The organism is Marinobacter sp. R17, assembly GCF_003789045.1.
Taxonomy (GTDB): domain Bacteria; phylum Pseudomonadota; class Gammaproteobacteria; order Pseudomonadales; family Oleiphilaceae; genus Marinobacter_A; species Marinobacter_A mangrovi.
The window spans coordinates 1-57671 of sequence record NZ_RHGZ01000028.1; the positions used below are offsets into that span (position 1 = coordinate 1).

The following is a 57671-nucleotide window of genomic DNA, read 5'->3' on the forward strand; positions in this document are numbered from 1 at the left end:
TATGGATTGCCGGAGTTGGCAGTACGGTAACGGGTTGAATCAAATCACTGAATCGCCGTGGTACGTGATCCGTATGCCCGGTGATGTGGGAGGAGGGGCATCGTGAGGTGCCTCCCTATCCCGATTATGCTCACAAGGATTTCGGGTGCCTTACAAAATGAATCCCCAACAATTTGATGCTGTGTTAGCACTTAGCAGTGCTGACCGAAGCTCTCATTTTGTTGGAAAGGTTGCCGATTGGGAGCAGTTGTGGGGTGTCAAAAACGATCTCGGCTGGCTGGTTCCGATCACTCCCGAAGATTTAGAGTATTTCCCCGTTTGGCCGCACCCCGAGTATGCTCAAAAGATCGTGGATGAGCATTTCCCTGGCCATCATGCGGTAGAAATACCACTTGAAGAATTTCTATCCCATTGGCTGCCAGCCTTTGAGGCTGACAATGTTAAGGTCGCGGTATTTCCAAACAAAGAGTGGGTGTTCTGGGTTATGGAACCGGCTGACTTGGCGCAATGCCTAAGAGATGAGGCCGCTCAGTATGAGTAAAAAGCATAACCATCGCAGGCACGGCGACGTCTTTTCCATTGCGGCTTCGCCTCCATTCCAAAGCCGCGCATGCTGCGGGAGATGAGCATGGTCGGGGTCAAGTCTTGCCTTTTGCCTCAACAAAGCTTGATTGCAAAACCTGAGGCTCTGGCTTGTAACCCGATCCTTAGCAAACCTCCCGGCTCTGTATGTCCTGTCGTCAAACTGAAGTTTCCCGGTCAAAAGCCTAGGGTCAGGTCTTGCCTTTTGCTCTTACCAAATTTCACGCAATCGCATCCGAAGCAAAGCGAAAGACTTATTTTGCGCCCTCGATGAAACATAACTAATTCAAAAAATTACATTTTTCTCTGAGTCGCTCAAATAGGCTGACCTATACTAAGCGGCGATCAATGGAAAGCGAGAGACAAGACATATGGAATTGAGATCTGTGCTGTGTGTTATTGCCTCCAGCTTGGTGTTGACGTTAGCCGGTTGTGCCTCGTCAGTTGGCAATCGGTCCTCGTTCGAAAACACCAGGTTTGTGGTTGGGCAAACTCAAAAGAATGAAGTGGCTGCGGTGCTTGGTTTACCTGCAGAGGTTCAGCAAACTGATGAGTTGCTGCTCTGGGGCTACCCCGAATCGCCACAGCTCTCCGGAGTTTTCTTCGCATTCCCCACGGGCAGCAATGTCGTAAGCACTTATGACATTAGCCTGTTCTACGACAAGAAAGCCTTCCGTGACGCTAGCCTCGTGTATGGGTTCGATGAGGAGGGAGTTCTTCGTCGGGTTATGGATAAACGCAAAGAAGGAAATTAAGTTTTGTTTCGATCCCTATTAATCGTCATTTGTTCAGTTGCCTTTGCAGGGTGTGCCAGCACGCTTCCCCAGGAGACCTCGACAGGTATTAAGCAAGGGAAAGTGGTATCGGCGGCGGTGATGTTGGATAAAAAAATCCAATACAACGAAATGGTTTACAAGGTTCTGTACAACGAAACTCGAACTCAGGAGGCGGTCTTTGGCGGCTTCTGGGATGTCGACAAGGACCATACGAAGCTTTTGACCTCGGCGCTTCAGGCATTGCATGTGAACGTGGACTCCGTGTCGCAGGCGCTACCGGAATCGGAATATAACGATCTTTACGAGAGGCTGGAAAATTCCTACACGGACAACCCGCAAGAGGACCCAGCAACCCCCTTTGAGCTGAACGAAACCACGCGATCCCGGCTGCTGGATGAGGGGTATCAATATCTGGTTCTGTTTCGAACCAGCTTTATCATGGTCGACGCAACCTCGATTACCTCCTCGGCCACTTTGAAACTGCCGTCTACGATTACCATCATCGACCTGGTTAGCAATGGCGAGGATTACAATGGCTCTTTCCTTCCTGTGTTTTACGCGGATTACGATGAGTCAGTAAGAGAGCTGGAGGACGATAACCTTGCGCTGATCAAGTCGGCGACTCAGCAGCGACTTGAAGAAGGTTTGAGACATGAGTTTTCCAATATGCTGAGTATCGAGGATACCGGTGATTCATGAGATCACCGAGACCATCCGGAAAAGGGGCTTAGTGCCCCTTTTTTAATGGAATATGCCCCCTCCTGAAATAAGTTGCCACTCTCAGGAGCGAGACATGGACAACGCTACTCCTACCCGCAAAAAGCGCACCCGGTCACTACCCCGTGCCCGAGGGAGGCGAATCCTGCGCTGTATTCACCTGCGCTACTGTGCCGTACCCATACAATTATATTGAGATCACCACAAGAAGAGTCCAAACGGTTGCATGGCAAGGGCGAGGTTTGCCAGCCCTGTTCTTCGGGTGTGGGATCTTATGTTGCTATAAAGGACAGGCTCCCTATACTCATGGAAGCTCAAGGCTCTCTCGCATGTATTTGTTTTATAGCTGCTTTCTACATTCTGAAACACTTTGGCGGCAATGGGCATCCGGTGCCTATCCAAAACGAATGCAGTGACCAGAAGTCTCATCTTTAACACTCATGAGGACGAGAAAAAGACCAATGAAACAAATAACACTATGGATAGTGCTCGTGCTGCTTCAAGGCTGTGCTACTGGGACCATTCATATCGAAAACGAAGACGTACCCATTGATGATCAGCATTCTCTGGTCATCGGCGCTAAGGTGGGCTCAATAACGAACGTTTACATTGACGACAAGCGTTATCGGATCGAATCCGGAACTCGGTTTCGTGGAACCCTCCCTTTTGCGATAGAGCTTCCTCCTGGGGACCATACACTCAACACCATTACGATGGATGGCGGGGACTATTACTACCGTTACCCAATAGATCGCAAGTTTACGACGCGGCCGGGCGGAATACTGAATCTTGGAACCATCATTACCCGGCACAAGCCGTCCAATAAAGAATTTGTCTATGGCTGGATAGCCAACCATAAAGACACCGCAAAAGTCCTTTCGCAGGAGGCGCCCGCATGGCTGGCGAACGATCTGGAAAATCACAATTACGCCATTGCATCAGGTCCTTACCTGGGGGAGAAAGGCCTTAAACAGATCCTGCTGCCGCGGATAGTACCTTCATTCAATGTGATCATGCCGCAAAATGTGCCTAGAGGTGCTTCCTTCAGTTTTCATGGCGACATATTGGGAACTATCGGCATCTACGCTTCGTTTCAAAAACGAGGAGAGACGGAAACGGATCTGGTCCATATCGTATTCACTGACAATACAAACTATTACTACGAATCCTGCACGGGTAGTACTAGTCGACTGCTATGCGTTGCTTCGGACACAGCTCTGTTAGACAGGGATGGGTTCCCTAAGGACGGTGAATCTACAAGAAATCTGGTGTGGGTCGACGCAGCGTCAGGCACGACCTTTAACGTGAAGACATTGCCGTTCAATACCGCCGCTAGATCTTTGTTTTGGAGCAGTGACCTGATCGTTGTAGTTGATGAAGAATTTGATGTGTATTCCAGCATTGATAATGGAGACACTTGGCAATCAATGCCAAGCGGCGTGGAGCGACAGTTTATGGAGCTGCGCTTACGCGGAGTAAAGTTTGAGGCAAAAAAGGATCAAATCCTGGTTCATCTCTCCGGAGCCAATTCCGGTGAGGTCCGGGTTGACTCTGACACTGGCGAGATCAAGAAGATATAGTCGGCAGCAGGTCAGAGGCCCAAGCCCCCCTCTGACCTGCCCCGAATCCTTGTTAAACATGGGTAATGGGCATAGTCACCGTGATAAGCGGCTACAGTTCGCTTTTGCCTAGTGCGCCTGGATTTACCTCCAACATCCCCTCTCAAGCCCCACCCAAAGACTATAATTTCAATACAGAAGCCCCTTCGTTGAGACTTCTGGTTCGCTCGCGTGTGAGTGGCAACCATCCGTCCGAAAACAGTCGGTGGAGGGGAAGGCGATGAGCTTAACGTCAATCGTACAACGCGGTTGGGACGCTGTGGGCGCCGGGGATTTCGATGGTCTGGTGAAGGACTATGTCGAGAACATGGTCTTTGTGATGCCGGGGCAGGAGGATGTCCTGGAAGGGCGGCAGGCGTTTCGGTCGGCCCTGGACGGACTGGGCGGGATTCTCCCGCCGGGTTTCGAGATTACCGGGCTTCAGCATCTGGAAGGCGCGGACGAGATGGTGTCGATCGTCGGATGGAAGTCGTCTAAGATCGGCGGTTCCCAGCTGTCCGTTCTGTTCCGGTTCCGGGACGACAAGATCTACGAAGAGCGCTGGTTTATCGATACGGAGCAGTGGAAGCGCGCGTTCTGACGTCCGCGTTTGCCGTGTCGGTATAAACGTCGATGCCGAACTCTGTCTATGCAGAGCCGGGGAGGAGCGGGTGAGCGTCAGTCCGTCACCCGCCGCCGCTCAGTCCCTGCCCGCTGCTTGAGCCGCGCAATGCAATCCCGGAACGCCCGGCTCACCACCGTCTGATCCCGCACCATCGCCATCTGCGGCCAGGTGGCCTGTTCCCCCAGTTGAATGTACATCGCCAGGTCCTTTTCGCTGGGGTTGGAGAGCACCTTTCGGTACAACCAGGGCTTGAACGGGAACTGGATGTTGATGTCCCCCAAGTAAGACTGGGTGGCGAGCGCGTGGGCCTGTTCCACGTAGGGGCGGAGCATCGAGGGGGTGCCTACGTTGCGGGTCAGCTCCAGTATTGAGGCCACCTGGGCATGCACGAGTGTACCGGCGGCCTGGCGCATAGTGGCCGGCACGCCGCGATCGTGGTGGTGGCTGATGAACGGTAAGACGTGTGGGTTGGCCTGGCTGACGATGGTCTTGTTCACGTTGTGCAGGCGGGCCATGCGCATCATGGGCAGGTCGCCGTGGACGCTGCCGTCGATCCAGGTTTCGGTCGGCATGTAGTCGGTTTCGCCGTCCGCCGCCTGTTTATCGCGCCCGCGCAGGGTGACCGGCGGGTAGATGCCCGGCACCGCGCAGGAGGCCAGCACGGCGGAATCCACCATGACTTCCGGCGAGGCCAGTTCGTTCAGCAGCCGGGGCTTTTGCCGGGTGCGGGTGGGCGAGACGGAGATGTTCAGGGTGCGGCCGCTGTGCAGGTACGCTTCCCGGAAGCTGTACCGCCCGACGTTGGCGCGGATGTGCGCCAGCAGCCGCTCGGGATCCATGGCGTGGCCCTGTTGCCAGATGCGGTCCGGCCGCAGCCAGTGCAGGGCGTCCCGGTTGACCTGTTCCGGGTGGCTGAAGAAGGTGGCCAGTTCCGAATCGTCCCGGGTGCAGATGGCGGCGGCGAGGATGGCGCCCATGCTGGAGCCGGCGATCACCGGTGGCAGCAGGTCCTGCGACCACAGGGCTCGTGTCACCCCGAAATGGTAGATGCCGAACGCCGCGCCGCCGCTGAGCATCAACGCGGTGTTGCCGAAAACGCGCTCGGCGTTGCGGAACAGCTGCAGCTTCTCGGAGTCCGTCACCCCCGGCAGCGGGTTGTCGCACACGTACTGCATGCCGCGCTCGACTTCCTTCAGGAATTCCGTGACCAGATGCTTGGTGCCGGTGCGGGCGACGGCGTACAGGTCCGGGTTCGAGAGTTCGCCCAGGTGGCGGTACAGGCTTTCCTGCAACACGCGGGTCAGGGCGCGGGTGTCGCCGTCCAGGCGATGGGCTTTCAGCGCCTCCATATGCTCGCGGATCAACACGCTGTGGAGCATCGGCGTGTCGTCTTCGGCCCGCCAGTCCAGCAATCCGTCCACATCGTCGAGTTCGGCGGCCGCCGCGTACCAGTCGTCATAACAGGTCGCGTTGGCCATCTGTTGCTGGAGGGCTTTGCGGAATCGGGATTGGCGTATCATGCCGAATACCTTAGCTCAACCGGCCCACCTTGGGGAGGCATCGGGGATGACGGCCTGTTCAGGTTGGGTCCGGAAGGATGCGGATTCGCGCGGACAGCGTGCGCTCGCGGCCCGGACCCAGCCGGATGGCGTTGGCCAGCTCGGGCCGGTTGAAGGCGTCGGGCATGAATTCGTTGGGCTCGATGGCCAGGCCGTCGTACTGGCGGTGAGGCAGGCTGTGGCCGGTATAGACCTGTACCACGCCATGGGACTGGGCGAGTTCCAGGGTCAGGTGGGTGGCCGGATCGTGCAGGCGGCTGCTGATCCAACCCGGCTGCGCTGAACCCACAAAGCAGCGGTCGATCGCCTGCCCGTCTATCGTTCGACCCTCGCCGCTGAAATCCGATTCGGTGCCGCTCAGATCGGTCACGCTGGCCGCGCCCGCTAAGGGAATCAGTCGCTCATCGGTGACGACGCCCTGGTGATAGGGCAGGGTCAGGTGGGCGTCGCGAATGTCGTGCCCGCGGGTTTCCAGGTAAGGGTGCCAGCCCAGGCCGACCGGTGCGGAAACGGTGCCCTGGTTGGTGGCGATCAGGTCCAGTTGCAAACCCTCCCGGGATAGGGTGAAGCGGGCTTTCAGGGCGAGCTTGAAGGGGTAGCCCGGAGCGTCGCCGGCCAGCAGCTGGTCGGTGCCCAGTTCCAGAATCGAACTGTTGTCATCGGCGGTTTCCCGAACCGGGTACCAGGCCGCATCCATGACCAGCCCGTGCAGGCTGTTGCCGTCGTTGTCGCGCCCGGCAAAGGCGTGGGTCGCACCATCAAAGGTGTATTGCCCGCCCGCCAGTCGGTTGCTGTAGGGCGCGAGGATGGCGGAGCGGGCACCGGTCAGGGCCGTGAAATCGGCCGGATCGTTGTAGCCGCCGAGCACGGACTCCGGCCCTTGCGCGGTGGGCAGCGTCAGGCTCAGTAGCGTGGCGCCACGCAGGGCGATCTCGGCCCGGGCCGATCCGTCGTCGCTGGACAGAATCCGCGTGGGGTCATCGCCGAACTGGCCTTCCGTGATGTGGTAGCCCGCCATCGTTCTTCAGCCTCCAATCTGCCGCCAGGCGGAGACGTAGGCGTCGGCACGCTCGCGTAGGGTGGCGGCATCGAAGCCCGGCTTGTAGAGGCCCGAGCCTAGGCCGAATCCGCCGGCGCCGGCCGCAGCCAGCTCCGCCAGGTTCTCCGGCGTCACGCCGCCGGTCGGCGCCACCAGCGTGCCTTTCGGCAGCACCGACAGCAGGGCCTTGATGCCCGTCGCGCCCACCAGTTCCGCCGGGAAAATCTTCAGCGCTTCGGCACCGGCTTTCAACGCCGCGAAGGCTTCGGTCGGCGTCATGACACCGGGCAGCACGTCCATGCCGGCGGCCACACCGGCGCGGATCACTTCAGGGTCACCGTGGGGCATTACCTGCAGGCGGCCGCCGGCCTGCTTGAGCCGTTCGACGTCCTCCACGCTGGTGACGGTGCCGGCGCCGATCAGGGCCTGGTCGCCAAAACGGTCGGCCAGCGCGGCAATGCTCTCGAACGGCGAGGGCGAGTTGAGCGGCACTTCGATCAGCCGGAAGCCGGCCTCAATCAGTTGTTCCACCAGGGGCACCGCTTCGTCCGGTTGGATGCCGCGCAGGATGGCGATCAGGGGCAACTCGGCGCGATAGGTTTCAAAGGCTTGGCTGGGCATGGGCCACTCCGTCAGTTGGATTGGGGCAGCCCGGCGCGGGTTGCCAGTTGGTGGAGGCCGTGGGTGACCGCCTGGTCGCCGTCGATGCTGCGGCTGCTCTGGCCATGGCGTTCCAGGGCTTCGGCATACAGTGCCGTCAGGCGCGGATCGCCGATCAGGGTGACGTCGCTTTGCGGCTGTAGTGCTTCGACCATGGCGCGCACTTCGTCGCCGATCAGCAGGCCGGAGAGGTAGGCGCTGGCGGTTTCCGGGAGCATGTCACCCAGCAGCACTTCGGTGCGGGCGCTGAACAGGTGGTGCATCAGGCCGCCGGGGCGACGGACGCGTTCCAGGCCTCGGCGAAAGGCTTTGGCATCGTGTTCGCCGCCGGCAGCAAAGCGCCGCAGGATGGTGTGCTGGCGCAGGGCCGAGTAGGCGTCCCCGGTCATGCAGGTGCTGAACGACTGCACGGTGCGGCCGTTCAGGCGAACCCACTTGGCGTGGGTGCCGGGCAGGCAGAGGATTTGCTCGCCGCGGGCGTCGGGGTCGAGGGCGCCGAGAATCTGGATTTCCTCGCCGCGCATGACGTCCGGGCTGTCGGCCACCGACTGGCCGCGCAGGCCGGGCACAATGTAAGCCGGATTGGCCTCGCCCAGTGGCGTGACCCGGACCAGGCCGTCGGCGATGTCGTCGAGGCTGGCGGGGCAGGCGAGATAGGGCACTTCCACCAGACCGTCGGCGCTGCCGATCATGCCCGCCATCAGCACCGGCACGCCCGGCAGGTGAGGCAGCCAGGGCGAGAGCTGTTCGGTCAGCACCGCCGGAAACCCGTCCCGCTCCACGTGCAGGATGCCTTTCGGCGCCTGCAGGCGGTCGATAACGGCGCCGTCGGCGGCGAGCAGGGTGGCGCGGAAGTTACTGGTGCCCCAGTCGACGGCGATCAGGGCACCGGCCTTGAGATCGGCCGCCGTCATACCCGCCCTCCGTCGATGATGTGGCTCTGGCCGGTGATCAGCGCGCTGTCTTCGGCGGCCAGGAACAGGGTCAGGCGGGCGACGTCCGCCGGATCGATCTTGGTCTTGAGGGCCTGTTGCTGCATCAGTTCCTGCTCGGCCTCATCGGTCAGCCACAGGTCCTTCTGGCGCTGGGTCATCACCCAGCCGGGCAGCACGGCGTTGACGCGGATGTTCTCCGGCCCCAGCTCCCGGGCCAGTCCCTTGGTCAGGCCGACGATGCCCGCCTTGGCGGTGACGTAGCCGGGGTAGCCGTCCAGGCCCAGCAGGTAGCTGTTGGAACTCATGTTGATGATGCTGCCGCCACCGGCTTCGCGCATGGCGTCGCGCACCGCCTGGGTGGAGAAGAAGTGCGGGCGCAGGTTCACCGCCATGCCCTGGTCCCAGTATTCCGGCGAGACGTCTTCCAGCTTGTGGCGGTCGTCCCAGGCGGCGTTGTTGATCAACACACGGATCGGGCCCAGCTGGTCCGCTACGGTGCGGATCGCAAACCGCAGGGCTTCGACGTCGCGGATGTCGCAGGGGACGAACAGCGGTTGGCTGGCGCGGTCGGCCAGTGTCTCGCTCAATGCGTGGCCGGCGTTCTCGTTGATGTCGAGAAAGGCGACTTTGGCGCCCTGGTCGGCAAAGGCTTCCACCAGGGCGGCGCCGATGCCGGTGGCGCCGCCGATGATCAGGGCGACGCGGCCAGCCAGGCTCGGGTAGGTGGCGTAGTCGGCCATATCAGTGGGACTCCCGCGTCACGACGTGGCCGCTGCTGCCCTTGAGGAAGTCCAGGTCCGCGCCTTCGTCCGCCTGCATGACGTGGTCGATGTAGAGGCGGTAGTAGCCGCGCTTGTGGGGCGATTCGGGCGCTTCCCACGCCTGCTGGCGGCGGGCCAGTTCCTCGTCGGAGATGTCCAGGTGCAGCTTGCGGGCTTCCACGTCCATCTCGATCCAGTCGCCGTTTTCCACCAGCGCCAGCGGGCCGCCTTCATTGGCTTCCGGCGAGATGTGCAGGACCACGGTGCCGAAGGCCGTGCCGCTCATGCGGGCGTCGGACAGGCGCACCATGTCGGTGACGCCTTTCTCCAGCACTTTCGGCGGCAAAGGCATGTTGCCCACTTCCGGCATACCCGGATATCCCTTCGGACCGCAGCCCTTGAGGACGAGGATGGAGTTTTCGTCCACCTCCAGTTTCGGGTCGTCGATGCGCGCCTTGAAGTCCTCGATGGTCTCGAACACCACCGCCTGGCCCCGATGCTTGAGCAGGCCTTCGCTGGCGGCGGACGGTTTGATGATGGCGCCTTTCGGGCACAGGTTGCCTTTCAGTACGGCGATGCCGGCGGCCGGGCGGACCGGGTTGTCCATCGGTCGGATGACGTCGTCGTTGAAGCATTCCACCTGATCCAGCGCTTCGCCGATGTGCTTGCCGGTGATGCTCGGGGCGTCCAGATGCAGCTGATCCTGCAGGCGCTGGAGCACGACGGGCAGGCCGCCGTTGTAGTGGAAGTCTTCCATCAGGTACTGACCGGACGGCATCAGGTTGACCAGCAAGGGCACCTCGCGACCGAGGCGGTCGAAGTCTTCCAGGTCCAGCTCCACACCCAGCCGGCCCGCAATCGCCAGCAGGTGGACCACCGCGTTGGTGGAGCCGCCGATCGCCGCGTTCACCTTGATGGCGTTCTCGAAGGCCTTGCGGGTGAGGACCTTGGAGATGGTGAGATCTTCGTGAACCATCTCCACCATGCGCATGCCGGTGAGGTGGGCCAGCACCTTGCGGCGGGCGTCCACGGCGGGGATCGAGGCGTTCAGGGGCAGGGCCATGCCCATGGCTTCCATCAGCGAGGCCATGGTGGAGGCGGTGCCCATGGTCATGCAGGTGCCCGGGCTGCGGGACATACAGCCCTCGGCGTTGAGGAATTCCGGCAGGCTCATGGTGCCGGCGCGGACCTGCTCGCTGAACTTCCACACGTCGGTGCCAGAGCCGATGTCCTGGCCGCGGTACTTGCCGCTCAGCATGGGACCGGAGGAGATGACGGTGGTGGGCAGGTCGACGCTGGCGGCGCCCATGACCTGGCCCGGTGTGGTCTTGTCACAACCGCCCAGGAGCACCACGCCGTCCAACGGGTTGGCGCGGATGGATTCCTCCACGTCCATGCTCAGCAGGTTGCGGAACAGCATGGCGGTGGGGCGCATCTGGGTTTCGCCCAGGGACATGGCGGGAAATTCCAGCGGCACGCCGCCGGCCTCCCAGACGCCTTTCTTGACGTGTTCGGCGATGTCCCGCAGGTGCGCGTTGCAGGGGGTGATTTCCGACCAGGTGTTGCAGATGCCGATGATCGGCCGGCCGTCGAAGGCGTGATCCGGTAGGCCCTGGCTCTTCATCCAGCTGCGGTGGATAAAACCGTCGCGGTCGTGCTTGCCATACCACTGCTGGCTGCGGAGCTTGCGGTCTTTGTTACTCACTCTGGTCTCTCCCGTAATGCGGTCGTGCCCCGCCATGGCTGTCCGAAGCGACGGCACGGCCATCCGGGCGGTCCGGATAGCCGGTTGGGCGCAAGAAGGCTTGATATCCCTTAAGGGTAGAAGAAAGGCAGGCATAGGCCTTTAAGTTCCAATATATGGAACGAGTGTTCCATTTATGGTTTAGTGTTATCTTCCGACCCGTTCCGTGTCAATACGGGGTGGCTTTATTCAGGTCATTTGACGCCAATGGCTACGCCTTGACCGGCACAATGCCGAAGGTCCATATTGCGGAACCGTCATTTCCAGATATGGAACTGAGTGGTATAAACGCGACACAATAGCGCCACAACAACAAAAGAGGTCCCTCATTCATGTCGTCGATCGATAAGGCGATCCAGGTCCTGGAGACCGTCTGCGACAACCCGGAAGCCATCCGGTTTACCGATCTGGTCGCCCGTCTCGGGCTGCCCAAGTCCACCGCCCATCGCCTGCTCACCACGCTGCTGGACCACGGTCTGGTCCGTTATGACCGGGAAGATCAGCGTTATTCCCCCGGCTACCGCCTGCTGAGCATGGCCCAGCGGACCTGGGAGCGGCTGGATATTCCCAAGGTGGCGCGGGATCACATGCAGCGGCTGCTGCACGAGGCAGGGGAGACGGTCCATCTGGCGGCGGTGGACGGTCACGAGATCATCTACATCGACAAGCTGGAAAGTCCCAAGACGATCCGGCTGTATTCGGCGATCGGCAAACGGGGGCCCATGTACTGCACCGGCGTGGGCAAGGCCATCCTCGCCTACCTGCCCGAACAACAGCAGGAAGACGTCATCGCTCACACCGAGTTTGTCCGACACACCGCCCACACCATTCCCGACGCCCGGGCCCTGCGCCAGGCGCTGGCGGACATCCGGGTGCGTGGCTGTGCGCTGGACATGGAAGAACACGAGGAAGGCGTGCGCTGCGTGGCGGCGCCCATCTTCAATTTCCGGGGTGAGGTGGTGGCCGGTATCAGCGTGACGTCCCTGGCGTCCCGCATGAGCACCACGCGGCTACAGGATCTCCAGGCGCTGCTGCTGGAAGTGGCCCGGGGGATCTCCCGTGAGCTGGGCTATCTGGAGTCCGCCGACCGCAATCCGCTTGGCTCGCAGGAGACCGCATGAACTTTGAACCCCTGTTGAACGATCGCTTCGCCCTCGGCGAAGGCCCCCACTGGGATGTCGAGAACAACGAGCTGCTCTGGGTGGATATCGTCGGGCGGAAGGCGTTTGCCTATGGCACCGAAGAAACGGCGCCTCGCAGCTGGTCCTTTGAGGCGACGGTGAGCGCCATCGTCCCTCGCACCAACGGTCACTATCTGGTCGCCGCCGGGCGCGGCGTCTATGACCTGGATCCCGCGGATGGCCACCTGACGGCCGTGGCCGAGCCGGCAGCGGAACCGCCCGAAAACCGCACCAACGAAGCCCGCGTGGATCCCCGTGGCCGCTTCTGGATGGCCTCCATGCAGCAGAACATCGGCCCCGACGGGGAGGACATCCCGGTGCGCCAGAGCAGCGGCCTGCTGTGGTGCATCGACACGGACGGCAGCGTCCGGCAGGTGGAATCCGGCGTTGGCATCAGCAACAGCCTGGTGTGGAGCCCGGACGAAACCCGCATGTACTTCGCCGACACGCTTAAAGGTGTGATCTGGCAATACGACTGGGATGCCGACACCGGCGCCGCCTGCAACCGCCGCGTGTTTGCGGCGACCGAGGGTTACGGTAATCCGGACGGCTCGGCCATGGATGAGGAAGGCTACCTGTGGAACGCCCGATGGGGCGCGGGCTGCCTGATCCGCTATCGGCCGGACGGCGAGATCGACCGGATCGTCGAGGTTCCCGCGCGCTGCCCCAGCAGCTGCGTGTTCGGCGGTCCGGATCGCAAAACGCTTTACGTCACCACCGCCCACGCGGAATTGACACCATCGGAACGCGGGCCGCTGGACGGCGCGCTGCTGGTGGCCGAGACCGATGTGGTGGGCCAGGCGTGTACGGCCTTTAAGGGCTGATGTTTCCGAGCGTGCGACGGGACGGACTCTTGCTGCTCTGGTAGTGCAGCGTCGCGCATTGAATTCACCGAACTGATGTTTTCCAAAAACAAGGACAAGCTATGCATGCACTTACCCTGATCTCGTTCCTGTTTTTTACAGGGCTGGTCGCACTGATCACCTGGGTGGTCACGCGCCGCGACGACCACGACAGCACGCGCGGCTATTTCCTGGCCGGTCGTAGCCTGACCTTCCCGTTCATCGCCGGCTCGCTGCTGATGACCAACCTGTCCACCGAGCAGATGGTGGGCCTGAACGGCTCCGCGTTCACGGACGGCCTCAGTGTGATGGCCTGGGAAGTGGTCGCGGTCATTGCGCTGGTGCTGCTGGCGCTGTTCTTCCTGCCGCGCTTCCTGCGCAGTGGGATTGCCACCGTGCCGCAGCTGCTGCGCGAGCGGTTCGACCCGGGCACCCAGCTGATCTGTAACATCATCTTCCTGCTGGCCTACGCGGTCATCCTGCTGCCCATCATCCTGTATTCCGGCGCGGTGGGGCTTCAGGGCATGCTGGACCTGCCGGGGCTGACCGGTATCCAGTCCGACACCACGCTGCTGTGGGGTACGGTCTGGGTGGTGGGCCTGATCGGCTCCGTCTACGCCCTGTTCGGCGGTCTGCGCACCGTTGCGGTTTCCGATACGCTGAACGGCGTGGGCCTGCTGATCGGCGGTTTCGTGATCGTCTACTTCGGCCTGCAGGCCGTGAGTGACGGCACCGGCGTGATGGCCGGCTGGGACATCCTCAAGCAGACCAACCCGGACAAACTGAACTCCATCGGCGGTGCGGACCAACAGGTGCCGTTTGCCACGCTGTTTACCGGCGTCTTCCTGATCAACGTGTTCTACTGGACCACCAACCAGCAGATCATCCAGCGGACCTTTGCCGCCAAGAACCTCGCCGAAGGCCAGAAGGGCGTGCTGCTGACCGGTCTGTTCAAGCTGCTGGGCCCGCTGTACCTGGTTATCCCGGGCATCATCGCCTATCACCTGTATGCCGGTGACGGCATCCGCGCGGACGCCGCCTACGGTCACCTGGTCTACAACGTGCTGCCGCCTTACCTGACCGGCTTCTTCGCCGCGGTGATGGTGGGTGCGATCCTGTCCTCGTTCAACTCGGCGCTGAACAGTACCACCACGCTGTTCAGTCTCGACCTGTACAAGGGCGTCATCAACAAGGACGCCACCGACGAGCAGGTGGTCAACGCCGGTAAGATCTTCGGCTGGGTCATGGCCATTGCCGCCATGCTGATCGCCCCGATGCTGGCGGGTCAGGAAAGCCTGTTCGGCTACCTGCAGAAGATGAACGCCATGTACTTCATCCCGATCCTGTCCGTGGTGCTGGTGGGCCTGCTGAGCAAGCGCGTGCCGTCCATTGCCGCCAAGATCGCCCTGATCGGCGGCTGCGCGATCATCGGTCTGGTCTACTTCGTGCCGCCGTTCACCGGCATCCTCGATGCGATCAACGACTTCCACTTCGTCGCGCTGGTCTTCGTACTCCTGGTGGTCGGCATGCTGCTGATCGGCAAGATCGCCCCACGGGCCACCGCCTGGGTGCAGCAGGACAGCGGCCAGGTCGACCTGACGCCCTGGGGTGGCGCGATTCCGGCGGGCATCGTGCTGGTGATTCTGGTGATTGCCATCTATGCGGCGTTTGCCGGTTGATGAAACTGGCACTCAATCGCGCGCCTGAATGACAGAAACGCCGCCAGGACCCGGTTCTGGCGGCGTTTCTGTTTCTGCCTTCCTCGTTGCTCTTCGTTTGTCTGCTACTCTGATCTTTAACAACTAATATGTTGTACTGTTTTTATTTTACATCAAAAAAGTTGTATTCATTGGTTTTAACATATTTTTAGTTGTAATATGATTGCTTAACAGCAAATGTGTTGTTTGTTGGTGTGTTTGATCGGTGGTGTACTCATGAAATCAATCACTGACGTCAGCGATGTTCTTCAGGCGCAACGCAAGAAGCTCGGCCTGAGTCAAAAGGATATGCTGATGCGTATTGGTATGTCGCAGCAGCAGTATCAGAAGATCGAGTCCGGCAGCGATATGCGGTTATCCACTTTGTTGCGGGTTCTCGAGGGGATGGGGTTGGAGCTGACGATCCTGCCTCAGGAGCAAGCGCGCACTTTGCCCACTGTTCCGGATGGACAGGAGAGCGATGAACCGGAACAGACGTCGGTTTGGTCGTCTGAACTGGATGATCTGAAGGATCGTTCGTGATGGGGGCATCTCAAATGGAGCGGCAGGAGGCGGTCGAGGCGCTGGCCATTGAACTACATGGTGAGCGTGTGGGGGTGCTGGCTCATTATGCCGGCGGCAAGAATATTTTGACCTTCGACCCGGCATATGTCGAAAGCGATCCTAGGTTACGACCGACAGTGACACTCAGTCAGTGGGTGAATGATCGCTATCTTAAGGCGCCCGCGATGGCGTCGCAGCGGATACCCCCACTTCTGTCGAATCTTCTGCCTGAAGGCGCGCTACGTGAATGGATGGCGGCGTCACAGAAAACCCACCCGGACAATGAATTCCCTTTGCTGGCGATTACAGGAGATAACCTGCCGGGTGCCTTTGTCGTGCGACCTTTACCGAAGGGGCAGATTCCATCCTGGGCACTGTCATCACGAGAACGGGTAGAGCCGGTTCAAATTGATGTGAATCGCGTCGGTCAGCGCTTTTCTCTGGCCGGTGTGCAAATGAAATTTTCAGCCAGACGTCACGACCAGCGGTTCAACATTACCTCTGAGGCTGGCGGCGACGACTGGATTATCAAAACGCCATCGACGGTTCATCGGCACGTGCCTGCCAATGAATACACCGCTATGCGGTTGGCCGAAGCTGTGGGTGTCGACATTCCAGACATTGAGCTGATTCCTGTCGGGAATCTGCAGAATCTTCCTGATATATCGATCGAAGAGGAATACGCCTACGCGATTAAGCGGTTTGATCGCAGTCTTGAGGGGCGAGTGCATGGTGAGGACTTTGCGCAGGTGTTCGGCTTGTTTGCTCATGACAAATATAGAGCAGCTAATTACGAGCAGATTGGTCGGGCGCTGTATCGCTATGGCGCCGATGGCCTGTCACAACTCCAGCAGATGGCGAGGCGTCTGTTGGTGAACGTGCTTTTGGCTAATGGGGACGCCCACCTGAAAAATTGGTCCCTGATTTACCCGGATCGCCGCAATGCTCAGCTCTCGCCAGCCTACGATATTCTGATGACGCGGGCCTATATGCAGGGAGAAACCGATGTGGCCCTCAATATGGCCGGAACCAAAAACTGGTATCGTTATTCGCTGGAACACTTCAAAACCTGGGCTGAGAAGATTGGGGCGCCGTGGCCAGCGATCCGGGTGCATTTAACCGATGTTATGGCGCTTGCGCGGCGGGAATGGCCCGATCTCCTGGAAAGCTTGCCCATGGTTGAGTCGCACAAATCGATGCTGCGGACTCACTGGCAGGCGCTGCATCAAGACCTCCGCATTGGTAGGGCGCACGAATGATGAAATCGGGCATCTACCAGAGTATTTGGTGTGTCTGGATATTTTCGATGTTTCCATTCGTGGCCCATGCGGCCTGCCCGAAAGATCCCGCGACAACGTATGAACAGTTGTACTGCGATATCCAGGCCAGAGGCGGCGGGTCGACGTTGCCCACGTTCGAGGATTTCCGCAGAAATACCCCCCAGGTTCAGGCCCTGTTGCTCAAGCGACCGGCTTCCCGGCTGGGGTTGTCGGTGCCCGAAGCCGAGGCGGCGACATCTCAACCGTCAAAGCCTGCCCCTCCGGTCACTTCAGAACGTCCAAAACCCGACACCGAAACCGAACCGACGCCTCCACCGGCTGCCGACTCGGCATTCGACGGTTGCCGGCTGAGTGGGGCGGTTATTCGCTGTCCGTCGGCCCGATACGAACTGGCAACCAATCAGGCGAATTCGGCCCTCCGTGCCGGCGTGCTGGATGACGATAATCGCCTGGATTTGAACGCCTATCGCGGAGACTTGTCGGACGAAACGGCGGTTCGCGCCTACCTCTCCGACGCCTACGACCGTTACATCGCCAAGATGCTGGAGATCGGTCTGGGCGGAACTACCATGAGCTTTACCCGCTTCTACAACAGCTTCCGCCGTCACGAGGCGAAGGGCATCGACTTTGCCCGGCGGATGGACGAGACGTTCGACTACCTCAAGCAGGACAAGCGCACCCTTGGAGTGAATCGCAAACCGCCGGACGAGCTGCCGAAGACTCTCGACAACTGCGCCCCCTCCGGCGCCCGGGTGATCGTGTGCGACAATGTGACGACGAACTGGGTGTATGTCCGCGACTGAGTGTCCGGCATTGGTGTCGGCCCGGCCGATTTCGTATTCTGGATCGTTCTCTTTTGGATGTGAGTCACCGGCATGAGTCTGACCCTGGCGAAATACCTCGCGGCGATGCGTGAGGGCAAGCCGATCAACTATCCTGCGTTCCTCAAACAACTGCCGCCGGATCTTGCCGCCCGGCACCGCGAATGTTTTGAGCTGGACCGGGTGTCGCAGCAACGCTGGCGGGTGACCTGTCGGGATGAGGCCGTGATGACGGAGCTGGAGCGTTTGGCCCAGGCGCCGTCATCCCGTCGCGACGCCGCACTGCAGGGGGATTCCCACCGCCGGGTGACGGCAACCGCCTTCGTTCTGGTTTACCATGACGTCCTTGCGGACCCGCGACCGGATGTGGCGTGCCTGCATGCCGATGCCAGCCATATTGGCTTTACGCCCAAATCGACGGCGCTGGTGATCGAAAACGAGGATAATTTCGCCCACTACCCCCAGATGCTGGCTTTCGCCGGCAACTGCCTGGGCGAGACGCTGTCGCTGGCGACCTGTGACGTCATCCTGGGCGGAGGCCATCGCGTGCTGCGTGAGCCGGTGACCGACTGGCTGGCCGGCTATGACCGCATCCTCTGCGCCTTCGATTACGACCTGGGCGGCCTGAAAATGTATCAGGCGTTGCAGGTACGGCTGGGCGATCGGGTGCAGTTCCTGCAGCCGCCGGACTGGACGCCGTATCGCGACGGCTTCCGGAAAACACCGCAGACACCGCAGCGACTCATGGACGCCATCAACCGGGCGTCGACGCTGGGCTTTGCCGGGCTGGCCTCGCTGTTCAGCGAGACCCGGAAATTTATGGAACAGGAGATCATTCTGGATGAGCACTGAGGGGATGCCCCAAAGCGAAGCGCAGGCCTATTTCCGCTTCGGGATTCGCCGCCTGGTGCTGGTGGATTCGGCGGGCTTCTGTTACGTCGAGATTCCCCTGAACCAGCACGCCCTGCTGCTCGGCAGCGGCAACCTCGGCAAGTCGAGCCTGCTGAACTCGCTGCGGCTGTTCCTGCTGCCGGAGAGCAACTTCCGCAACAGCAAGAACAAGTTTGCCTTCCGTAACGCCAGCGCCGGCAGCTTCTACACCAACGAGGAAAGTTACCAGCACTACTTCCCCAGCCAGTCCAGTTTCCTGATCATGGAAGTGGAAAGCCCGTCCGGCACCCATTGCCAGGTGCTTTACCGGGAGCACAGCAGCCAGTTGAGCTACGGCCGGATCTTCGTGCCGGTGGCCTACGACCAGCTGCGTGGCCTGTTCTGGCACTGCGCAGAAGATGACGCCGACGGCATCGGTGAGGCGGTGTCCGGGCTGTCCGTGGGTAAGGTGACCGAGGCGCTGAAGAAGCGGTCCCGGGAGACGGTGGTGACCAGCGATCCCGGCAAGCTCAAGTCGATGCTCTACAGTTCCGACCTGATGTCGCCGGACGCGGTACGCTACTCCGTGCTGCCCCTGGCGGATCCCGACGAGCGCAAGATCCAGTCCCTGCGCACGCTGATCCTGCTGCTGTTCGAGATGAAGGCCGACGACAAGGCCATGGCCCACGCGGTGGCCAGCATCATCGAAGCCGACAAGAAATTCGCCGACGACGCCTTCGAGCTGGATATCGACCAGTTTCTCGAGCGCCACGACCAGCTCAAACGCCGGCAGGAACACCTGACCCGGATCGAATCCGCCCGCCCGCAGTTCGACAAGCTGCAGGCGGCGTTCGAGCGCTACCAGACCCTGACCCGCACCCAGCATGACTTTGCCGCCTTCCGCGACGGGCTGGCCCAGGCCCTGAAAGACATCGGCCAACAACGGCAGGATGCGGATCGCGAGCGGGATGACCTGCAGGGCACGCTCAAGCAGTCCCAAAAACAGCTCAATACCCTGAAGACGGATCAGAACCGGCTGGAAGGGGAGATCAAGGCGCAGAAGTCGGTCCTGACCAAAGCCGAGAAGACCCAGAGCGATGGCGAGATCCTGGTGTCGCGCTATGGCGATATGTCCTCCGAGGAAATCCAGGCCGCCCTGGACGAGGCGCTGGAGGACAGCCAGGCCCAGCTCAACGCGCTGAACAGCGCGGCCCAGGCGGAACAGCGCAAGATCCAGTTGAACAAGAACATCGAGAAGCTGGAAGCGGACCTGAAGTCGGTGACCGAGCGCGAGCAGCGCGCCCAGTGGCAGCTCCAGAACCAGTTGGACGATGACGTCGTGGCTCCGCTGCGGGCGGTGAACCCGCGTCTGGTGTCGGCCAGCCCGGGGCAGGCGCTGGATGACGAGACCAAAGCCACGCTGAGCCGGATGGCTGCATTGTTCGAAAAGACCGAGCAGGGCTACGACTGGTTCGATACCGCCTTGCCGGCGAGGGCCGCGCAGGCGGACGACTTCCCGGCCCAGCGCCGCAAGCTGGACGGCGAACTCAACGCCGCCCGCCGCCAGCTGGCGGAACTGGACGACAATGCCAGCGGTGGTCCGGATCGCGCGCAGCGCATCCAGCAGGCGGAGAAGGACATCGTCGCCACCCGCAAGGATCTGGACATCCTCAAGCGCCTGCCCAGCGCCGCCACCAACATCGAGGACGCCGGGCAGGCCATCGATGAGGCCAATCGCACGCTGGCCGAACTGGAAGAGAAAATGGCCATCGAGCGGGAGCGCGTCGAAGCCGTCGGCGCCAAGCTGGACAAGGCCCAGACGGCAGCCAAACGCGCCCAGGAACGCCAGACCGAACTGCTCCACCTGCAAAACAACGTGACCGCCGATCAGCGCCGGTTCCCATCGCTGCAATCCGTGGAAGCGGACGAGCCGCTGGCGGCCGATGCGCTGACCGTCGCGCGCCAGGACGACATCCGCAGCGGTCTGGAGGAGATGGAGCGCCTGCGCTTCAGCATCCTGGAAAGCCTGCGCCGGCTGGTCAACAAAGGCATTGGCGAGGACCGCGAGGGCGCGCTGGAAAGCGACAGCCCGAGCTGGCAGACGATCCGCGATACCTTCAAGTCGCTGTCGGATCTGTTTAACGGGCTGGCCGAGAGCGGCCGGGTCCTGCGGGAGCAGATCGATTGGCACAACGAGACGGTGGCGAGCTATCGCCAGGCGCTGAAAGCCAACAGCGAGCACATCCGGCGCTTCGAAACGGCCCTGAACCGGGAACTGGACGGCGTCACCATCAACGATCTGGTGGAGATCCGCGTCGATATCCACACCGATCCCAAGTTCCACAACCTGGTGGAGGAATCCGCCGCGATCGACCCGTACGCCTCGGGCAAGCTCCAGTCCGACGCCTTCTACGATCGCCTGCGGGTCTTCGTCGCCGAGTTCTTCGGGGATCAGAAGAGTGGCAACCGCCTGACCATGGACAAGGTGGTCACCGGCGTCTCTTATCGCACCCGCAAGCAGTCCGCCACCTCGCTGGACACCAAGGGCCAGTCCACCTCGACCACGGCCCTGATCAACCTGGAGTTGGTCCACCGCCTGCTGCGGCGGGTGCTGTATCCGCAGATCAGCCTGTCCTTCCCGATGGTGCTGGACGAGCTGGCCAGCGTCGACGTCAGTCAGGTGCCGGCGCTGCTGGAGCGCCTGCAGCACCAGGGCTTCAACCTGTTTTCGGCGGCCACCCACAGCGCCAGTCCGGAGCTGATTTTCCAGGTCGGCCGTCATCTGGAAGTGGGGCAGATGCGCACCGACCGGCCCTACAGCGCCAGTCGCAACCTGGTGTTCTGGGGCGGCCCGGAAGGCTTCAGTAACCGGGATGGCCTCGCCGAATGGTTCGACCAGACGCAGCATCACCTGCTGGATGTGAGCCATGAGCAGTAAGCGGTTCAGCACCCTCGACACCACGCGGCTGCTGTTCGAACACCCGCGGGTCCTGTTCCGGGTGATCGAGCGTATGGACCGGGAGTCGGTGCGCTACGTGCGCGAGAGCGAGCTGGCGATGGACGTGCTCGACTACGTGCGCGATCTCAAGCGCACGGAGCAGGAGCGCATCCGCACCGGGTTCAGTACCGACAATCTGTTCCGTACCGGGCTGGTGATCGACATCGTCAAGGCCGAAGGCGAGCGCCGGCTGGTGTTCCAGGAGGCGCTGCTCAACCTGATCCGGGCCTGCAACGCCTCGCTCTACCAGGAGCTGACCGACGCCCGCCTGCGGGGCCATCTGGTCACCCTGCGGGACATCCACGACCGGCTCACCCTGAGTACCTTCAACGACGCCGATCCGGATTTCACCGAGCTGCGGGACGACCTGAACGAGCGGGTCAGCCTGCTGATCGGCCTGCTGCGCCAGAACATCCTGCGCATGCAGACCCTGAGCGCCGACCTGGCCGACATGTCCGGCGATGCGAGTCGGGAGCCGGAGCAGTTCACTGCCTTCCGCCAGGATCTGCTGGAGCGCATCGCCACCCTGTACGAGCGGCACATCCAGCCGACGCTGGTGTTCCTCAACCCGGACACGCGCCTGCCAGACGGCGCCAACCTGTTCGCGACGCTGGAAGGGATCATCCGGCTGCTGGAGCAGAACCGGCAGCAGGACATCGCCGACCAGATGTTCCGCTCGTCCCTGAGTCTCAACGCGCTGCACAAGCCCATCCAGAGCCTGGCGGCCGAGGTGGATCACTTCCTGCGCAAGACCCGCCGCAGCATGATCCAGTACAACGCCATGGAGCATTTCTTCGGTCAGTTGCGTGAGCTGAAGGAAGAGACCGAAACCCTTAACCTCAAGAAGAAGTGGCTGGACGGCAGCGACTTCTCCCGCACCACCGGTTTCCTGGTGGGGCTCAAGGCCCAGAGCCGGCCGAAGCAGTATGCATTCGGACAATCGTCCAGCTACTACCAATTGCTGTTCTCCGAGCTGGATCTGCGGCTGGCGGACCTGGGACGCAAGGCACAGGTGCCCGATCTGGGCAAGACGGGTGCGGCCGGCAAGGACCCGAAAGTCGACGCCGAGCGCATACAGACCCTGTACCAGTGGCTGGAAACCCTGCAACTGCGGCCTACCGGCGATCTGGTGCGCGAGCTGCACGGCCGCCTGGACGGCGTGGTGGAAGGGTATCGGTTCCCGGATCTGCTGGCGGCGGTCAACCGCCTGAACCACAAGCATCCGGAGGGTTTCCGGGTGGTCACCACCAACCGTTTCCAGACCCTGGAAGCGGACGCCCGGACCGACGACATTGCCGATGTCTTCGTCTATCGCCGGCGCCGCCTGGAGCCGCGCCCGAATTCAATCACCGAACAGGAAGCAGCGAACCATGCCGGATCCTGAACACGCTCTGTCCGTCGACACCGCGAGGCCGGCGGAACCGACCGCTTCGACAAACGGCTTCGATCACATTGCCCCGGCACAGAGCGCGGCGTTGTTCCGCGAACTGGCCGCCGGCAAGGTCATCGTGCGGGACGTTTACAACGCCAACCGCGCGGAACTGGAAGCCAACCCGCTCTACAACCTGCTGTACAACAACCTGTCCCATTTTCGGGTGTTCTACGAGCATCTGGGCAGCGAGTTGGTCTTCAACGAAAACGGTGCGTTCTTCTACCTGCGCGAGAACACCGACGAGGACAGCGAGGAGCACGACGAAAACGCCTTCCGGGTGCAGGTCTGTCTGCTGTTGATCGGGCGTTATTTTGCGCGGTCAGGTCGGGATCTGGAGTATCTGGGCCGGCCGGACGCCGGCCTGCGCGACGAGGACGTGGATGCCCTGGAGGCGGACGAGGAGTACCGCGACATCCTGCGAGCCGCCCGCTTCGAGAAGGGTACCAGCGAAGCGCTGGACTACCTGGGCAAGCGCCAGCTCCTGTTCAGGACCGGGCCCAAGCGCTACTTCCTGAGTTCCGCGGGGATGCACTTCCTGCAGCAACTGGTTCAGGAGTACGAAGCCAGGGAAGAGACGGCCAGATAGTACAGACCATTGGTACTTGGCCGTCGCGAAGTTAAATCAACGCTGCCCGTTATTTTAATTTCACTGAAAAAATAAAATAAGGACCAGGGAACCAGAGGATTTTAACTTGCCTTGGCCTGACGCCATGCCTTGAGTTCTGCCACTGCCAGTTTCGACACGGCGTTGAGCTCGCTGCCGTCGCTCTCGGCGTAGGCGATGATCTGGTCTTTCATACTGCGGGCCCAGAACTTCTTTAGATGGGTGGCGACCATGTCCGCGGCGTGCTTGGCCTCACCGTGATGCAGGTTGTTGTCGCTGATCTGGTTGATCATCTCGATCAGGTGATGCAGTTCGTTGTTCACGTCTTGTTCTCCTGCATGGCGCCGGCCGGTTGGGCCGACGTCTCTCCGCAATGGTATATCACGTGGCGACCCGGACGGGCGAAACCGATCAGGGTCAGGTTGGCCTTGCGCGCCTCGCGGATCGCCAGGCCGGTCGGCGCTGAAACCGCGACCAGGCAGCCGATGCCGACCATGGCGCTTTTCTGCACCATCTCGAAACTGCCCCGGCTGGAGACCAGCGCGAACCCGGTCCCGAAATCATGGCCCTGCCGCAGCCAGTGGCCCACCAGCTTGTCGAGCGCGTTGTGCCGGCCCACGTCCTCTCGCACGGCGAGAATCGAGCCGTCTACGTCGCACCAGGCTGCGGCGTGGGTGGCACCGGTTTCGGCTTGCAGTGGCTGGTGCTGTTTCAGCTCGCGTACCGCTTTCTGCACGGCCTCGTCGGTGATGGCCGGGTGAGCCCCCACCCCCGGGATGTCCCGGATGGCGTGCTCCAGTGATTCGGTGCCGCACAGCCCGCAACCGGTCCGGCCGGTCATGTTGCGGCGCTGGGCTTTCAAAGCAAACATCCGTTCGCTGGCGATGGTCATCTCGACTGTCGCTCCCGCCGGACTGAAATGCACCTCGATGTCGTAGAGTTCATCCGGACGGTCCAGGATGGATTCGGTCAGGCTGAAACCGGTCGCAAAGTCCTCCAGGTCCACCGGCGTCGCCATCATCACGGCGTGGGAAATGCCGTTGTAGACCATCGCCACCGGCATTTCCTCGGCCACGACGTCCTCGGCTTCCCCGCTGTGTTCCGTCCCGCGTTCGTCGACGCGGGTCCGGAACAGGGGCGAGAGGCCGTCCGGCGGTGTGGCCGGGTCTTCTCCGTCATTTAAGGACAAAGTTGGACTCATCTTTCGATTTTTCGAGATATTCGTGTTGCTTCTCGTCGAAGGACCGGAAATGCTTCTGCCATTCCGACGGCTGCGACACTTTTTCCACCTGCACCGCTGTGACCTTGTATTCCGGGCAGTTGGTGGCCCAGTCCGAGCTGTCGGTGGTGATCACGTTGGCCCCGCTGCCCGGATGGTGGAAGGTGGTATACACCACCCCGGGCTGCATGCGATCGCTGATACGGCAGCGTAGCACGGTCTGGCCGACCCGACTGCTCACGCCCAGCCAGTCGCCGTCGCTGATGCCCCGCAATTCCGCATCGCTGGGATGGATTTCCAGCACGTCCTCTTCGTGCCAGCGGCTGTTCTCGGTGCGCCGGGTCTGGGCGCCGACGTTATATTGGCTGAGAATCCGGCCGGTGGTCAGCAGCAGCGGGTAGCGCCGGGTGCTGCGTTCCGGCGTGGCGACGTATTCGGTGATCGCGAAATGCCCCTTGCCGATGGGGAAGTCCAGCTCGTGCATGGTGGGCGTGCCGTCCGGGTGTTCGGCGTTACACGGCCACTGGATGCTGCCCAGCTCGTCCAGCTTCGCGTAGCTGACCCCGGTAAAGGTCGGCGTGAGCTGGGCGATCTCGTCCATGATTTCGGACGGGTGGCTGTAGTTCATCGGGTAGCCCAGGGCGTTGGCCAGATCCTGGGTGACCTCCCAATCTTCCTTGCCGGCCACTGGCGCCATCACCTTGCGCACCCGGTTGATGCGGCGTTCGGCGTTGGTGAAGGTGCCGTTCTTCTCCAGGAAGGTGGAGCCCGGCAGCAGCACGTGGGCGTACTTGGCGGTCTCGTTCAGGAAGATGTCCTGCACGATCAGGCAATCCAGGGACGTCAGCGCCTGCTCCACGTGCTGGGTGTTGGGATCGGACTGGGCGATGTCTTCGCCCTGCACGTACAGCGCCTTGAAATGGCCCGCGATGGCGGCGTCGAACATGTTGGGAATGCGCAGGCCCGGCTCGTCGTCGATCTTCACGTGCCACAGGTTTTCGAAGCGCTCGCGCACGGCGGGATCGCCCACATGCTGGTAGCCCGGCAGCTCGTGCGGGAAGGAGCCCATGTCGCAGGAGCCCTGCACGTTGTTCTGGCCCCGCAGCGGGTTCACGCCCACGCCTTCACGGCCGAGGTTGCCGGTGGCCATCGCCAGGTTGGCAATGCCCATCACCATGGTGGAGCCCTGGCTGTGTTCGGTCACACCCAGGCCGTAGTAGATGGCGCCGTTACCGGCGTTGGCGTAAGCGCGGGCCGCCTTGCGAACCTGTTCGGCGGGGACACCCGTCTCCGCTTCCAGTGCTTCAGGAGAGTTTCGTTCCTCGCTGATGAAGTCGCGCCAAGCTTTGTACGCGTCGCCTTCACAGCGTTTGTTGATGAAATCCGTGTCTTCCAGCCCTTCAGTGACGACCACATGGGCCAATGAGTTGATCAGCGCCACGTTGGTGCCGGGCCGCAGCGGCAGGTGCATGCTGGTGCTGCCATGGGGCGTCTTCAGCAGGTCGATCCGACGCGGGTCGGCGACGATCAGGGTGGCACCCTGGCGCAGGCGGCGGCGCATCTGCGAGGCGAACACCGGGTGGGCATCGGTCGGGTTGGCGCCGATGACCAGGATGGTGTCGGCCTTCATCACGGAGTCAAAAGTCTGGGTGCCGGCGGATTCGCCGATGGTGGTCTTCAGACCATAGCCGGTCGGGGAATGGCAGACCCGGGCGCAGGTGTCGGTGTTGTTGTTGCCGAAGCCGGCGCGCACCAGCTTCTGCACCAGGTAGGTTTCCTCGTTGGTGCAGCGGGAGGAGGTGATGCCGCCGATACTTTCACGGCCGTATTCGGCCTGGATATCCTTGAGGCGTTTGGCGGAGAAGTTGATGGCTTCTTCCCAGGACACGGTGCGCCAGGGCTGGTCGATGGAATCGCGGATCATCGGTTCGGTGATGCGATCCTTGTGGGTGGCGTAGCCGAAGGCAAAGCGGCCTTTCACGCAGGAGTGGCCGTGGTTCGCGTCGCCGCCCTTGTAGGGCACCATGCGCACCAGCTGGTCGCCTTTCATCTCCGCCTTGAACGAGCAGCCCACGCCGCAGTAAGCGCAGGTGGTGACGACGCTGTGCTCCGGCACACCTTCCTCGATCACACTCTTTTCCATCAGCGTCGACGTCGGGCAGGCCTGCACGCAGGCGCCGCAGGACACGCACTCGGAATCCATGAAGTCTTCGTCCTGGCTGGCGGCCACCTTGGAGTCAAAACCGCGGCCGTCGATGGTGAGGGCGAAGGTGCCCTGGACTTCCTCGCAGGCCCGCACGCAGCGGGAGCAGACGATGCACTTGCTGGGATCGAAGCTGAAGTAGGGGTTGGAGGCGTCGGTTTCCGCGTCCAGGTGGTTCGCACCGTCAAACCCGTAGCGTACGTCCCGAAGGCCGACGGCCCCGGCCATGTCCTGCAGCTCGCAGTCGCCGTTGGCGGGGCAGGTCAGGCAGTCCAGCGGGTGGTCGGAGATGTACAGCTCCATAATGTTGCGCCGCAGCTTGGCGAGCTTGCCGGTCTGGGTATGGACTTCCATGCCCTCCGCCACCGGCGTGGTGCAGGACGCGGGATAGCCGCGCTTGCCTTCGATTTCCACCGCGCAAAGCCGGCAGGAGCCAAAGGCCTCCAGGTTGTCCGAGGCGCAGAGTTTGGGCACGGTGATGCCGGCCAGCGCGGCAGCACGCATCACGGAGGTACCTTCCGGGACGCTGATCTCGACGCCATCGATGGTCAGGGCCACGGCTTTTTCGGAGAGCTGGGCCGGAGTGCCGTAATCCCGGTCGGGATCGATGCGGTATTGGCTGGGGTCGAAATAGTTCAGCATGAGGTGTCTCCCCTCCGTCAGGCTTTCTGCCGGGTCAGGTCATTCGGGAAATGCTTCATCACACTCTGCACGGGAAAGGGCGTCATTCCGCCCATGGCGCAGAGCGAGCCGTCCACCATGGTTTCGCAGAGGTCGGTCAGCAGCGTGAGGTTGGCGTCGGCATTTTCGCCGGCGCGGATGCGGTCAATGACTTCGACGCCGCGCACCGCGCCAATCCGGCAGGGGGTGCACTTGCCGCAGGATTCGACGCTGCAGAATTCCATGGCGAAGCGGGCCTGTTCGCCCATGTCCACGGTGTCATCGAACATCACTACGCCGCCGTGGCCGACCACACCGCCGAACTCGGCGAAGGCTTCGTAATCGATGGGCGTATCCCACTGGCTTTCCGGCAGGTAGGCGCCGAGCGGTCCGCCGACCTGCACGGCTTTGAGCGAACGGCCACTCAGGGTGCCGCCACCGAAGTCTTCCATCAGTGCCCGCAGGGTGATGCCGAACGCCAGCTCCACCAGGCCGCCGCGTTTAACGTTGCCAGCCAGTTGCATGGGGAGCGTGCCGCGGGATTTGCCCATGCCGTAATCGGCGTAGGCTTGTGCGCCCTGATCGAGGATGTAGGGCACGGCTGCCAGGGACAGTACGTTGTTAACCACAGTCGGTCGGCCAAACAGGCCTTTGATGGCGGGCAGCGGCGGCTTGGCGCGCACCATGCCCCGTTTGCCTTCCAGGCTGTCCAGCAGGGACGTTTCCTCGCCGCAGATGTAGGCACCGGCGCCGAGGCGGACTTCCAGGTCGAAGTGTTTGCCGCTGCCGCGGATGTTCTGGCCCAGATAGCCGGCCTTGTAGGCCCGGTCCAGGGCTTCGTTGAAAATGCGATGCGCTACCGGGTATTCCGAGCGCAGGTAGATGTAGCCCTGACTGGCGCCGACGGCGAGCCCGGCGATGGTCATGCCCTCGATCAGCATGTACGGGTCGCATTCCATCACCAGCCGGTCGGCGAAGGTGCCGGAGTCGCCCTCGTCCGCATTGCAGACGATGTACTTCTGGCCTTCCGGCTCGTCGTGTACGGTCTGCCATTTGATGCCGGTGGGGAAGGCGGCGCCGCCGCGACCGCGCAGGCCCGAGTCTTTCACCGCATCGACGATTGCCTGGCCGTCCATGTTGAGGGCGTTTTCCAGGCCGGCGAAGCCGCGATGGGCGCGGTAGTCCTCGATGGACAGCGGGTCGGTCACGCCAATCCGGGAGAAGGTCAGACGCTGCTGTTTCTTAAGGTATGGAATCTCGTCGGTCAGGCCGTGGGCCAGCGGATGTTCCGCTTTGCCCTCGAACAAGCCGGCTTCGACAAGACCACTCACGTCTGACGCTTCCACAGGGCCATAGGCAACGCGGCCCTCCGATGTCTCCACCTCGACCAGTGGCTCCAGCCAGAACAGGCCGCGGGACCCGTTGCGCACGAGTTTGATATCGACGCCTTTGGCTTTGGCGGCCTGCTGCAGCGCGTCGGCCACGGCGTTGGCACCCAGGGCCAGGGCCGTCGTGTCGCAAGGCACATAGACGGTCACAGTCATCACTTTACCTCCACGGCGGTCGTGGTCAGGTTGTCCACCAGTCGGTCAAACTTGTCGGCGTCCATGCGGCCGTGGATGTCGTCATCCACCCGGATGGACGGGCCGCAGGCACAATTGCCGAGGCAGTACACCGGCTCCAGCGTGAATTCGTTGTCGCGGCTGGTGTGGTGGTAGTCGACGCCCAGGCGCTCCTTGACGTGCGCCTCCAGCTGGCGGGCGCCAACGGCCTGGCAGGCTTCGGCCCGGCAAACCTGGACGACATGGCTCCCGGAGGGCTGGGTCCGGAAGTGGTGGTAGAAGCTGATGATGCCGTGTACTTCTGCGCGGGTGTGGCGCAGGGATTCGGCAATGATCGGGACGGCTGCTTCCGGAATATAACCGAAGCGGTCCTGGATCGCGTGGAGGATCGGCAACATGGCGCCGGGCATGTCTTTATGCGCGTCGACCGCCTGCTGGATCAGCTCGGGCGTCCAGTCCTGTACGGGTTGGGGACCGGCGTGTGGCATGGCAGTTATCTCATCAGGTTGTTAGTGGATCGCTTTTATAGGAACGATCGTTCTTAATTGTTTTGGCTTTTGAGACGTTATGGGGCCAAAATAGCACTCCCCTATCGCCCCATAAATATGAATAACAATGCATAGAAAAAAGCTGAGTATCTCGCCGGCCTGGGTGTTTCGCAGCGACGACGGCGAGCTTTTCGACCCGGTCCTGTTCCGGCTGATCAAGAGCCTGAGGGACTCCGGTAAACTCACCCTGGCGGCCGAGGAGGCCCGGATTTCCTATCGTCACGCCTGGAACTTGCTTAACCGGGGAGCCGATTTCTTCGGGCTCCCGTTGGTCAATATGCGCAAGGGGCAGGGCACGAAACTCTCGCCGTTGGGCGAGAAACTGCTCTGGTCCGAGCAGCGTGTGAAGGCGCGACTGGGGCCGCAAATGGACAGCATGGCGTCGGAATTGAACAACCAGCTGCAGCAGTTGCTGGCCGGTGCGCATCCGATTCTCAGGCTGCACGCCAGTCATGGTTATGCGGTGGCGCTGCTGCCCGACTTTGCCGATCAGGTGGAGCTGGACCTGCAGTACTGCAATCCGGCCGAGGCGCTGAATGCGCTGGGTCGCGGGGACTGCGACATCGCCAGTTTCCATTTTCCGTCCTGCTCGCGGCTGGCGGATCAGGTGATGCGGGCCTACCGGGATCAGCTCGACCTGAAGAGCCTGCGGATCATCCGGTTTGTCACCCGGGAGCAGGGGCTCATCATTCGCAGCGACACCCGGAAGGACGTGACCGGTCTTGCTGACCTCACGCGTCCGGACATCCGCTTTATCAATCGCGATGAACATTCCGGTACCCGTATCCTCTTCAACATGCTGTTGGCCGAGCAGGGCATTACCGAAAACCAGATCAACGGCGCCGAGCGGGAAGAGTTCACCCACACGGCCGTGGCGGCCTATGTGGCCGCCGGCATGGCGGATGTCGGTTTCGGGGTGGAGGCGGCTGCGGCCCAGTTCGGCCTCGACTTTATCCACCTCTCCACCGAACACTACCTGCTGATCTGTCCCGAAGAGCGACTGCAGCAGGAGAATATGCAGCAGCTGCTCGCGGTGATGAGTTCGGAGCCGTTCCTGGCCGAGATCGACAAACTGGCCGGCTATGCCCCGGATCGTTGTGGCGAGATCTGTACCTTCGCGCAGTTGCTGGAAAGCGATCGCGCCTGAATCGCCGGGCGCCGTGACGACGCCCGGCAAACTCACCTGAGACTCATGTCAGAACAGGGCGGCCGCCTTGGCCAGCGCGATGTACAGGCCGATCAGGAAGGGCACGCCCACCCCGAGCCAGGCCAGTACGCCGCCGATGCCGAAGCTGCCTCGCGCCGCCGTCTCTGCGTTGGCCGAGATGCTGTCGTCGTGCTGCAGGGAGCGTTCCTTCTCCACTTCCTCGTCGGTCATGTGGTGCTCTTCCTTCACCGGTTTGACCAGCAGGTTGCAGATCAGGCCCGCGAACAGGAGGCCGGCCATGATGTACAGCGTGCGGTCGTACACCTGGCTGGGTTCAAGGCCGGCATTAAGCTGGGCTTCGCGCAGCGCCGCAATCACCAGCGGACCGACAATCCCGGCCGCGGACCAGGCCGTCAGCAGGCGACCGTGGATCGCACCGACCATCTGCGTCCCGAAGATGTCCGCCAGGTACGCCGGCACTGTGGCAAAGCCACCGCCATACATACTGAGGATGATGCAGATGGAGATGACGAACATCAGCGGCATGCCCAGATGGCCCCAGGTGGGCAGCAGGCAGTAGACGATCATCCCGAGGATGAAGAAGGTGTAGTAGGTGTTCTTGCGGCCGATCTTGTCGGACAGTGAGGCCCAGAACAGGCGGCCCACGCTGTTGAACAGACTGATCAGGCCGACCAGGCCCGCGGCCGCTGCCGCCACCGCCGCTGATTGCGCGGCTGTCAGCGCTGCGCCACCGTTATCGATGCCGACCAGCTCCCCGCCGAATACATCCTGCAGCATCGGGCTGGCCATGGAGATCACCGCAATGCCGGCGGTCACGTTCAGGAACAGCACGCCCCAGATCAGCCAGAACTGGCGTGTCTTCCAGGCCGTATCGAGATGCACGTGGCGACGGGTAATCATGCCGCTGCCGTGTGCTTCCTTCGGTGGTGTCCAGCCTTCAGGCTTCCAGCCGTTGGGCGGCACGCGGAAGCCGATGGCGCCGGAGGCCATCACCACGATGTAGATCGCACCCATCACCACCAGGGTCATGGCAACGCCGGTACCACCGGAGCCGGTGAAGTGGCCCATCAGCAGGACGGCCAGCGGCGCGCCGATCATTGCGCCACCGCCGTAGCCCATGATGGCGAAACCGGTGGCCATGCCGCGACGGTCCGGGAACCATTTGATCAAGGTCGAAACGGGAGTGATGTAACCCAGCCCCTGGCCGATACCGCCGAGGATGCCGCAGCCCAGGTAGACCAACCACAGCTGGTGCACCATCACACCGATGCCGCCAACGATCAGGCCGCCACCCCAGCACAGTGCTGCGATACAGCCGGCCTTGCGCGGACCGGCGTGTTCAAGCCAGCCGCCCCAGAGGGCTGCCGACACACCGAGCATGGCGATAAAGGTTTCGAAGATGTGGGTGACCTGCGGCACCGTCCAGTTACAGGAGGTGGTGGTCAGCGCCTGGAAGAAGCTCAGGTTCGAGCACATGGCTGGATCAGCATTGGTGACGATGTGAGTCATCGGCAGCCAAAACACCGAGAAGCCGTAGGCCATCCCGATACACAGGTGGATTGCCAGCGCGGCAGTCGGCACCAGCCATCGGTTGAATTGCGGACCGGCGATGGTCCGTTCACGAGAGAAGAAGCCGGCCGAGCCCCGGCCGTTCGACGCGAGCGCGCCGTCTTCAGTAATGCCGTCCATATACAATCCTCTCTCTTTTTATTGCTTATGCGTCACAGCGCTTGCCGTGGCGAGGTTGGGGTCCATTGGGATCGTTACCGTTCGCTGGTCAGCCTTCGGCGATATCGCCTGATGAAATCGAGAGGCGAGGGTCGAATACCTACAGCGTGCACAGCCTTGGTGAGATCAAGCAGGGCGGTTGTAAGGGATGGTGGTAAGCCGAGATCCCCTGTCCGACAATCCTGGCGCGCGATGATTCCTCTCATAGCGGCTCTCATTGTTGTTGTTTTATATGCATGGTATTTCATAGGTGTTACAGGTCGTGAACATGTAATCACCAATGATGGATTGCAGTTAAAAGTGGTTAGGCCTGCAACTAGCCAAAAGTCTTATGATTTAACGTGCATATATTGAGCGAGGCTAAATAAAATCAGGGGGTCGCCAGACGGGACGCCGTCTGGCGGGGAGGTCAGCCGTGAAACGACGGCTGACGATGAAGAAATCTATGGTGATGATTGGGCGGGTGTATGGAGATTACCAGCCGCTGGTTGGGACACCGTGTTGCTTGAGGTAGTCGCCGTTTTCTTTGAGATAACGCTTGGTGGCCGCCCGATAGTCATTGGGATCGCCGCCAATTTCGTTGGCTTGCATTCGGGCGACTTCGACCTCGTTGCCGATTTGGTTCATGATCCAGAGGACAATCTCTCCTCCTGGAGCTAACCCAATGACAAGCATGTCTCTGGGGCCCTCAAAGGAACCAAGGCTGGTTGTATATTCAGCAGGTTCGCTCATCTTTTCTTTGATTTTTTCAGGTATCGATATAAGCCGCTGGTAATATTTTTGATCTGCAAAGGAGAACCACTGAATGCCAATGTAATTTGGGAAAGGGCGCATTGATCCGCCAGGGCCGATCGGCCCGTTATCACCTTTCCAGCAGCATTCGACGCCCCCAACTGGCATGCGCCAATGTCTTTCTCCTGATTTCTCGAACTCCAGATGCTCAACCCACACCCGGTAGTGTTCCGGTGCAGCTACGGAATAGGACCAGTGCTTGTCGTTGGCTTCCAGGCTTGAGCAGCCTTGAATTGACAAAGTGGTGGCAGCCAAGGCCGCGAGGAAAACGAAATGTTTCATGAGTTCTCTGGCTCGTTGGGGTGAATAATACGATCTCTGTTTGAGGCTGGCGTAAATGGCATCAGCGGTTCAAAAGGAAGTTCGAACTCTGTGATCATGTCGCCAAGCATAAATTCGATAGTGTTGAAGTTATCGGAGTGGTGAATATAGCGCTGTCTGAGTAGCTGGCTCATTTCTTGTTGGAGTTCGGGGCTGGACTTCCCCTGACGCACCACCTGATCTGATAGCGATTGGTAAACGGCATCCAGTTCTTTCGGCAACTTGGACTTGTCCTCCATTGAGTCCAGTGGTTCGAAAGGTACGTCTGCTTTCAGCGCAAATTCATGCATTAGATGCAAAGGGATTCGAGAGAGTTCGCCTCGCAAGTGACGGTTCATTTCAAGACTCAGCTTAACCCTCCCGTATGGTGGCGGGTCGGTTCGCATATGCTTCTTGATTCCGAGATAGGGAGCGTTATCTGTCGGAATCTCAATGCTGTCTTTGCCTACCCATCCTTCGGATTTCGTTTTCTCCAAGATGGAATTCAAGTTATCCCACTCGAGAGATTCTTCGGGCCATTGGGTATGACGGTCGGCGAGTGTGAGCTGCCTGGCGAGCCGAACGGACTCTGTAGACTCATCATGATAACCACCACCAACATCGGAATGTGCACCGGGTAGAGATATCTCGAAAAAGTTACCGGGTAGATCGCCCTTGCTGTTGTATAAGCTGTTGAGCGCAAAAGTCTCCCTGCATTCGTCGGCTGCAGTTAGATGCACCGCCGCTTTCACATTCTCTGGATCCAGATAGATATTTACCGGATCAGTTATATCGTTTGAGGCAGATAAATCGCCAGTTGCAAGATTTACGATGCCTGCCACGGTATCAAATAGTCCAACAAATCGAATCTCGACTTGTTCTGGCCAGGGCATATTTTGTTGCCCGACCATGCTGCCCAATTGCCCATCTTTACCTTTTGCAATCTCAGAGACAGCGTGTCGTACTGCAGCAGAGCCACGACTAAACCCGAATATATCGATTGTCAGTTGGTCAACGGTTTGTTGGCCTGCCAAAGCGCGCAAGCGTGATGCAGTCTGTTCAAGTGCGTCCGTTACTTGGTGAATTATTCCTGAGTGCCACAAACCCGTTGCAGAGCTAATCAGCGAGTCATCCGAGCCTGTCGATGTACCGACGCCGGGGCCATATATGCTTCCTCTTTTGATGTTTGCTTTGGCTGTTTCGCTTTCCGCTTCTCTGTACAGGCTGTAAAGCTTGGAGACGTTGGTCTCCCCGTTTGCGTAGCTATCACCCATAATGAGTGCCAGCCGGTGCCTGCACTCCTGATCACTGATTTCACCTCGTTGGTGCGGAGTGAGGCAGGTCTCTTTGACATTTTTTCTGAAGATTTCGATATTGCCAGCGTTGTTGAGAGTGCCATCTAAGAACAGTCCCAACTCAACAATGAGCTTCTTTTCGGGCTTTTCCTGATATGCCTCCTCTGATTGGGCTTCCAACGGCGCCACCCCAGCAGCAGCCCCAACCGGCAACGACAAATTCTTCTGCGAATCCCGCCTGACCTGCTCACGCTCCGCCGCTCGTTGCTCCCGAAGATCACTGTCAAAAGAACTGGCTGACAGATGCCCCACGCCTCCCGGCCCGAGATGTTCAACCTGCTCCGGGGTAATTTGCCAGTCGTTCAGTCGGGTGACACGGGAGGCCATGTCCAGGCCGTGGACGTCTTTCAAAACGGTCCAGCGACCAGGCAGGGCGCCGCCATTCTGCCAGGCGATCAGCGGGCTGAACGGGGGCGTGTCGGTGATGCCTTTAACCATGACGAGCGAGCCATCCCGCAATTTTGTCCTGAGACGGTCCATGCGTTCGCTGTCTGACCGGTAGGGGCTGCCAATAAAATCATCGGCGAGTCTGAGTGCTTCGCTGAGACTGGGGCTGGCGATTGACGTACTGAGCGGGAGGCTACTTGGAGCGAATTCGGGGGATTCAATGCGGGGGAGATCCCGAAGTGTGAGATCTCGAGGGTGTTTGATCTGCATGTGCGTTCCTTGCGTTTCGGGGACTGCGCAAATCCGTTGCGCGAAATCTCGCCTGCTGTGTAGACCGGATCCGTGATCTGGCAGGCGTCACGGCACGGTAATCAAACGCGCCGATGGGTGCAAATGCGAGGCATGATCGCGGTCAGTTTGACCAGCAGGTGCCAATAGGGAATAGAGCGAAAAGCCGGTCAGACCAATGGCCTGACCGGAGGAAGAAGGGGAGACTAGCCAAAGACCGACAAGGCAACAAAGGTGCCTGAAATCGCCACACCGGCGATCACCAGCCAGATCAACAGGTAGCCCATGATGTCCCGGGCGGATAGGCCAGCAACGCCCAGCAGCGGCAGCGCCCAGAACGGCTGGATCTGGTTGGTCCAGCCATCGCCCCAGGCGAAGGCCATGATGGTCTGGGCCGGGTCGGCACCGATGGCGGCGGCCGCCTGCATCATGATCGGGCCCTGGATGGCCCACTGGCCGCCGCCAGACGGGATGAAGAAATTCACAATGCCGGCGGACAGGAACGTCAGCAGCGGGAAGCTGGTGGGTGTAGCGATGGAAATAATCGCTTCACTGAACTGGGTCACCAGTCCCGCGCTGGTCATCATGCCCGCGATCCCGGCGTAGAGCGGGAACTGCACGATGATGCCGCGAGCCGCGTTGACCGCCTTTTCAGCCGCGTGTAAGTAGGCCGCCGGGCTCTTGTGCAAGAGCAGTCCCAGCGCCAGGAAGATCACGATGATGGTGTTCAGGTTGATGCTGAAGCCCTTGTCGATCACTTGACCGACCAGGAAGGCCGCGGCGATCAGTCCCAGGAGCAGCGTCGGCCAGCGGCTGTTTTCCAGCCGGTCGGACGGGCTCATGGACGCCTTGTCGAGAACTTCTTCGTCTTGGCGTTCGTCGCCGACACGCAGCGTCACGATTTTCTCCGGCTGTTTTTGCAGCAAGAAGAAGATGATGAGCAAGACCAGCAGGGCCAGCGTCAGCGCAATATTCCACGATGAGTACAGGGTTTCCGTGACCGGCACGATGCCGATGCTGTCTTCCATGAAGTGCCCCGGCGTGGCGATGACCAGCGGGATGGACGACGACGGACCGCGCACCAGCTCGCCGCCGTAGGCCGCGGCCACGATCAGCGGGAAGTGCAGCCCCTTGATACGGGCTCCCATTTCACGAGCCAGGATAGCGCCGGTCACCATGCCGAAGCCCCAGTTCAGGTAGTAGCAGACAAAGCTGACCACAATGGTCAGCACCATCGCCTGTTTGGGGGTGCTGGCGTGTTTGGTCATGCCGGTCAGCAGGGTCTGTACCACTGGCGTCAGCGCCAGCACGTAGCCCGTCAGTAGCACCAGGGTCATCTGCATCCCGAACTTGAACAGCTTCGAGAAGCCCCCTCCCCAGTAGTTGGCCATGTCCATGGGGGAGTGGTCGGTGAGGGTGACGCCCAGCAGGAAGACGATGGCGGTCAGCAGGATCGCCAGCACAAAGGCGCTGGGGAGGTAGCGTTGCACGATACGGACGGAGAAGTTGGTCACGGCTTGCATGGTTATTAAGTTCTCGGTTTGGTTTCGCGAGTTGACGGGTCATCAGCGCCGTCAGCTTTTGGAGTACCAACTCCCTGGCCAAAGAGGTTCCCTGGCGCCTTCTGGCGTCTCTCTTTCGGTTAGGGAGGATCGGCGATTGGGACCCGCGCGGGCCTGGCATCCATGCTTATTTTTTTTATGTGAGTTCGTAATGCGAACATAAGTTAATTATACGAACATGATCGCCGATGCGCTGAAGAGCGTCAAGAGTAGGTGCCTATATTTTGGTCGTGGTCTTATGTACGGAGGCCCGCCGCACTACCCGATAAAGGTGAACAGGTTCGGGAATATAAATAGAGGGCCGTCGTTGAGGTATTGAGTGGCGGCGGCGGGTGACGGTCTAGGCTACTACGCCAGACTGGCGGAGGGCTTCGATTGCCTGGTCGTCGAGTTGAAGATCGTCACGAAGCAAAGCTTGTGTGTTGGCGCCCAGTTCTGGCGGTGCCGCATGATAGCGCGCCGGCGTGGTGCTGAATTTCGCGGGGAAAGCCACTGTCTGAATGGTCGCACCGTCGGCCCGGGTGAGCGGTACCACCATCTCACGGGCTTTCACCTGTGGATCGTCGAACACTTCCGGCACGGTGTTGATGGGGCCGCAGGGAACAGCTTCCTGTTCCAGGCGAGCGATGATCTCGTCACGGGTAAAAGCGGTCAAACGCACTTCCAGGGCGGGTTCCAACCGATCCCGGTGCTCGACGCGACCGGCATTGGTGGCGAAGCGTTCGTCGTCCGCCAGAGCCTCAAGGCCGAGCACCTGACACAGGGAGCGGAACTGACGATCGTTACCGCAGGCGATGATGACGTGGCCATCCTTCACCGGGTAGGCGCGGTAGGGCACCAGGTTGGGGTGGTTGTTGCCCATCGGCTTCGGTGTGCGTTGGCCGACGAGCCAGTTGGCCCCCTGATTGGCGAGCATGGCGACCTGGCAGTCCAGCAGCGAGCAGTCGATGTGCTGGCCTTCGCCGGTCTGGTCGCGGCTGGCGATTGCGGCGAGGATCGACGTGGCGGCGTACATGCCGGTGAACTCGTCGGCAATGGCAACACCGGTCTTCACCGGTTGTGCGGGTTGCTCATCGGTTTCCGGGAGGCCGGTCATGCTCATCAGCCCGCCCATGCCCTGGATCAGGAAATCATAGCCGGCGCGATTGGCGTAGGGGCCGGTCTGGCCGAAGCCTGTAATGGAGCAGTAGACCAGGCGCGGGTTGATGGCTCGCAAGCTGTCGTAGTCGAGGCCGTATTTTTTCAGGCCGCCGACCTTGAAGTTCTCCACCAAAATATCCGCGGATTGGGCCAGTTTGCGGATCAGCTCGGCGCCTTCCGGTCTGGAGAAATCGACGCACACCGATTCCTTGTTGCGGTTGCAGCAGGTGAAGTAGGCGGCGTCAGCGTTTTCGGTCTGACCGTCGTCTGTTTCGCGAGTGAGGAACGGTGGGCCCCAGCGACGGGTATCGTCACCGGCCGGGCTTTCCACCTTGATCACCCGGGCGCCGAGATCGGCCAGGATCTGCGTGGTCCAGGGGCCGGCCAGGATCCGGCTCAGGTCGAGGACCGTCAGGTGACTCAGTGGCCCGGAAGAAGACTTTTCGGACATGACAGCGTCCTTCGTCATATGAAGGGGTGGCCCGCTCCGTAGAGCGGGCCGGGACAGATCAGCCGGTGAAGGCCTGGATGCCGGTCTGGGCACGGCCCAGGATCAGGGCGTGCACATCGTGCGTGCCTTCGTAGGTGTTGACCGCTTCCAGGTTCACCATGTGGCGGATCACGCCGTACTCGTCGGAGACCCCGTTGCCACCCAGCATGTCGCGGGCGGTGCGGGCGATGTCCAGCGCCTTGCCGCAGGAATTGCGCTTCATCAGCGAGGTGATTTCCACGGCGGCGTTGTCATCGTCCTTCATGCGACCCAGGCGCAGGCAGCCCTGCAGGCCGAGGGTGATTTCGGTCTGCATGTCGGCCAGCTTCTTCTGGATCAACTGGTTGGCGGCCAGCGGGCGACCAAATTGCTTGCGGTCCAGCACGTACTGGCGTGCTGCGGTCCAGCAGAATTCAGCCGCGCCCAGTGCGCCCCAGGCGATGCCGTAGCGTGCGGAGTTCAGGCAGGTGAACGGACCGCGCAGGCCGGTCACTTCCGGGAACATGTTCTCTTCCGGCACGAACACCTCGTCCATCACGATCTCGCCGGTGATGGAGGCGCGCAGGCTGACCTTGCCGTGGATGGCCGGCGCGCTCAGGCCTTTCATGCCTTTTTCCAGGATAAAGCCGCGGATCTTGCCGTCTTCGGTCTTGCCCCAGACCACGAACACGTCAGCAATCGGGCTGTTGGTGATCCAGATCTTGCTGCCGCTCAGCTTGTAGCCGCCGTCCACTTTCTTGGCGCGGGTTTCCATGCTGCCGGGGTCGGAGCCGTGGTTCGGCTCGGTCAGGCCGAAGCAGCCGATCCATTCGCCGCTGGCCAGCTTGGGCAGGTACTTCTGCTTCTGCTCTTCGGAGCCGAATTCGTTGATTGGCACCATCACCAGGGACGACTGCACGCTCATCATGGAGCGGTAGCCGGAATCGACCCGTTCCACTTCCCGTGCGATCAGGCCGTAGGACACGTAGTTCAGGCCGGCGCCGCCGTACTGCTCCGGAATGGTGGCGCCCAGCAGGCCCAGTTCGCCCATTTCACGGAAAATCGCCGGATCGGTTTTTTCGTGGCGGAAGGCTTCCAGGACGCGCGGGGCCAGTTTGTCCTGCGCGTAATTGTGGGCGGTGTCCCGCACCATGCGTTCTTCTTCCTCAAGCTGGCTGTCCAGCAGGAGAGGGCTCAACCAGTCAAATTCAGCGTTGGGGCGGCTCATTGTTCATTTACCTCACATGTTGTGTAGTTGGCGGTATCTCTTGTGATGCGGGAGCGCGCGATATTATTGATGTGAGGCCATACTAGTGAATCGACAACGTTGGGCTCAAACGATAATATTTCATTTCGTTGTGCATAAAACTCACTTCATAAGTTGCTGCCCTGACCCTATCCGGAGAGCGCCATGCGTCGCAAGGTCCCCAGTACCACCGTCCTGATGGGCTTCGAAGCCGCGGCGCGCCACGTCAGCTTTACCGAGGCGGCCGAGGAACTGTCGCTGACCCAGAGTGCTATCTGCCGCCAGATCGCTTCGCTCGAGGAGTTCCTGGGCGTCAAGTTGTTCCGGCGCGGCCGGCAGGGGGTTCGGCTCACCGAGGCGGGCCACAACTACCATCGTCTGGTTGCCCAGCGCCTCAACGAAATCGAGCGCGACACCCTGTCCGTCATGGGGAATCATGGCACGGAAAACGCCCTGGAGTTGGCGGTGGTGCCGACCTTCGGCACGCGCTGGCTGATTCCCCGGTTGCGGCGATTCAAGGCGCTGCATCCGAATATTACGGTTAACATGACCAACAAGACGCGGCCGTTCCTGTTCTCGGATACGCCCTTCGATGCGGCGATCTATTTCGGGGATGGCGAGTGGTCCGGTACGGAAACCACCGTGTTCATGCGGGAACGGCCAGTGCCGGTGTGCAGTCCGGACCTGATCGGACCCAAGACGACGCTCGCCTACGAGGAAATCCTGGATTACCCGTTGTTGCAGCAGACCACGCGTCCCTATGCCTGGCGGCACTGGTTCCGGTCACTGGACATGCGGGTCGAGCGGGATATGTCCGGGCAGCGCTATGAGCTGTTCACGATGCTGGCGGAAGCGGCTGCCCATGGCATGGGCATCGCGCTCATTCCGCCCTTCCTGATCGAGCGGGAGCTGGAGGCCGGGCAGCTGATTGTGCCGGTGTCCCACAGCTTCCAGAGTCAGGGCGGTTACCATTTTGTGCTGCCGGATCACCGGCGCGATAACGAGGCGGTCTGCCTGTTCCGGGACTGGGTGTTGAGTGAGGGCGAGCCCGAGTAAACCCCGGGTCAGTCGTCGAATCGCCCGTGCCGGCCGGCCCCTTTGGCAAACCGGTCGGCGCCCTTGATTGCTTCCTCGAACACCACCGGGTAGCCCCCGGCCCCTTCCTGTTTCAGCGCATCCTCTATCGTCAGATCCCATTGCGCGTAGGCGGACGCTCGATCCGCTCGCAGGCAGCGCTGCGGGAATTGGGCGATGTCGGCGGCCAGTTGCTCCGCCGCCTGCCGGCTGTCGCCGTCCGGCACAACGCGGTTGGCCAAACCCATTTCCAGCGCTTCATCCGCGCCGACAGGACGACCGGTCAGGATCATGTCGAGCGCGCGGGACTGGCCGATCAGTCTCGGCAAGCGCACCGTCCCGCCGTCGATCAGCGGCACGCCCCAGCGCCGGCAGAACACGCCGAACACCGCGGATTCCTCCGCCACCCGCATGTCGCACATCAGGGCCAGTTCCAGCCCGCCGGCCACAGCGTGCCCTGAGATCGCGGCAATCACCGGTTTGCTCAAATTCATGCGAGTCGGTCCCATCGGCCCCGGTCCCGCACCTTCCGGTTCGATCTCGTTGCGGGTCGCGGGATCGCCCATTGCGGAAAGATCGGCACCCGCGCAGAAAGTCCCGCCATCGCCCCAGAGCACGGCAACCCGCAGCGCTTCACTTGCCTCGAAATAGGTGAAAGCCTCACGCAGGGCATCCGCGGTGGGGCGGTCGACCGCGTTCTTTTTCCCGGGCCGATTCAGGATGATGGTGCAGACCGGGCCGTTTTCTTCGATCGTGACGGCGGATGAGGGCATGGCGTGAGCGTCCTTTTTATTATTGGCGGGCGAGTTCGGCGCGGTGAGCGCCAAGACCACTGCATGCTGAGTCTAGCGAAAAGTCTCCGGGGAATCAGGGGTGCGAATGGCGGGCGGGCAGGGAAACAAAAAAAGGGCCCGTCGAGGTGTCGACGGGCCAGGGGCACAATCAGGAAGGAAGGTGTTGCTCGATCAACGGCAGCAGTTGCTGCGGGCTTTCGACGGACGGCACATGGCCGACCCGGTCGAGGATGTGCGGTGGCGGACCGCCGATGGCGTCGGCCAGGGCTTCCAGCGCCGCAGGCGGTGTGGCCATGTCGTCACTGCCGCCCACCAGGGTGACCGGCACGTTGCGATCCCCAAAGGCACCGCGGAAATCGGCCAAGCCAAGCATCTCGCACAGCAGGGCATAGCTGTGCGCGTCGCCCCGGCCCATCACGACTTTCCAGCCATCCAGCAGGGCCGGCTGTTCGGCCGCGGCCAGCGGGCCGAACCAGCGCGGCACGATGCCCTCGGCCATGGCCGGCAGGCCTTTGCTGCGGACATCCGATGCACGGGTATTCCAGGCATCGGGGGTGCCGATGACTGGGCCGGTATTGGTCAGCATCGCAGACAGCAGCACTTCCGGGTAGCGACTCAGCAATTGCTGGCCGATGACGCCGCCGATGGACGTTCCCACGAAATGAAACGGTTCCGCGTCGGCGGCACCCACCAGGGCGAGCGTTTCCTGTGCCAGATCCTCGGGCGTGATGGCTTCACACTCCGGGCTCGCGGCAGCGCTGCCGCCATGGCCCGGCAGGTCCCAGGTCAGTACCCGGAAGCGCGGTAACAGGCCGGGCAACAGGTCGTCCCAGACCGCCTGGGTCATGCCCAGCGGGTGGGCCAGCACCAGTAGCGGCTTATCGGACTCACCCAGCAACCGGTAGTGAATCGTCCGTCCATCGTGTTCCAGAAAGGCCATGGTTCCTCCTGTCGATCAGACCCGTTCGATCAGCGTGGCGATGCCCTGGCCGACGCCGACGCACATGGTGCACAGGGCGTAGCGGCCACCGCTGCGCTGCAGTTCGTGGGCGGCGGATTGCAGGATGCGCGCACCGGACATGCCCAGCGGATGGCCCAGGGCGATGGCGCCGCCGTTCGGGTTCACGCGGGCGTCGTCATCGGCGATGCCCAGTTCACGCAGGACCGCGAGACCCTGGGCCGCGAACGCCTCGTTCAGTTCGATCACGTCGAGCTGGTCGACGGTCATGCCCAGGCGCTTGAGCAGCTTCCGGGTCGCCGGGACCGGGCCAATGCCCATCACGCGCGGTTCCACACCGGCGGTGCCCATGCCCAGGATGCGGGCCATCGGCTTGAGGCCGTGGGCTTTCACGGCGGCCTCGCTGGCCACCAGCATGGCGGCGGCGCCGTCGTTCACGCCGGAGGCGTTACCGGCGGTCACCGAACCATTTTCACGGAACGGTGTGGGCAGCTTCGCCAGCTTTTCCACGGTGGTGCCGGCGCGGGGATGCTCGTCGGTATCGAAAACCAGCGGCTCCTGCTTGCGGCGCGGGATGCTGACCGGAACGATTTCCTCGGCCAGGCGACCGGCTTCCCGGGCGGCTTCCGCTTTCTCCTGGGAGCGCACGGCAAACAGATCCTGATCCTCGCGGGAGACGTTGTACTGTTCCGCCACGTTCTCGGCGGTTTCCGGCATGGAGTCGATGCCATACTGCTGCTTCATCAGCGGGTTCACGAAACGCCAGCCGATGGTGGTGTCCTCGATGGTCTGGCCACGGGCAAAGGCGCTGTCCGCCTTGCCCAGCACGTAGGGCGCGCGGGACATGGATTCCACACCGCCGGCCAGCACCAGGTCCATCTCGCCGGCGCGGATGGCGCGGAACGCGGTGCCGACGGCGTCCATGCCCGAGCCGCACAGGCGGTTCAGGGTGGTGCCGGGCACGGACGTGGGCAGGCCCGCCAGCAGGGCGGACATGCGCGCCACGTTGCGGTTGTCTTCACCGGCCTGGTTGGCGCATCCCATCATCACTTCGTCGATGGCGGCCGGATCCAGCTCCGGCGCTTCGGCCAGTACGGCCTTGAAAATGTGAGCCGCCAGGTCGTCGGGGCGCACGCTGGCGAGGGTGCCGCCGAAGCGGCCGACGGCCGAACGGCGGGGATGGCAGAGATAGACGTCAGTCATGATTCACCTCACTGTTGGCCGGCGTGATGGGCGTTGGTGCGGGCCTTGAGATCGCGCAGCACGTCCAGTTCCTTCGCAGATGGCTCCGGCGTGGTGTCCACCTGGTCGGCAAAACGGATCTCCCAGCCGGTGGCCTCGATCACCTGCTCGCGGGTGACGCCCGGGTGCAGGGAAGTGACCACCAGTTCCTTCGTGTCCGGATCCGGCTTGAGAATGCACAGGTCCGTGATCACCACGGTCGGGCCACGACCAATGTTGGGCACATTGTCCCGCGCCTTGCCGTCCCGGCCAAAGCCGACGGTGGTGATGAAGTCCACATCCTTCACGAAGGTGCGCTTGGAGTGCTTCACGGTGATGAACACTTCATGGGCGTTGGTGCCGATTTCCGGGGCACCGCCACCGCCGGGCAGGCGGACTTTCGGCTCGCGGTAGTCGCCAATCAGGGTGGTGTTGATATTGGCATAGCGGTCGATCTGGGCGGTGCCCAGGAAACCGACGCTGACCTTGCCGCCCTGCAGCCAGTAGCGGAACATTTCCGGCACGGACACGGTGGTCAGGGCGGATTCGCACAGCTCGCCATCACCGATGGACAGCGGCAAGACGTCCGGTTTGGTCTGCAGGGTACCGGATTCGTAGATGAGGGTGACGTCCGGTGCGTGGGTCAGGCGCGCCAGGTTGGCGGCCTCGCTGGGCAGACCGATGCCGACGAAGCAGGTCATGTCATTGTTCAGCGCCCGCGCAGCGGTCACGCTCATCATTTCTGAAGAGGTAAATTCCAGGCTCATCTCAGGCACCTCCGTTCTCGAAGACATTCTCGTTCAGCCACGCCTGGAAGGCGTCGCGGTCGCGGGCGATTCCGTCCCATTCCTTATAGAAGGCGTTATCGCGGTCGTAGTAGCCTAGCGCGTAGGACGGCTTGGCCCCTTTCGGCGCTTCGGCAATGGCCGTGATCGCCCAGGACGGCAGCACGCAGGCGTTCACGGACGCGCCCAGGTCATCCACCACTTCCTCGACGGTCACAATGCTGCGCTTGGCGGCCAGTACGGCCTCCTTCTGGATGCCGATGATGCCTTCCACCAGGACGTTGCCTTTACGGTCGGCGCGCTGGGCGTGAATCACGGACACGTCCGGACGCACGGACGGGACGGCCGCCAGTTTCTCACCGGTAAACGGGCACTCGATGAACTTGATCTGGTCGTTGACCTTGGGCAGGTCGCTGCCGATATAGCCGCGCAGGACGGCCAACGGCAGGCCCGCAGCGCCGGCCTCATAGGCGCAGGCCATGGCGGCGTGGCTGTGTTCGAGGATCTCAAGCGGGTTCGGCCAGCCGCGTTCGACGGCGTCCCGCAGCCGGTGGAGGGAGCCGACACCCGGGTTGCCGCCCCAGGAGAAAATCAGCTTCTTCGCGCAGCCGGCGCCGATCATCTGGTCGTACACCAGGTCCGGCGTCATGCGGATCAGCGTCAGGTCACGCTTTTCCTGGCGGATGATCTCGTGTCCCGCGGCAAAGGGAATCAGGTGGGTAAACCCTTCCATGGCGACGGTATCGCCATCGTTGATGTGGCGGCTGACCGCCTCTTTAAGAGAGAGAAATTCGGCCATGGCAATTCTCCTCTGGCACTTTGCGTTGTTTGTTCGTAATGCGAATATATGTTTAATATGCGAACATCATGACTCGAAGTTTTTACCCGCGTCAAGTACATCTTTTGATCGGTTGCCGTTGAGAACGAGTGTTCGCAGAACGAACAGGCTGTTACCATGCGAGCGCCGATAACCACACGACGGCTCCCCATAGGAGTAGGAATGGAAGACAAGACACTGAAGCCCGGCGACCGGGATTACGTCGGAGCTCTGGCCTCCGGGCTGACCGTGCTGCAGTCGTTCGATGCCGAGCATCAGCGCATGACCCTGAGCGAAGTCGCCGCCCGGGCGGATATGGATCGGGCCAAGGCGCGCCGGTTCCTGCTCACCCTGCACGCGCTGGGCTATGTGCGGCGCAATGGCCGGTATTTCGAGCTGACGCCGCGGGTGTTGCAACTGGGCTATGCCTATCAGGCGTCGAACCGCTATCGGGCCGTCATCCAGCAATACCTGGAGGACATTACGGCTGATCTGGGGGAGTCATCGTCGCTGGCGGTGCTGGACGGGCAGGAGGTGGTCTATGTGGTGCGGTCTGCCGCCCGTCACCGGTTAATGGCGATCAGTCTGTCCGTGGGGACCCGCCTGCCGGCCGCTTACACGTCCATGGGACGGATCCTGCTGGCGCAGTTGCCGGATGACGAGCTGGAGCAGTTCCTGGCCCAGGTCGAGGTGCATCGCCACACGCCGGCCTCGGTCGATTCGGTGGATGGCCTGAGAAAAGCCATTCTCCAAGGCCGGGAGCAGGGCTACTGCATCGTGGATCAGGAGCTGGACCTGGGGCTGCGTTCGGCCGCCGTGCCCGTTTTTGCCGGCGATGGAGAATTGTTGGGCGCCATCAACATCAGTACCAACGCCGCCCGGGTGGACATGGACACGCTGACCAACAGCTATCTGCCCCGCCTGCAGCAGGTGGCCGAACGGGTGCGCGAAACCACCCGTTAACCGAACAGGCTTATGGATAGCGCCCGGTCAGGCGGTTCTCGACCAGTTCGTGGAGAATGGTGTTCGCCAGGCGCATGACCGCGTTGGGGTCCTCGCCCTTGCGCCGCGAGGCGAGAACGGGGCTGGTGATGCTGTCGTCATCCAGCGGCACGTATTCCACGCCTTCCCGGCCCAGCCGGCGGACCTGTTCCGGCACCAGCGTAAAACCCATATCCGAAGCGACCAGCGATAGCGCCGTCTGCACGTCGTTCACCTGTTGAATCACGTTCACCCTCAAACCGCGCCGGTGGAAAAGACCCTGGGTAATATCCGCGAAGTTGGGACCGGAGCCGGACGGAAACGTGATCAGCGGAATGTCCGCCAACTCCTTCATGGATGGCATCTTCTTCGCCAACGGATGGGAGGCGGGTAAGGCGGCGATCATCGGCTCGTTGAACAGCAGTTCCTGCTCCACGTCCGGGTCGTCGATCCGCAGGCGACCGAACCCCAGATCGATCTTGCCGCTCTTGAGGGCATCGATCTGTTCGCGGGTCTTCAGCTCGTGCAGCACGATTTCCAGGTTCTTGTTCCTGCGCAGCCGGCGCACCATCAGCGGCAACTGGCCGTAGAAGATGGAGGGCACAAAGCCGATCGCAAAGACGGTTTTGCCATGCTGGCTGATGCGCCGCGTGTCCGCGACGGTGGCGTCGACCTTGTCGAGGATCTGGCGCGCCTGGTCCAGAAAGTACTGGCCGGCTTCCGTCAGCTCCAGCCCCCTCGGCTTGCGGTTGAACAGCACCGCACCGATTTCCTCCTCCAGTTGTTTGACCTGACGGGTCAGCGGCGGCTGAGCGATAAACAGCCGCTCTGCTGCCCGGGTCAGGTTGAGCTCTTCGGCAACCACGCAGAAGTACCTCAGATGTCTCAACTCCATCCATACCTCCAGGGTATTGCTCGCTATTTAATCAATATTGGTGCGAGTCCGTGAAACTTCGTACCGTGAACTGAACACGGCTAAACAGTTCGCGATCCGGAGACCCCATGAGCGCCACCATTCAGTCCATCGAAGCCATTCTGGTCGACATCCCGACCATCCGTCCCCACAAGCTTTCGATGACAACCATGGGGGTTCAGACCATGGTCATCGTTCGCGTGACGGATTCCGATGGCATCGAAGGCCTGGGCGAGGCGACCACCATCGGCGGCCTGGCTTACGGTCCGGAAAGTCCGGAAAGCGTGAAACTGACCATTGATCACTACGTGGCGCCGCTGCTCATAAATCAACCGGCGGACAATATTAATACCTTAAAGGTAAGGCTGGGGCGTGTCATCCGTGGCAACACCCTGGCCAAGTCGGCGATTGAAACGGCGTTACTGGACCTGCAGGGCAAACGTCTGCAGCGGCCGCTTGCCGAACTGCTGGGCGGCGCCGTGCACACGCACATGCCGGTGCTCTGGACCCTGGCCAGTGGCGATACCGGCAAGGACATCGATGAGGCCATGAACCTGATCGGGGCCAAGCGCCATTGCGACTTCAAACTCAAGATCGGTTCCCGCCCGCTGATGGACGATGTGCGCCACGTCGCGGCCATCAAGGAAGCGGTCGGCGACAGCGCCAGTGTCCGGGTGGACGTCAATCAGGCCTGGGATGAGGCCACGGCCGCCAAAGGCATGGCTGAACTGCAGGCCGCCGGCATTGATCTGGTCGAGCAACCCACACCGATGAAGCAACTGGATACGCTGGCGCGCCTTTCCAGCAAGTTTCACTTGCCCATCCTGGCGGATGAGGCCGTGGCGGACGCGACCGACGGCTTTAACCTGGCGGCGGCCGGATTCAGCGGCGCCTACGCCCTGAAGATTGCCAAGGCCGGCGGCCCGACGCGGGTTCTGGAGATGGCGTCGGTGGCGTCGGCGGCGGGCATTGGCCTCTACGGCGGCACCATGCTCGAGGGCACCATCGGCACCGCGGCGTCTCTGCATGCCTGGTCGACGCTGGAAACGCTGCACTGGGGCACGGAAATGTTCGGGCCGCTGCTGATGAAAGACGACATCGTCGTTACACCGCTGGCTTATCGCGACAACGGGGTCGAGCTGCCGGACGGCCCGGGCCTGGGCATCGCCATCAATGAAGACAAGCTCGAACACTACCGCCGCAAGTGACTGGCGGTCTGAACCCTGTCACGCAAGGAGTTTCCATGCTGTTCAAAGTTGAAATGAAGGTCAATCTGCCGGCGGACATGCCGACCGAAGTCGCCGCCGACATCAAGGCGCGGGAAAAAGCCTATGCCCAGGAGCTGCAGCAGCAGGGCAAGTGGCGTCACCTGTGGCGGGTCAGCGGCACCTACGCCAACGTCAGCATCTTCGACGTGGCGGATAACGCGGAATTGCACGACCTGGTGAGCAGCCTGCCGCTGTTCCCCTACATGGACATCTCGGTGGCGCCGCTGTGCCGGCACCCGTCGTCCATTCACGAGGACGACCGATAAGCCAGGGAATGACAGATCACGGCGGCCGCGGAATCGGTTGCCATCCATAACCACTGCTTTCTGATGAGAGTGACAAGAACAAGACCAACACCGGAGGAATACGCAATGACTGTCAAAACGATGCATACCCCAGAAGTCCAGGCGCTGCTCAAGAAGGTGGCCGGCCTGGATAATGACGGTGGCAACGAGCGCGTGAAGCAAATCGTCCATCGCCTGATGCACGACATCTTTCAGATTGTCGAAGACTTCGACGTGACGCCCGAGGAGTTCTGGAGCGCGGTCTACTACGTCAACGGTTTGGGTCAGAATGGCGAAGCCCCGTTACTGGCGCCGGGTCTGGGCATGGATCATTACCTGGATATCCGCATGGACGCTGAGGATGCCGAGGCCGGCCTCACCGGAGGGACCCCGCGCACGATCGAAGGTCCGCTGTACGTCGCCGGCGCGCCGATCAGTGACGGCTTTGCGCGGATGGACGACGGCACGGACACGGATTCCGAAACCGCCATCATCACCGGTCGGGTGACGGACGAGAATGACCAGCCGATTGCCAAAGCGTTGGTGGATATCTGGCACGCCAACAGCAAGGGCGGCTATTCCTACTTCGACCCGTCGCAGAGCGAATACAACCTGCGTCGTCGTATCCGCACCGATGCCGATGGCCGCTACACCGCCCGGACCATTATTCCGTCCGGTTACGGCTGTCCGCCGGAAGGGTCGACCCAGACGCTGCTGAACCTGCTTGGCCGACACGGTCGTCGACCGGCGCACATCCACTACTTCATCTCCGCACCGGGTTACCGCCACCTCACGACGCAGATCAACCTGGCCGGCGATGAATACACCTACGACGATTTTGCCTTCGCCACGCGTGACGACCTGGTCGTTGAGGCCCATCGCATCGACGATCCTGCCGAGGCCGAGCAGTACGGGCTGAATGGCCCGTTCAACAAGCTGGTGTTCGACGTGCAGCTGCTGTCGACGGAGGCCACCGACCAGCAGAAACGCCACCCCCGCCAGCGCGCGCTGGAAGGTGAATCCGCCTGAGTTGAGGGCTGAGCGCCCGGCTTCATTCCATCGCTTCCGTGCTTTAGTGATCCGGCCTGTCCCAGACAGGGCTGGCCGGGGACTCTCACGCCGAAAAAAGGCGAAAAGGAGAGAGGATATGACAACCAAACTCGACCAACTCGCAAAGACCGTCAACAACGCGGTCGTCGCCGATCCGGACAGCGGCCGCTTCCAGTGCGACCGGGCCATCTTTACCGATCGGGACCTGTTCGAACTGGAAATGAAGTACATCTTCGAGGGCAACTGGGTCTACCTGGCGCATGAGAGCCAGATCCCCGAGCCCGGCGATTACTTCACCGTTACCGTCGGTCGTCAGCCGGTCATCATTACCCGGACGAAGGACGGCGAGCTGAAGGCGATTCTCAACACCTGCTCCCACCGGGGCGCGACGCTGTGCCGCAAGAAGCGGGGCAACAAGACGTCCTTTACCTGTCCGTTCCACGGCTGGACCTTCCGCAACGACGGCAAGCTCCTCAAGGCCAAGGATCAGAAGAAGGGCGGTTACCCGGCCCAGTTCAACACCGAGGGTTCCCACGACCTGAAGCAGATGCCGAAGTTCGAGAACTGTCGCGGCTTCCTGTTCGGCAGTCTGAACGCGGATGTCGTCCCGCTGGATGAGTACCTGGGTGAAACCACGAAGATCATCGACAACATCGTCGACCAGTCCGAGGACGGTCTGGAGGTCCTGCGCGGCAACTCCACCTACACCTACGAGGGCAACTGGAAGCTGACCGCCGAGAACGGCGCCGATGGCTACCACGTCAGCACCGTGCACTGGAACTACCTGTCCACCATGGGCCAGCGCAACTACGAGAAGGGCGGCACCGAAGCGGTGGACGCCAAGAGCTGGTCGGCCGAGGGCGGCTTCTACTCCTTCGAGAACGGGCACATGATGCTGTGGACGCGCCTGTTGAACCCGGAAGTACGGCCCATCTTCAGCCAGCTGGAGCGTCTGCAGGCCACCTACGGCGAGGCCCGCGCAGATTCCATCGTGCGCACAACCAAGAACCTGTGTCTGTACCCGAACGTGTACCTGATGGACCAGTTCTCCACCCAGATCCGGGTGGCGCGGCCGATCGACGTCAACAAGACCGAGATCACCATCTACGCCTTCGCGCCGAAGAACGAACCCGCCGAGCTGCGGGCCAGGCGCATCCGTCAGTACGAGGACTTCTTCAACGTGTCCGGCATGGGCACGCCCGATGACCTGGAAGAGTTCCGCGGCTGCCAGAGCGGCTACGAGGCCCGGGGCATGCGCTGGAACGACATGAGCCGCGGTGCCGCGCACTGGATCGACGGCCCCGACGAGCACGCCAACCAGATCGACATGAAACCGATCATGAGCGGCGCCAAGCCGGAAGACGAAGGCCTCTACGTCAACCATCACAAGCACTGGCAGGACGAAATGAGCCGGGCGATTGCCGCTGAAAAGGCGCGCTTTATCCCGATGACTGAATCGGAAAGCGAAGAAAAGGAGGGCGCGGCATGAGCCTGAGCTATCACGACATCGAACAGTTCATCATCCGCGAAGCCCGCCTCCTGGACGATCGCGAATGGGACAAGTGGCTCGAGTGCTATCACCCGGACGTCACCTACTGGATGCCGGCCTGGGATGACAACGACGAGCTGACCGAGGATCCGCAGACCGAGATCTCGCTGATCTACTACCCGAACAAGGATGGCCTGGTTGACCGGGTCTACCGACTGAAAACCGAGCGCTCGGGCGCCAGCTCCCTGCCGGAGCCGCGCACCACGCACTTCACCAGCAATCTGGAGATCCTGTCCCAGGACGACAACGAGGTGACGCTGCGCTTCAACTGGCTGACCAAGGCCTATCGCTACAAAAAATCGGCCGAATACTACGGAACGTCCTTCTACACCCTGGACATCACCGGCGAGCAGCCGCTGATCCGTGAGAAGCGCATTGTTCTGATCAACGATTGCATCAATCAGGTGCTGGACGTCTACCACCTTTGAGGTGGCGGATCACCGCTGATGGATGGGGAGGGCAACACCATGAGTTACAACATCGCACTCAACTTTGAAGACGGCGTCACCCGATTCGTTTCCTGTAATGAAGGGGAAACCGTTCTGGACGCCGCCTACCGTGCGCAGATCAACCTGCCGATGGACTGCTCCGACGGGGTCTGCGGCACCTGCAAGGGCACCTGCCGTCAGGGTCAGTACGATCTGGGCGATGAATACATCGACGACGCGCTGACCGACGACGAAGCCGAGCAGGGCATGGTCCTGACCTGCCAGATGGTGCCCTCCAGCGATTGCGTGGTGGAAGTGCCGGCGGCCTCCACCCTGTGCAAGACCGGCAACGCCACCGTCGAAGGCACCGTGGCCGAGGTGAACCTGATCTCCGCCACCGCCATCGAACTCAAAATCACGGTGGGCGACGACATCACCTTTTTGCCGGGGCAGTACGTGAACATTCAGGTGCCGGGTTCCGACGAGACCCGCGCCTATTCCTTCAGTTCGCAGCCGGGCAGCCGGGACCTCAGTTTCCTGATCCGCAACGTGCCGGGCGGGCTGATGAGCACCTACCTGGTGGGCAAGGCCCGGGCCGGCGACAAGCTGACCCTGACCGGCCCGATGGGCAGCTTCTACCTGCGTCCGATCGAGCGCCCGATCCTGATGCTGGCGGGCGGCACCGGACTGGCGCCGATCCTGTCGAAGCTGGAGCACATGAAGGCCAACGGCTGCAACAGCCAGCCGGTCCATCTGGTCTATGGTGTCAGCAACGACGAGGACCTGGTGTGCGTCGAGGCGCTGGAACAGTTCGCCGGCGAGCTGGAGAATTTCACTTTCAAGACGGTGATCTCCAGCGACGACAGCGACCATCCGAACAAGGGCTACGTCACCAACCACATGGACGACGCGCCCATGAACGACGGCGACGTGGACGTGTACCTGTGCGGGCCGCCGCCGATGGTGGACGCCGTGCGCACCTACTTCCGTGAGCAGGGCATCACGCCCAACGCGTTCCACTACGAGAAGTTCACGCCCAGCCTGGCGACGGACGCGGTCAAGGAGAAGGTGGCATGAATCCGCGATTTGCCGACAAGGTGCTGCTGATCACCGGCGCCGCCCAGGGCATCGGGCGGCGGGTGGCCGAGCGCGCCGCGGAGGAAGGCGGCCGCCTGGCGCTGGTGGATCGCTCCGATCTGGTCCATGAACTGGCCGCCGAGCTGGTGGAAAAGGGCGGTGAGGCCATCGCCCTGCAGGCCGATCTGGAAGCCTGGGACGGCGCCAACGGCGTGGTCGACAAGGCCCTGTCCCATTTCGGCCGGATCGATGTTCTGGTGAACAACGTGGGCGGGGCGATCAACTTCAAGCCCTTCACCGAGTTCACCGACGCGGAAATCAGTGCCGAGATCACCCGGTCGCTCATGCCCACGCTTTGGTGCTGCCGGGCGGTGTTGCCCACCATGGCGGAACAACGGGGTGGGGTTATCGTGAACGTCTCCTCCGCCGCGACCCGGGGCATCCACCGGATTCCCTATTCGGCGGCCAAAGGCGGCGTGAATGCCATCACCGCTTCGTTGGCGTTTGAGTACGCCGATGCCGGTATCCGCGTGGTGGCCACCGCGCCGGGCGGTACGGAGGCGCCCCCGCGCCGGATTTCCCGGGGCACGCCGGAAGCCAGAACCGAGCAGGAAAAGGCCTGGTTCCAGGCGCACATTGACCAGACCCTCGACGCCAGCCTGATGCACCGCTACGGCACCCTGGACGAGCAGGCGTCCGCGATCCTGTTCCTGGCCTCGGATGATGCCAGCTACATCACCGGGACGGTCCTGCCTGTGGCCGGCGGTGACCAGGGCTGAATGCACGATATTTTCGACCCAAACCAATAACAAAAAGGGGAACAACATGCTTTTATATCCATCAACCGACGCCGGTTTCCTGACGATCTCTGGCAGGGCCTGAAGAGAGCGATCGCCGTCTGATCTGTCCAGTCTGCGGTCCGGGGACTCCGCCTGCAGCGATCCCCCTTCCTGGCTCCGGGGTCGGCCACCGGCCCGGAGCCTTTTTTGCCCCATTCAGAAAACGGATAACCATGTATGCGCAAGCTGCTGAACGACCTGTCCCTGTCGTCTGTCGTCGCCGGCTTCCTGGCCGTGCTCGTGTCCTACTCCGGCCCGCTGGCGATCTTCTTTCAGGCGGGTAACAGCGCCCAGATCTCGCCGGAGATGATGACCTCCTGGGTCTGGGCCATTTCGCTGGGGGCGGCCGTCTCCGGCATCGTGCTCAGCCTATGGCTGAAAGCGCCGGTGGTGACCGCCTGGTCGGCACCGGGCACGGCGCTGCTGGTCACGCTGTTTCCGGAACTGTCGCTGCACGAGGCCATTGGTGCCTACATCACGGCGGCGGTCATCATCTTCGTGATCGGTGTAACGGGCACGTTTGATGCCTTCGTCCGGGCCATTCCCAAGGGTGTGGCGGCGGGCATGATGGCTGGCATCCTGTTCCAGTTTGGGGTGGGGGCGTTTGCTGCCATCGACACCACGCCGCTGCTGGCGATCGGCATGCTGGTGGCCTATGTAGTCTTTCGCCGGCTACTGCCCAAGTACACGCTCGTATTGCTGCTGATCGCCGGCGTCATCCTGGCGGTGGTGCTGGAACATGCCTCGTTGAAAGGCGTCGGGCTCCATCTGGCGATTCCGCATTTCATTACACCCGAATGGTCGGTCAGTTCGACCCTGGGGCTGGCGATCCCGCTGGTGGTGGTCAGCCTGACCGGCCAGTTCCTGCCCGGCATGGCCATCCTGCAAGGCGCCGGGTATCCGGTGAAGGCCAAGCCCATCATCGGAGTGACGAGCCTGGTCTCCATTCCCACCGCCTTCTTCGGTGGCATCACCACCGTCGTCGCGGCCATCACGGCCGCCATCTGCACCAGCAAGGACGCTCACGAGGATCCGGACCGGCGCTATGTGTCCGGTGTGTTCAACGGCGTTTTCTATCTGGTAGGCGGCCTGTTTGCCGGCACCATCGTCAGCCTGTTCACCTCGCTGCCGGCCGCGTTTGTGGCGGTGCTGGCGGGTCTGGCCCTGCTCGGGGCGATTGGAGGCAACCTGCATGCGGCGCTGGAAGATCCGTCACACCGGGAGGCGTCGCTGATCGCCTTTATCGTCACCGCATCCGGAATGCACCTGTTTGGTCTGTCCTCGGCGTTCTGGGGTGTGGTGATTGGGTATGGCTGCTACCTGGTGCTGAACGGGGGCCGTAAACGCGCCTCATGAATAAATAGAGGCTATGGCGTTGGGTTGTTGGGTAGGGTTCGCCTAATTACGTAGATGCAGGCTGGACGGCGATCCCTAGAATGGGAGCCCTAGTTCATGCGCTAATCGGTAGTGGTCTATGTAATTGGCGCGTCGGTCCCGACTCAAGGAATCCCTGGTTCATGGCAGCGGAAGAGGCCCCATCTTCTGATATCCCGGCCGAAAAAGACGCCCTGAGAAATCTGGTGGTAGTCAGCCTGTGCCTGACCGCGGCCATTCTCGCCAACACCATGTTGCTGCTGGCGGTACCTTTCAAGGCCATCAAACTGGACGTGGGACCGTCGCTGGTGGGCGTGATCATCTCGGCGCCGTACGTGTTGCCGATGCTGCTGGCGATTCCCATGGGCGGTGTGGTGGCCCGCTTCGGCTGCCAGAAAATGATCATCGCCGGTGCGCTGGGCATGGCCGTGGGCCCCTGGGTCACGTTGCTGTTTCCCTCGGTGGCTAGCCTGTTCGTCACCCAGGTGATCGTCGGGCTGGCGAACATGGTGCTGATCATCTCGGCCCAGACCGTGGTGTCCGGCCTAGCCAGCGGCAAACGGTTGGAGCAATATTTCGGCTGGTACACCACCTGCCTGTCGGGCGGGCAACTGCTGGGCCCGATCACCTCCGGCTTCCTGATCGATCACTTCTCCGTGAATGTCTCCCTGGCGGCCATTGGGCTGATCCCGCTGCTGTCCGCAATCGGTGCGCTGTTCTTTTCCAGGGATATCCGTAAAGGGGGGCGATCGAAGCGCGCCAACGGCAGTTATCGCGAACAGTGGCAGTTGCTGCGTCGCAATACCGGTATGCAGACTTCGATCATGCTCACCGTCACCGCGCTGTTCGTGCTGAGCATCCACTCGACGTTCATGCCGGTTTACCTGGAATCCCTCTCGCTGGCGGCCAGTTCCATCGGCCTGTTGCTGAGCATCCGCGCCATTTCCTCCATGGCGGTGCGGGTGGTGATGTCCCGTATCATTGACCTGTGCGGCGGCCGCAACCGGGCCATCCTGATCGCCATCGTCCTGATTACCGGCTCCCTCACCGTGACCGGCCTGGTGGGCGACCACTACGCACTGCTGGTCGTCCTGGCCGTCGTCATCGGCGTCGCCGGCGGCATCTCCCAGCCGCTGTCCATGGTCATCCTGTCCGAGAGCGTCCTGCCGGAACAACGCTCCGCCTCCATGGCCACCCGCCTGATGGGCAACCGCGGCGCCCAGGTGCTGGGGCCGATGCTGATCGGCTTTCTGGCGGACATGACCAATTTCACCGTGGCGTTTGCGGTGATGGGTGGGGTGTTGTTGGTGTTGTACATGACGTGGGTGGTTCGGTCCGGGGGTTTTTCGCAGCGTGCGGCCGCACAATAATCTTCTCTAAAAAATCCAACTAGCGGCCAACTCTCCGGATATCCCGTAAGGTTCGTCGGGAACGTTGGCGTCTCAATTGAGTTGGTGGCTAATGAGCTGCTCCATCGGATGATTGTTCCAGGCTATTTTGTTCACCATTTTTAGTTGTTCATTATTAATGAACAGTGCTATTTTGTGAACATGAATGGCCGGGGGATGCTCATGGATAACTCAAAAATGGACGTCGAGTTGCTCGATCAGGCGCTTGAAGCATTTGAAAATGAGACAGGGCTCGAACTAAAACTTGTCTCCATGGAAGCGCGGCCATCTGTTGATGCCACTTTGGTACTCGAACCGCGCGGACCAAAGTACAGCGCTGAACTGAAACGCTGGGCGCCGCAAGCGAATTTAGGCGCGATGATCGCGCAGCTCAACAAGCTCCCAACGCCTGCGCTGCTCGTTGCGGATTACATTAACCCGAATATGGCGGATCGCTTGCGAGACGCAGGCTTTCAGTTCATTGATGCCTCGGGCAATGCCTACCTGAAAACGCAGACGCTGCACATTTATGTGAAAGGTAATAAGCCTTCGCCGGTTTCTTCGACATCAAGAAAGACATCCCGGGTTTTCGGTGCCTCTGGGCTGAAGCTTGTTTTCAGCTTCTTACTCAATCCTGACCTGGTTAACCATCCTTATCGCACGATCGCTGACTTGGCGTGCGTCTCTCTGGGAAGCGTCGGCAAGATGTTGAGCGCTTTGAGAGAGCAGGGCTATTTGGTCGAGCAAGGTAAGGGCAAGAAGCGGACACTCCGCCGAACCCGCGAACTCTTAGACCGTTGGGTTAGCACCTTTCCTGAAACACTGTCACCCCAGCTTGAGATCGGCGTGTTTGAATCAAATGAACAGGCGCCTTGGAAGAGCATCAAGCTTTCGGCGCTTGAAGGATGTTGGGGCGGGGAGGTCGGAGCGTCGATTTTGGATGCGTATCTTTCTCCGTC

At 61.5% G+C, this 57671-nt stretch carries 51 protein-coding genes (1 of these 51 running past the window's edge); 28 read left to right on the forward strand and 23 right to left on the reverse strand.

The window, feature by feature from the left end; translation table 11 throughout:
* Positions 1 to 157: 157 nt before the first annotated feature.
* The 5 genes from EB809_RS17115 to EB809_RS17135 all read left to right on the forward strand — a co-directional run bounded on the left by EB809_RS17115 (position 158) and on the right by EB809_RS17135 (position 4274).
* Positions 158 to 541, forward strand: coding sequence for a DUF2750 domain-containing protein (locus EB809_RS17115; protein WP_123636060.1), 384 nt, complete (start codon positions 158 to 160; stop codon positions 539 to 541).
* A 412-nt stretch (positions 542 to 953) separates the two neighbouring features.
* Positions 954 to 1337: a hypothetical protein gene (locus EB809_RS17120; protein WP_123636061.1), complete on the forward strand. Its 384-nt coding sequence runs from the start codon at positions 954 to 956 to the stop codon at positions 1335 to 1337.
* A gap of 3 nt (positions 1338 to 1340) precedes the next feature.
* Positions 1341 to 2057 (forward strand): hypothetical protein, encoded by a 717-nt coding sequence (locus EB809_RS17125; protein WP_123636062.1) that lies wholly within the window; start codon positions 1341 to 1343, stop codon positions 2055 to 2057.
* 479 nt (positions 2058 to 2536) lie between these two features.
* Entirely contained in the window at positions 2537 to 3655 is a 1119-nt protein-coding gene (locus EB809_RS17130; RefSeq protein WP_123636063.1) for a hypothetical protein, read from the forward strand.
* A gap of 259 nt (positions 3656 to 3914) precedes the next feature.
* Positions 3915 to 4274 (forward strand): nuclear transport factor 2 family protein, encoded by a 360-nt coding sequence (locus EB809_RS17135; protein WP_123636064.1) that lies wholly within the window; start codon positions 3915 to 3917, stop codon positions 4272 to 4274.
* 77 nt (positions 4275 to 4351) lie between these two features.
* Here EB809_RS17135 and EB809_RS17140 read toward each other — a convergent pair whose 3' ends face one another.
* From EB809_RS17140 to EB809_RS17165, 6 genes are read right to left on the reverse strand one after another with little or no spacing between them, the layout of a single operon-like run.
* Positions 4352 to 5818 carry a patatin-like phospholipase family protein gene (locus EB809_RS17140; protein ID WP_123636065.1) on the reverse strand — a complete coding sequence of 489 codons (1467 nt, stop codon included), beginning with the start codon at positions 5816 to 5818 and terminating at the stop codon, positions 4352 to 4354.
* A gap of 58 nt (positions 5819 to 5876) precedes the next feature.
* On the reverse strand, positions 5877 to 6875 hold the full coding sequence (locus EB809_RS17145; protein WP_123636066.1) for an aldose 1-epimerase: 999 nt from the start codon (positions 6873 to 6875) through the stop codon (positions 5877 to 5879).
* 6 nt (positions 6876 to 6881) lie between these two features.
* Entirely contained in the window at positions 6882 to 7517 is a 636-nt protein-coding gene (locus EB809_RS17150; RefSeq protein WP_123636067.1) for a 2-dehydro-3-deoxy-6-phosphogalactonate aldolase, read from the reverse strand.
* Between the two features lie 11 nt (positions 7518 to 7528).
* Positions 7529 to 8470, reverse strand: coding sequence for a 2-dehydro-3-deoxygalactonokinase (locus EB809_RS17155; protein WP_123636068.1), 942 nt, complete (start codon positions 8468 to 8470; stop codon positions 7529 to 7531).
* Positions 8467 to 9231: an SDR family NAD(P)-dependent oxidoreductase gene (locus EB809_RS17160; RefSeq protein WP_123636069.1), complete on the reverse strand. Its 765-nt coding sequence runs from the start codon at positions 9229 to 9231 to the stop codon at positions 8467 to 8469. Before EB809_RS17160 ends, EB809_RS17155 begins: the two co-directional genes overlap by 4 nt.
* Before the next feature lies 1 nt (position 9232).
* Positions 9233 to 10957 (reverse strand): IlvD/Edd family dehydratase, encoded by a 1725-nt coding sequence (locus tag EB809_RS17165; protein WP_223808012.1) that lies wholly within the window; start codon positions 10955 to 10957, stop codon positions 9233 to 9235.
* 371 nt (positions 10958 to 11328) lie between these two features.
* Here EB809_RS17165 and EB809_RS17170 point away from each other — a divergent pair, with 371 nt between their 5' ends.
* The 10 genes from EB809_RS17170 (at position 11329) to EB809_RS17215 (ending at position 23267) form a co-directional block, all read left to right on the forward strand.
* A complete protein-coding gene (locus tag EB809_RS17170; protein ID WP_123636071.1) occupies positions 11329 to 12117 on the forward strand; it encodes an IclR family transcriptional regulator in 789 nt (262 codons plus the stop codon).
* Positions 12114 to 13001, forward strand: a complete 888-nt coding sequence (locus tag EB809_RS17175; protein WP_123636072.1) for an SMP-30/gluconolactonase/LRE family protein — start codon at positions 12114 to 12116, stop codon at positions 12999 to 13001. The genes EB809_RS17170 and EB809_RS17175 overlap by 4 nt, the downstream gene beginning before the upstream one ends.
* A gap of 101 nt (positions 13002 to 13102) precedes the next feature.
* Positions 13103 to 14698 carry a solute:sodium symporter family transporter gene (locus EB809_RS17180; protein ID WP_123636073.1) on the forward strand — a complete coding sequence of 532 codons (1596 nt, stop codon included), beginning with the start codon at positions 13103 to 13105 and terminating at the stop codon, positions 14696 to 14698.
* A gap of 255 nt (positions 14699 to 14953) precedes the next feature.
* Positions 14954 to 15259, forward strand: coding sequence for a helix-turn-helix domain-containing protein (locus EB809_RS17185; protein ID WP_123636074.1), 306 nt, complete (start codon positions 14954 to 14956; stop codon positions 15257 to 15259).
* Positions 15259 to 16539 (forward strand): type II toxin-antitoxin system HipA family toxin, encoded by a 1281-nt coding sequence (locus tag EB809_RS17190; protein ID WP_223808019.1) that lies wholly within the window; start codon positions 15259 to 15261, stop codon positions 16537 to 16539. Before EB809_RS17185 ends, EB809_RS17190 begins: the two co-directional genes overlap by 1 nt.
* A 47-nt stretch (positions 16540 to 16586) precedes the next feature.
* Positions 16587 to 17363 (forward strand): hypothetical protein, encoded by a 777-nt coding sequence (locus tag EB809_RS17195; RefSeq protein WP_223808013.1) that lies wholly within the window; start codon positions 16587 to 16589, stop codon positions 17361 to 17363.
* Between the two features lie 72 nt (positions 17364 to 17435).
* Complete coding sequence (locus EB809_RS17200) at positions 17436 to 18233, forward strand: hypothetical protein (RefSeq protein WP_223808014.1); 798 nt, start codon at positions 17436 to 17438, stop codon at positions 18231 to 18233.
* Entirely contained in the window at positions 18223 to 21189 is a 2967-nt protein-coding gene (locus EB809_RS17205) for a hypothetical protein (RefSeq protein WP_223808015.1), read from the forward strand. Before EB809_RS17200 ends, EB809_RS17205 begins: the two co-directional genes overlap by 11 nt.
* Entirely contained in the window at positions 21179 to 22633 is a 1455-nt protein-coding gene (locus EB809_RS17210) for a hypothetical protein (protein WP_123636075.1), read from the forward strand. The genes EB809_RS17205 and EB809_RS17210 overlap by 11 nt, the downstream gene beginning before the upstream one ends.
* On the forward strand, positions 22620 to 23267 hold the full coding sequence (locus EB809_RS17215; RefSeq protein ID WP_223808016.1) for a condensin complex protein MksE: 648 nt from the start codon (positions 22620 to 22622) through the stop codon (positions 23265 to 23267). Before EB809_RS17210 ends, EB809_RS17215 begins: the two co-directional genes overlap by 14 nt.
* 101 nt (positions 23268 to 23368) lie before the next feature.
* On the opposite strand, the gene EB809_RS17220 is transcribed toward EB809_RS17215, so the two are convergent.
* The 5 genes from EB809_RS17220 to EB809_RS17240 are packed head-to-tail and all read right to left on the reverse strand — an operon-like array spanning position 23369 to position 29417.
* Positions 23369 to 23608, reverse strand: coding sequence for a formate dehydrogenase subunit delta (locus EB809_RS17220; protein WP_223808017.1), 240 nt, complete (start codon positions 23606 to 23608; stop codon positions 23369 to 23371).
* Positions 23605 to 24474, reverse strand: a complete 870-nt coding sequence (gene fdhD / locus EB809_RS17225; protein WP_223808018.1) for a formate dehydrogenase accessory sulfurtransferase FdhD — start codon at positions 24472 to 24474, stop codon at positions 23605 to 23607. The genes EB809_RS17220 and fdhD overlap by 4 nt, the downstream gene beginning before the upstream one ends.
* The gene (gene fdhF, locus EB809_RS17230; protein WP_123636077.1) at positions 24461 to 27349 is read right to left on the reverse strand and encodes a formate dehydrogenase subunit alpha; all 2889 of its coding nucleotides are present in this window, start codon (positions 27347 to 27349) and stop codon (positions 24461 to 24463) included. The genes fdhD and fdhF overlap by 14 nt, the downstream gene beginning before the upstream one ends.
* Positions 27350 to 27366: 17 nt before the next feature.
* Positions 27367 to 28911: a formate dehydrogenase beta subunit gene (locus EB809_RS17235; RefSeq protein WP_123636078.1), complete on the reverse strand. Its 1545-nt coding sequence runs from the start codon at positions 28909 to 28911 to the stop codon at positions 27367 to 27369.
* Positions 28911 to 29417, reverse strand: a complete 507-nt coding sequence (locus EB809_RS17240) for a formate dehydrogenase subunit gamma (protein ID WP_123636079.1) — start codon at positions 29415 to 29417, stop codon at positions 28911 to 28913. The genes EB809_RS17235 and EB809_RS17240 overlap by 1 nt, the downstream gene beginning before the upstream one ends.
* Before the next feature lie 127 nt (positions 29418 to 29544).
* Between EB809_RS17240 and EB809_RS17245 the strand changes: the two genes are divergently transcribed.
* Positions 29545 to 30624, forward strand: coding sequence for a substrate-binding domain-containing protein (locus EB809_RS17245; RefSeq protein WP_123636080.1), 1080 nt, complete (start codon positions 29545 to 29547; stop codon positions 30622 to 30624).
* A gap of 48 nt (positions 30625 to 30672) precedes the next feature.
* On the opposite strand, the gene EB809_RS17250 is transcribed toward EB809_RS17245, so the two are convergent.
* The 6 genes from EB809_RS17250 to EB809_RS17275 form a co-directional block, all read right to left on the reverse strand.
* Positions 30673 to 32334: an OFA family MFS transporter gene (locus EB809_RS17250; RefSeq protein ID WP_123636081.1), complete on the reverse strand. Its 1662-nt coding sequence runs from the start codon at positions 32332 to 32334 to the stop codon at positions 30673 to 30675.
* A 513-nt stretch (positions 32335 to 32847) separates the two neighbouring features.
* A complete protein-coding gene (locus EB809_RS17255) occupies positions 32848 to 33447 on the reverse strand; it encodes a DUF2931 family protein (RefSeq protein ID WP_123636082.1) in 600 nt (199 codons plus the stop codon).
* A complete protein-coding gene (locus EB809_RS17260; RefSeq protein ID WP_123636083.1) occupies positions 33444 to 35477 on the reverse strand; it encodes a T6SS phospholipase effector Tle1-like catalytic domain-containing protein in 2034 nt (677 codons plus the stop codon). Before EB809_RS17260 ends, EB809_RS17255 begins: the two co-directional genes overlap by 4 nt.
* A 224-nt stretch (positions 35478 to 35701) precedes the next feature.
* On the reverse strand, positions 35702 to 37018 hold the full coding sequence (locus EB809_RS17265; RefSeq protein WP_123636084.1) for a short-chain fatty acid transporter: 1317 nt from the start codon (positions 37016 to 37018) through the stop codon (positions 35702 to 35704).
* A gap of 379 nt (positions 37019 to 37397) precedes the next feature.
* The gene (locus EB809_RS17270; protein ID WP_123636085.1) at positions 37398 to 38648 is read right to left on the reverse strand and encodes a CaiB/BaiF CoA transferase family protein; all 1251 of its coding nucleotides are present in this window, start codon (positions 38646 to 38648) and stop codon (positions 37398 to 37400) included.
* Between the two features lie 58 nt (positions 38649 to 38706).
* Positions 38707 to 39894: an acyl-CoA dehydrogenase gene (locus EB809_RS17275; protein WP_123636086.1), complete on the reverse strand. Its 1188-nt coding sequence runs from the start codon at positions 39892 to 39894 to the stop codon at positions 38707 to 38709.
* Between the two features lie 183 nt (positions 39895 to 40077).
* Between EB809_RS17275 and EB809_RS17280 the strand changes: the two genes are divergently transcribed.
* Complete coding sequence (locus EB809_RS17280; RefSeq protein WP_123636087.1) at positions 40078 to 40968, forward strand: LysR family transcriptional regulator; 891 nt, start codon at positions 40078 to 40080, stop codon at positions 40966 to 40968.
* Between the two features lie 8 nt (positions 40969 to 40976).
* Here the strand turns inward: EB809_RS17280 and EB809_RS17285 are convergent, their stop codons facing one another.
* The 5 genes from EB809_RS17285 to EB809_RS17305 form a co-directional block, all read right to left on the reverse strand.
* Positions 40977 to 41759 carry a crotonase/enoyl-CoA hydratase family protein gene (locus EB809_RS17285; protein ID WP_123636088.1) on the reverse strand — a complete coding sequence of 261 codons (783 nt, stop codon included), beginning with the start codon at positions 41757 to 41759 and terminating at the stop codon, positions 40977 to 40979.
* Between the two features lie 169 nt (positions 41760 to 41928).
* Positions 41929 to 42720, reverse strand: a complete 792-nt coding sequence (locus EB809_RS17290; RefSeq protein WP_123636089.1) for an alpha/beta fold hydrolase — start codon at positions 42718 to 42720, stop codon at positions 41929 to 41931.
* 15 nt (positions 42721 to 42735) lie between these two features.
* Positions 42736 to 43941, reverse strand: coding sequence for a 3-oxoadipyl-CoA thiolase (gene pcaF, locus EB809_RS17295; protein WP_123636090.1), 1206 nt, complete (start codon positions 43939 to 43941; stop codon positions 42736 to 42738).
* 8 nt (positions 43942 to 43949) lie between these two features.
* Complete coding sequence (locus EB809_RS17300; protein WP_263317007.1) at positions 43950 to 44720, reverse strand: CoA-transferase subunit beta; 771 nt, start codon at positions 44718 to 44720, stop codon at positions 43950 to 43952.
* 7 nt (positions 44721 to 44727) lie between these two features.
* Positions 44728 to 45543, reverse strand: a complete 816-nt coding sequence (locus EB809_RS17305; RefSeq protein ID WP_123636092.1) for a CoA transferase subunit A — start codon at positions 45541 to 45543, stop codon at positions 44728 to 44730.
* A 201-nt stretch (positions 45544 to 45744) separates the two neighbouring features.
* On the opposite strand from EB809_RS17305, the gene EB809_RS17310 reads away from it, so the two are divergent.
* On the forward strand, positions 45745 to 46524 hold the full coding sequence (locus EB809_RS17310) for an IclR family transcriptional regulator C-terminal domain-containing protein (protein WP_123636093.1): 780 nt from the start codon (positions 45745 to 45747) through the stop codon (positions 46522 to 46524).
* A gap of 10 nt (positions 46525 to 46534) precedes the next feature.
* Here the strand turns inward: EB809_RS17310 and EB809_RS17315 are convergent, their stop codons facing one another.
* Positions 46535 to 47437, reverse strand: coding sequence for a LysR family transcriptional regulator (locus EB809_RS17315; RefSeq protein WP_123636094.1), 903 nt, complete (start codon positions 47435 to 47437; stop codon positions 46535 to 46537).
* A 107-nt stretch (positions 47438 to 47544) separates the two neighbouring features.
* Here EB809_RS17315 and EB809_RS17320 point away from each other — a divergent pair, with 107 nt between their 5' ends.
* The 10 genes from EB809_RS17320 to EB809_RS17365 form a co-directional block, all read left to right on the forward strand.
* Positions 47545 to 48663: a muconate/chloromuconate family cycloisomerase gene (locus tag EB809_RS17320; RefSeq protein WP_123636095.1), complete on the forward strand. Its 1119-nt coding sequence runs from the start codon at positions 47545 to 47547 to the stop codon at positions 48661 to 48663.
* Between the two features lie 35 nt (positions 48664 to 48698).
* Positions 48699 to 48989: a muconolactone Delta-isomerase gene (gene catC, locus EB809_RS17325; protein ID WP_123636096.1), complete on the forward strand. Its 291-nt coding sequence runs from the start codon at positions 48699 to 48701 to the stop codon at positions 48987 to 48989.
* A gap of 105 nt (positions 48990 to 49094) precedes the next feature.
* Entirely contained in the window at positions 49095 to 50036 is a 942-nt protein-coding gene (gene catA / locus EB809_RS17330; RefSeq protein ID WP_123636097.1) for a catechol 1,2-dioxygenase, read from the forward strand.
* Between the two features lie 118 nt (positions 50037 to 50154).
* Entirely contained in the window at positions 50155 to 51546 is a 1392-nt protein-coding gene (locus EB809_RS17335; protein WP_123636098.1) for a Rieske 2Fe-2S domain-containing protein, read from the forward strand.
* Complete coding sequence (gene benB, locus EB809_RS17340; RefSeq protein ID WP_123636099.1) at positions 51543 to 52034, forward strand: benzoate 1,2-dioxygenase small subunit; 492 nt, start codon at positions 51543 to 51545, stop codon at positions 52032 to 52034. The genes EB809_RS17335 and benB overlap by 4 nt, the downstream gene beginning before the upstream one ends.
* A gap of 39 nt (positions 52035 to 52073) precedes the next feature.
* Complete coding sequence (gene benC / locus EB809_RS17345) at positions 52074 to 53111, forward strand: benzoate 1,2-dioxygenase electron transfer component BenC (RefSeq protein ID WP_123636100.1); 1038 nt, start codon at positions 52074 to 52076, stop codon at positions 53109 to 53111.
* Positions 53108 to 53890, forward strand: a complete 783-nt coding sequence (benD, locus tag EB809_RS17350) for a benzoate diol dehydrogenase BenD (protein WP_123636101.1) — start codon at positions 53108 to 53110, stop codon at positions 53888 to 53890. The genes benC and benD overlap by 4 nt, the downstream gene beginning before the upstream one ends.
* 237 nt (positions 53891 to 54127) lie before the next feature.
* On the forward strand, positions 54128 to 55306 hold the full coding sequence (locus tag EB809_RS17355) for a benzoate/H(+) symporter BenE family transporter (RefSeq protein ID WP_123636102.1): 1179 nt from the start codon (positions 54128 to 54130) through the stop codon (positions 55304 to 55306).
* Positions 55307 to 55467: 161 nt separating this feature from the next.
* Positions 55468 to 56694 (forward strand): MFS transporter, encoded by a 1227-nt coding sequence (locus EB809_RS17360; RefSeq protein WP_190294949.1) that lies wholly within the window; start codon positions 55468 to 55470, stop codon positions 56692 to 56694.
* Between the two features lie 201 nt (positions 56695 to 56895).
* A protein-coding gene (locus EB809_RS17365) for a type IV toxin-antitoxin system AbiEi family antitoxin (RefSeq protein WP_123636104.1) crosses the window boundary here: on the forward strand, positions 56896 to 57671 show its 5' portion. It continues 277 nt past the right edge of the window; 776 of the gene's 1053 nt are visible here — the first part of the coding sequence; it begins with the start codon at positions 56896 to 56898; the stop codon falls past the right edge of the window.

Coding starts and splice junctions, on each gene's coding strand:
- EB809_RS17115 (WP_123636060.1), top strand. CDS start 158: ATGAATCCCCAACAATTTGATGCTGTGTTAGCACTTAGCAGTGCTGAC.
- EB809_RS17120 (WP_123636061.1), top strand. CDS start 954: ATGGAATTGAGATCTGTGCTGTGTGTTATTGCCTCCAGCTTGGTGTTG.
- EB809_RS17130 (WP_123636063.1), top strand. CDS start 2,537: ATGAAACAAATAACACTATGGATAGTGCTCGTGCTGCTTCAAGGCTGT.
- EB809_RS17135 (WP_123636064.1), top strand. CDS start 3,915: ATGAGCTTAACGTCAATCGTACAACGCGGTTGGGACGCTGTGGGCGCC.
- EB809_RS17140 (WP_123636065.1), bottom strand. CDS start 5,818: ATGATACGCCAATCCCGATTCCGCAAAGCCCTCCAGCAACAGATGGCC.
- EB809_RS17145 (WP_123636066.1), bottom strand. CDS start 6,875: ATGGCGGGCTACCACATCACGGAAGGCCAGTTCGGCGATGACCCCACG.
- EB809_RS17150 (WP_123636067.1), bottom strand. CDS start 7,517: ATGCCCAGCCAAGCCTTTGAAACCTATCGCGCCGAGTTGCCCCTGATC.
- EB809_RS17155 (WP_123636068.1), bottom strand. CDS start 8,470: ATGACGGCGGCCGATCTCAAGGCCGGTGCCCTGATCGCCGTCGACTGG.
- EB809_RS17160 (WP_123636069.1), bottom strand. CDS start 9,231: ATGGCCGACTACGCCACCTACCCGAGCCTGGCTGGCCGCGTCGCCCTG.
- EB809_RS17170 (WP_123636071.1), top strand. CDS start 11,329: ATGTCGTCGATCGATAAGGCGATCCAGGTCCTGGAGACCGTCTGCGAC.
- EB809_RS17175 (WP_123636072.1), top strand. CDS start 12,114: ATGAACTTTGAACCCCTGTTGAACGATCGCTTCGCCCTCGGCGAAGGC.
- EB809_RS17180 (WP_123636073.1), top strand. CDS start 13,103: ATGCATGCACTTACCCTGATCTCGTTCCTGTTTTTTACAGGGCTGGTC.
- EB809_RS17185 (WP_123636074.1), top strand. CDS start 14,954: ATGAAATCAATCACTGACGTCAGCGATGTTCTTCAGGCGCAACGCAAG.
- EB809_RS17190 (WP_223808019.1), top strand. CDS start 15,259: ATGGGGGCATCTCAAATGGAGCGGCAGGAGGCGGTCGAGGCGCTGGCC.
- EB809_RS17195 (WP_223808013.1), top strand. CDS start 16,587: ATGTTTCCATTCGTGGCCCATGCGGCCTGCCCGAAAGATCCCGCGACA.
- EB809_RS17200 (WP_223808014.1), top strand. CDS start 17,436: ATGAGTCTGACCCTGGCGAAATACCTCGCGGCGATGCGTGAGGGCAAG.
- EB809_RS17205 (WP_223808015.1), top strand. CDS start 18,223: ATGAGCACTGAGGGGATGCCCCAAAGCGAAGCGCAGGCCTATTTCCGC.
- EB809_RS17210 (WP_123636075.1), top strand. CDS start 21,179: ATGAGCAGTAAGCGGTTCAGCACCCTCGACACCACGCGGCTGCTGTTC.
- EB809_RS17215 (WP_223808016.1), top strand. CDS start 22,620: ATGCCGGATCCTGAACACGCTCTGTCCGTCGACACCGCGAGGCCGGCG.
- fdhF (WP_123636077.1), bottom strand. CDS start 27,349: ATGCTGAACTATTTCGACCCCAGCCAATACCGCATCGATCCCGACCGG.
- EB809_RS17235 (WP_123636078.1), bottom strand. CDS start 28,911: ATGACTGTGACCGTCTATGTGCCTTGCGACACGACGGCCCTGGCCCTG.
- EB809_RS17240 (WP_123636079.1), bottom strand. CDS start 29,417: ATGCCACACGCCGGTCCCCAACCCGTACAGGACTGGACGCCCGAGCTG.
- EB809_RS17245 (WP_123636080.1), top strand. CDS start 29,545: ATGCATAGAAAAAAGCTGAGTATCTCGCCGGCCTGGGTGTTTCGCAGC.
- EB809_RS17250 (WP_123636081.1), bottom strand. CDS start 32,334: ATGGACGGCATTACTGAAGACGGCGCGCTCGCGTCGAACGGCCGGGGC.
- EB809_RS17255 (WP_123636082.1), bottom strand. CDS start 33,447: ATGAAACATTTCGTTTTCCTCGCGGCCTTGGCTGCCACCACTTTGTCA.
- EB809_RS17260 (WP_123636083.1), bottom strand. CDS start 35,477: ATGCAGATCAAACACCCTCGAGATCTCACACTTCGGGATCTCCCCCGC.
- EB809_RS17265 (WP_123636084.1), bottom strand. CDS start 37,018: ATGCAAGCCGTGACCAACTTCTCCGTCCGTATCGTGCAACGCTACCTC.
- EB809_RS17270 (WP_123636085.1), bottom strand. CDS start 38,648: ATGTCCGAAAAGTCTTCTTCCGGGCCACTGAGTCACCTGACGGTCCTC.
- EB809_RS17275 (WP_123636086.1), bottom strand. CDS start 39,894: ATGAGCCGCCCCAACGCTGAATTTGACTGGTTGAGCCCTCTCCTGCTG.
- EB809_RS17280 (WP_123636087.1), top strand. CDS start 40,078: ATGCGTCGCAAGGTCCCCAGTACCACCGTCCTGATGGGCTTCGAAGCC.
- EB809_RS17285 (WP_123636088.1), bottom strand. CDS start 41,759: ATGCCCTCATCCGCCGTCACGATCGAAGAAAACGGCCCGGTCTGCACC.
- EB809_RS17290 (WP_123636089.1), bottom strand. CDS start 42,720: ATGGCCTTTCTGGAACACGATGGACGGACGATTCACTACCGGTTGCTG.
- pcaF (WP_123636090.1), bottom strand. CDS start 43,941: ATGACTGACGTCTATCTCTGCCATCCCCGCCGTTCGGCCGTCGGCCGC.
- EB809_RS17305 (WP_123636092.1), bottom strand. CDS start 45,543: ATGGCCGAATTTCTCTCTCTTAAAGAGGCGGTCAGCCGCCACATCAAC.
- EB809_RS17310 (WP_123636093.1), top strand. CDS start 45,745: ATGGAAGACAAGACACTGAAGCCCGGCGACCGGGATTACGTCGGAGCT.
- EB809_RS17315 (WP_123636094.1), bottom strand. CDS start 47,437: ATGGAGTTGAGACATCTGAGGTACTTCTGCGTGGTTGCCGAAGAGCTC.
- EB809_RS17320 (WP_123636095.1), top strand. CDS start 47,545: ATGAGCGCCACCATTCAGTCCATCGAAGCCATTCTGGTCGACATCCCG.
- catC (WP_123636096.1), top strand. CDS start 48,699: ATGCTGTTCAAAGTTGAAATGAAGGTCAATCTGCCGGCGGACATGCCG.
- catA (WP_123636097.1), top strand. CDS start 49,095: ATGACTGTCAAAACGATGCATACCCCAGAAGTCCAGGCGCTGCTCAAG.
- EB809_RS17335 (WP_123636098.1), top strand. CDS start 50,155: ATGACAACCAAACTCGACCAACTCGCAAAGACCGTCAACAACGCGGTC.
- benB (WP_123636099.1), top strand. CDS start 51,543: ATGAGCCTGAGCTATCACGACATCGAACAGTTCATCATCCGCGAAGCC.
- benC (WP_123636100.1), top strand. CDS start 52,074: ATGAGTTACAACATCGCACTCAACTTTGAAGACGGCGTCACCCGATTC.
- benD (WP_123636101.1), top strand. CDS start 53,108: ATGAATCCGCGATTTGCCGACAAGGTGCTGCTGATCACCGGCGCCGCC.
- EB809_RS17355 (WP_123636102.1), top strand. CDS start 54,128: ATGCGCAAGCTGCTGAACGACCTGTCCCTGTCGTCTGTCGTCGCCGGC.
- EB809_RS17360 (WP_190294949.1), top strand. CDS start 55,468: ATGGCAGCGGAAGAGGCCCCATCTTCTGATATCCCGGCCGAAAAAGAC.